The organism is Halpernia sp. GG3 (assembly GCF_052976925.2).
In genome coordinates this window covers 403,699-461,251 of sequence record NZ_JBRIIR020000006.1, presented here as the reverse complement: position 1 = coordinate 461,251, position 57,553 = coordinate 403,699, and the positions used below count along the sequence as shown (strand labels likewise).

Sequence of the window (57,553 nt, the reverse complement as noted above, 5' to 3'; positions counted from 1 at the left end):
TTCACATGAATAAAATATTGTTATACAAAACTTATTTTCATCCGTTTATTTAGCAAGAGTTAAAGCCTCATTAAATCAATAAAATAAAAGAATTTTCGTAAATTTGTGCCTCAATAATTTTATATGTTAAAGATTACACTTCCAGACGGAAGCATCAAAGAATTTGATCCGGCAACGACGCCACTTGATATTGCGAAATCTATTAGTGAAGGTTTGGCGAGAAACACCATTTCTGCAGTGGTAAACGGAACTCAAGTAGAAACGACGACGCCAATTACAGAAGATTCCACGGTGCAACTTTTAACCTGGAATGATGATCTTGGTAAAAAAGCCTTTTGGCATTCTTCTGCGCATCTCTTGGCACAGGCAATTTTAGATTTTTATCCAAATGCAAAATTAACGATCGGACCTGCAATAGAGCAAGGTTTCTATTATGATGTGGATTTTGGTGATGAAGTTCTATCTGAAAAAGATTTTGAGAAAATTGAAAAAAAAATGCTCGAACATGCGAGAATCAATTCCATTTTCGAAAAATATCCAGTTTCAAAAGCTGATGCTTTAAAAGAATACGCCGATAACGAATTTAAAACAGAATTGATTACCAACTTAAATGATGGCGAAATTACTTTTGTGAAGCATGAAGATTTTATCGATTTATGTCGTGGCGGTCACATTCCAGGTACAGGAATTGTGAAAGCGGTAAAAGTATTGAACGCAGCCGGCGCTTACTGGCGTGGAAATGAAAAGAACAAACAACTTACAAGAGTTTACGGAATTTCTTTCCCAAAACAAAAAGATTTAACTGAATATCTAGAAAGATTAGAAGAAGCAAAACGCCGTGATCACCGCAAATTAGGAAAGGAATTAGGGATTTTTGCCTTCTCAGAAAAAGTAGGTGCAGGTTTGCCTTTATGGTTGCCGAAAGGAACTGCTTTAAGAAAAAAATTAGAAGAATTTTTATCAAAAGCGCAAAAAAAAGGCGGTTATGAATTTGTAATGACCCCGCATATCGGGTCAAAAGAATTATACGTGACGTCAGGACACTGGGATAAATACGGCGCAGATAGTTTTCAGCCAATAAAAACACCGAATGACGGTGAAGAGTTTATGCTGAAACCGATGAATTGTCCGCATCATTGCGAGATTTATAAAACATCACAATGGTCTTACAAAGATTTACCGAAACGTTACGCAGAATTTGGGACAGTTTACAGATATGAACAATCTGGCGAATTACACGGATTAACGAGAGTTCGCGGTTTTACCCAAGATGATGCACATATTTTCTGTACGCCGGATCAATTAATGGAAGAATTTAAAAAAGTAATTGATTTAACACTTTATGTATTTAAATCTTTAGGCTTTGAAGATTTCGTGACACAAATTTCATTGCGTGATCCAGACAATAAGGAAAAATATATCGGTTCTGATGAAAATTGGGAAAAAGCCGAAAAGGCAATCATGACTGCCGCCAAGGAAAAAAATCTCACAACGGTTATTGAATATGGTGAAGCTGCTTTTTACGGACCAAAATTAGATTTTATCGTGAAGGATGCCCTAGGCAGAAAATGGCAACTCGGAACCATTCAGGTTGATTACAATTTACCCGAACGTTTTGATCTTTGGTATAATGGAAGTGATAACGAAAAACACCGTCCGGTAATGATTCACCGCGCGCCATTTGGTTCTATGGAACGTTTTATTGCAATTTTATTAGAAAATACAGCGGGCGATTTTCCACTTTGGTTGGCGCCGGATGCATTCACCATTTTACCAATCAGTGAAAAATATGTAGAATATGCGAAAAAAGTTTCACAATTGTTAGAAAATCACGATATTTGCGGACTTATCGACGACCGAAATGAGAAAACCGGTAAGAAAATAAGAGATGCAGAGTTGCAGAAGTTACCATTCATGCTGGTTGTTGGTGAAAATGAAGCAGTTAACGGCACGGTTTCTGTAAGGAAACGAAATGAAGGCGACTTAGGCGAAATGAGTGTAGAAGATTTTGCGAATTACTTTAAAAAAGAAGCGAAAATTTAGAGCAAAATTATAGCAATTTGTAACAGATTGCTTCGCTAGGCTCGCAATGACAGATAAAATTAGAATTAACTTTAAAATAATAAAACCATAGCACTAAAACGATTTAATAGCAGAGGTCCACAGCGACGCGTACAAGAAGATTTACATCAAATCAATGATAAAATCCGCGCCCGGGAAGTTCGTCTTGTTGGCGATAATGTGGAACCAGGTGTTTATCCCCTAGAAAAAGCAAAGCAAATTGCGAGAGATCAGGAGTTGGACTTGGTGGTGATTTCGGATAAATCTGAACCATTCATCAGTCGAATTTTAGATTACAAGAAATTTCTTTACGAACAAAAAAAGAAAACAAAAGAACTAAAAGCCAAGCAAGTAAAAGTAGTTGTAAAAGAAATACGTTTCGGTCCGCAAACGGATGATCACGATTACGAATTTAAGAAAAAACACGCTGAGAAATTCTTAGAAGAAGGTTCTAAATTGAAAACTTATGTTTTCTTTAAAGGCCGTTCTATCGTTTTTAAGGACCAAGGTGAGATTTTACTTTTAAAACTGGCGCAGGAATTAGAGCATGTAGGAAAAGTTGATCAGTTGCCAAAACTGGAAGGTAAGCGAATGATCATGATGATGAGCCCGAAGAAAGCGGCGAAATAATTTTTCGATTTATAAATATTTAAAGAGACCTTTTTGGGTCTCTTTTTTATGCGATATATTCATTTAGAATTCTGTGAACGTGAACTTATACACAGTTCTAATTTACGACCTCACACGTTATAATATTTTAAACCTATTGTAACTTTCAATTTTTTTCTTCTCAAAGAATTCTAATAATTTTTTTCTAATTTTATTTTCAATACTTGGAATTTTATCTTGTCTGTTAAGTATTAAGTCAATTGATATTTGAAAGTCTGCATTTTCGTCTTTAGATTTTACAAAATCTGGAAAACCTAAATTAATGACAGCATTTCCTTCAATGCCATTATAATTAAGTTTATACTTATATTTCACAGCACCAAAAATTAATTTAGGATAGTAATCTTCTTTATATATTAGAACATGATTCTGTAAACCTTTACCGCTCAATTTTAAATTATCAATTTCGTCCAAGAATATTTTAACATCTTTGTGGCTTTCCACATTTTCGTCAAGATATAAATCAATATCAGTTATTGATTTAAAATCAAGGTATATGGTAAAATTGCTAGTAAATGAATAAAAAAATTTTATTCTAGAGGTATTATTAAAATGATTATATCTAACAGATATTATGTCATCATAAGATTTAATTATGGACTTTTCAAAGAGTTTCTCTTTTAAAGCAACCATTATTAATTTATTTACTTCAAATGTTTCTTTAGAAGTTGAGTCTTGTTGAACAGAAATTTGTATGTCAGTATCAGAAATTTTTTTTAAGGTTACAGCACCTTTGTGATAAGTTTTATTATTTGTCCAATCACTTAATAAATTTTCTCTTTCAATTTGATATTCGTAAACAGCTGTAAATTCATCTTCAAAATAAAAGTTAGGATTACCAATCACAGAAAAATTTGGTTTATAGGTATGTTTTTCTCTGATTAATGAATTTAAATCTAAAGCGTTACTAAAAATATCAGGGAAGTCGAAGTCAGTTTTGCAATTTATAGATGACGTTCTATATTTATTAGTTTCCTCTCTAGTTTTTTGAGTTTCATATAATTCTAAAAAGTCTTTCGGACTTATTATACTCTTCATAATTAGTGGAACTGAGTTGTTTTTTTGATTGTGCCCCAAAAAAACACCCTTTTCTCTAAGTAATGAATTGATATTTGAATCTGTAATGTTAGATTTTACAAGTAATTGTCTAATATAATCTCCTTGTGGCAATATATCTTTATTCATAATATTTTAGTTTCTAAAATCCGCAGGAAATTTTTTAATTAATAGATTCTCATATAAACTATATGTGGGAAAATTTGAAAGAATTTGTTTTACCTGATTATCGTTTAATAAATAATCGTAAGATTTATAAAATAAAACTACTTTATCGATTGCATTTAATTGATCAAAAGATTTAGAAAAATTTAGTATTTGTGAAAATTGGTCTTCAGAGAAATCATCATTTATAAATACTCGTAATTCTACATTTTTCCCATCAGTTATACGTATTGGAATTATATCTGAATACAAATAATTAATTGGAAAGATTTTACCGTAAGCCTTTCCCTGAATTGATGTGAAATTTAAACCAGAGTTATGATAGACAAAATCAACATTGTTGGAACCTAAAATCTCTCTAGTTTTATAAATACTTTCGTACAAAAAATTTACTTTAGAATTATCTAAAAGTATAATTTTATCAAAAATAAAATCGTGATCAATTTGAATTTTTGCTACATTCGAAGTCAAATCAAAATCTAAAGCACTAGTGTTTGACAGCCAAACTAAAATTCCAAATATTTCTGTTTTATTTACTTCTTTAAAATTTTGATTGAGACTACTTTTTAATTTTGAATTATTAAAACATTCTAATGTAAAAGCTAAGTCTTTGATATGTGTTTTAAATAGATTGGAAGGATATTTAGGATAATCGCCGCCAACATATTTTGATGAAATAACACCAATATCAAGTGTGTAATCTTCAACAGGACTTTTGTAAGCTATAAGACCATCAACACCGTGTGTTGTTTTGCTGTTTTTTGCAGATGTGTCTTTATGTTTTAAACCCTTTATACATTCTATTGAATTATTTTCTTGAAGTGAGTTATAACTTAAAATTTCTTCAAAAATAAATTTGACTATTTTTTCTCCCTTCTCTCCAATAGATTTAGACCATTCTCCCATAATTTTTCATAAATTAAAAATAATGTAGCACATTTTCTTTCAAATATACAAGTTTTAAAAAACCTACGAGTTATTTATTTTCTATCAATTGCAATTCCAATCAGGTCTTCCCCTCAAAGAAAACAAAAACCCACTTTCTAGCCCCGAGTGAAACGGCATCCTTTTTTGGCGCGAGCGAAGCGAGCGGCAAAAAAGATATAGTGGAAAGCGGGACCAATCTTCGCACAAATACCAAATCTTGTTGCTCCTAAAAAATGAACGTTTCGATAATAATATCGTTTTTGGAAAAATTTGAATATTAGGTTTCGAAAACAAAATTATCTTTTCATATTTCCCTAAAATTTTGTACTTTTGCAGTCTGAAAAATGTGGACATTTCTATGAAGAGGCGTTTGCATCATGAAAAAGATATTGATAACAATAATATAAATTAAGGAAAATGCCAAAATTAAAAACTAAATCAGGTGCTAAAAAGCGTTTTAAGCTTACCGGAACTGGTAAAATTAAAAGAAAAGGTGCTTTTAAAAGCCACATCTTAACTAAAAAAGAAACGAAGCAAAAGAGAAATCTTACGCAGACTTCTTATGTTGCGAAAGTGGATACGAAAAGTGTTTTACGCCAATTAGCTTTAAAGTAGTTTTTATAAATCTCAATCGGTTTATAGAAATTCAACAATTTCAATAAAATTTAACCCTGAAATGGTGCAGCTAAGCGCAATGAAATAATTTGCCGCCCTTTTCAAAAAAACAAATTTAATTATGCCAAGATCAGTCAATTCTGTAGCGTCTAGAGCGCGAAGAAAAAAATTAATGAAACAAGCCAAAGGTTTTTTCGGAAGAAGAAAAAATGTTTGGACTGTTGCTAAAAATGCGGTACACAAAGCAATGGAATATGCTTACCGCGGTAGAAAAGAGAAGAAAAGAAATTTCAGAAGTCTTTGGATTATGCGTATTAATGCAGGTGCAAGAGAATACGGAATGTCTTATAGCCAGTTTATGGGCGCTTTGAAAAAGCACAACATTGAGTTGAACAGAAAAGTTTTAGCAGATTTAGCAATGAATCATCCTGAAGCCTTCAAAGCAATCGTAGACCAAGTAAAATAAATTAAAAATTTTTGTTATCAATATTAAAATCCCGAAGTTTTCTTCGGGATTTTTTTGTTAAATTAATTAGCCACGAATAATTAAGGAAGCATTCGTGTACACGTTGAGATTTTTTTATTTATTTCGTTCCGTTAAGATTTTTTCCACATCGTCAAGTTTAAAACCCTTGGCTTTTAGTAGAATTAAATAATGGTACATTAGATCTGCGGCTTCGTTTAAAAACAAATTAGCATCATTGTCTTTCGCTTCTATCAAAAGTTCTACGGCTTCCTCTCCTACTTTCTGTGCGACTTTATTGATGCCTCTTTTAAATAAATCATAAGTATAAGAATTTTCAGTTTTCTCATCAATTCTTTGAGAAATTTTTTCTTCTAATTCATATATAAATCCTTTGGTGTTTTTGTCCCCAAAACAACTAAAACTTCCTGTATGGCAAACAACATCTGTTGGTTTTGCTAAAATTAAAAGTGCATCAGAATCACAATCTTTTTTTATGTCTTTTGCAAAAAGAAAATTACCCGAAGTTTCACCTTTTAGCCAAAGTCTGTTTTTACTTCTGCTAAAAAAATGAACGCGACCGTCTTCAACTGTTTTTTCGTAGGCTTCAAGGTTCATATAACCCAACATCAAAACCTGTAAACTCGACGAATCCTGCACAATTACGGGGACTAGACCATCACCTTTTTCAAAATCTATTATCATCTTATCGCTATTTTATTATTTTTTAATTTTAATTTTAAGTCAGGAATTTGAACTTCGCCAAAGTGAAAAATACTCGCTGCCAAAGCACCTGTTGCATGAGTTTGTGTAAAAACTTCCGTAAAATCTTCAATTTTCCCCGCACCACCAGAAGCAATTAAAGGCAAATTGGAAACTTTTGAAACTTCCTTTAATAATCTGATATCAAAACCTTGTTTTGTACCATCAAAATCCATCGAAGTTAAAAGAATTTCGCCTGCACCTAGATCTTCTGCTTGTTTTATCCAGTCTAGAGTTTGAAGTTCAGTCTTCACTTTTCCACCATTCACAAAAACAAAATCCTGAGTTAAAATTTGTTTAGAATCTACTGCAACAACCACGCATTGATTTCCAAATCTTTTAGAAATATCAGAGATTAATTTCGGATTTTTAACGACCGAAGAATTAAGTGACACTTTATCAGCGCCGGCTTTTAAAAGTAAATCAACGTCATTTAAAGTTGAAATTCCGCCGCCAACGGTAAAAGGAATATTGATTTCTTTACTGAGTTCTTCAACCAAATGAATTAAGGTTTTTCGTTTTTCATCCGTCGCAGAAATATCCAAAAAAACAAGTTCATCTGCGCCTTGTTCGGAATATTTTTTAGCCAGTTCTACAGGATTTCCCGCATCCCGAAGTCCAACAAAATTGATTCCTTTTACCGTTCTTCCGTCTTTGATATCGAGACATGGAATTATTCTTTTTTTTAACATATTTAAAGGAATTTTTGAAGGTCTTTAAAACTTATTTTATTCTCGTAAAGTGCCTTTCCAATTATCGCACCGCTGCAACCCATTTCTTTTAATTGCTCTAAATCATTGGTATTAGAAACACCGCCGCTTGCGATTAAATTAATTTTAATTTGGCTCAGAATATCTTCGTATAATTCATTAGATGAACCTTCGAGCATTCCATCTTTGGAAATATCTGTGCAAATCACATTTTGAATTCCAACTTTTTTATAACTTTTAATAAAATCTACCACATCTAAATTTGATTCTTCTAACCAACCCGACGTTTTTATTTTTCTGTCCAAACAATCTGCACCTAAAATAATTTTTTCAGCGCCATATTTTTTAATCCAGTCCAAGCATTTTTCCCGATTTTGAACCGCTATACTTCCAATGGTTATTTGATTTGCACCGGCATTAAAAGCAATTTCAATGGCTTCATCAGATTTTATTCCACCACCAAAATCAATAATTAAATTAGTTTCTTTTGCAATATTTTCCAAAACTTTTGCATTGATAATTTTGCCAGATTTTGCACCATCCAGATCTACTAAATGTAAATATTTTATACCTTGGGCTTCAAATTCTTTTGCAACGTCAACGGGATTTTCATTGTAAATTTTCTTGGTATCGTAATCGCCTTTTGAGAGCCGAACACATTTGCCGTCGATAATATCTATGGCGGGAATTATTCGCATTATTTTAAATTTAAAAAGTTTTCTAGAATTTTTGAACCAATATCACCAGATTTTTCGGGATGAAACTGTGTTCCATAAAAGTTATTTTTTTCTAAAGTTGCGCTAAAAGGTAAAATATAATCACAAACTGAACTTGTTTCCTCACCTATTTCACAATAATATGTATGAACGAAATAAAGATTATCATCAACCGTAATATTTTCCAAAATTTTACTATTGATATTTTGTAAATTATTCCAACCCATGTGTGGAACAATTTCCGTAGTGGGAAAATTTTTAACGTTAATATCAAAAATTCCCAAACACTCAGTTTCACCTTCTTCAGAATAATTACAAAGCAATTGTTGACCCAGACAAACACCCAGAAATGATTGTTTTAAAGTCGGAATTAATTGCTCTAATTTTTTTTCTTTTAAAAACTTCATTGCTGTTGACGCTTCGCCAACACCAGGGAAAATTACTTTTTCAGCATTTCTGATTTCGTCAAAATCCGAAGTTAAAAGAATTTTAAAACCTAACTTTTCTACAGCATTTTGAACGGATTTTATATTTCCTGCGCCGTAATCAATTATTGCAATCATAAGGAACCTTTTGTGCTTGGAATGGAAAAATTATTTTGATCTTGTTTCGCTGCCGTTTTCAAAACTTTAGCAAATGCTTTAAAAATAGATTCAATTTTATGGTGCTCATTTTCACCTTCACATTTAATATTTAAATTAGATTTCGAAGCATCAGAAAACGATTTAAAAAAGTGATAAAACATTTCTGTTGGCATTTCTCCAATTTTCTCTCGTTTAAATTCAACATCCCAAACTAACCAATTTCTTCCCCCAAAATCTAAGGCAATTTGCGCCAGACAATCGTCCATCGGTAGAACAAAAGCATATCTTTCGATGCCCTTTTTTGTTCCTAATGCTTGCAAAAAACATTCGCCTAAGACAATTGCAGTATCTTCAATCGTATGGTGTTCATCGACTTGTAAATCGCCATCAACAGAAATATTTAAATCAAAATTGCCGTGTTTAGAAATCTGCTCAAGCATGTGATCAAAAAACGCTAAACCAGTATTAATGTTGGATTTCCCGGAACCATCAAGATTTAATTCAACAGAAATCTTAGTTTCATTCGTATTTCTAATAACTTTACATTTCCGAGGAATTTCTTTTAAATATTGATAAACTTCATCCCACGATTTCGTCGTTAATGTTGCTTCGTCAAAATCCTCTTCACTTATAAAAATTGATTTTGAACCTAAATTTTTAGCTAATTCTACGTCCGTTTTTCGGTCGCCAATGACATAAGAATTTTCGAGATCGTAATTACCGTGAACATACTTTTGCAACATTCCTAATCTTGGTTTTCTATTCGGCGACTTATCTTCTTCAAAACTATGGTCGATTAGTTGTTCTGAAAATTCAATGCCTTCACTTTTTAAAATTTTAAGCATTTTTTCATGCGGTAAATCAAAAGTATCTTGCGGAAAACTTGCTGTTCCCAAACCATCTTGATTCGTCACCATGACCAATTCATAATCTAATTCTTTTACGATTTTTGCTAAATTTTGTAAAACCTTTGGATAAAATTCCAATTTTTCTAGAGAATCAACTTGGAAATCGTTTGGCGGTTCTAAAATCAAAGTGCCGTCGCGGTCTATAAACAATACTTTTTTCATTTAATTAATCGATTTTAAAACAGTTATTAAACTTTCATTTTCTTCCGAACTTCCAACACTAATTCGTAAACAATTTGCCAGAGAAGGATGTCTTAAACTTGTCAATATTTTATTTTCTAATAATTTATTGTAAACTAATTCAACTTTTTCAAATTCTATTAAAAAGAAATTGGCGTCTGACGGATAGATTTTTTTTATAAATTTTAGCTTTAATAACTCACTTTTTAGTTGTTCTCTTTCGCTAAAAATAGAAACTAAATTCACATTATAAATTTCTAAATTCAAAAGATTTTCCAGTGCTTTATTTTGATTTTGTGAACTCACATTGTAAGGCGGTTTCATTGTCATTATCAAATCTGCAATTTCCTTGGAAGCAAACCCAATTCCTATGCGTAAACCTGCCATTCCAAAGGCTTTTGACAAGGTTTTTAAAATAATTAAATTCGGATATTTAGTTAGTAATTTAACCGCAGAAATCTCTTTTGAAAACTCAATATAAGCTTCATCAACTACCACAATTCCGTTAAAATTCGAAATAAAATAGTCGATATTATCAATTGAATTTCCGGTTGGATTATTGGGGGAACAAAGAAATAGTAATTTAGCTTTTGAAGTCTTTAATTTTTCATCAAAATCCGCTTTATCAATCTGAAAGTCTTCGTTTAAATCTAATTTTTCGACCTTTAACCCATTTACTTTTCCGTAAAATTCATACATCACAAAACTCGGATTCATTACCATTATTGAATCTTTTTCCGGAATTCCAAAGGCACGAATTATTAAGTCGATCAATTCATCACTTCCATTTCCTATGAATATTTGCGCTACATTCACCTCATTTATTTCCGCAAATTTCTGTCTTAATTTTAAACTTTTAGAATCTGGATAACGATTAAATTCTCCAAAAGGATTTTCATTGGCTTCTAAAAGAACTAAATCGTCATCTGAAAAACTTTCTCTCAGGCTATTGTAAGGTTTCAAATCCAAAATATTTGGACGTACTAAATTTTCTAATTTAAATTCCATTTTGTAAAGATTTTAAACGAAGTGTAACTGCATTTTTATGAGCAAAAAGACCTTCTGCTTCTGCCATTAACTCAACCGATTTTCCAATATTTTGTAAACCTTTTTGAGTTAAATTTTGGAAGGTAATTTTTTTAACAAAACTATCTAATGAAACACCGCTGTAATTTCTTGCAAAACCATTCGTTGGCAAAGTATGATTTGTTCCTGTCGCGTAATCTCCCGCGGCTTCAGGACTATAATTCCCAAGAAAAACAGAACCTGCATTTTCAATTAAGTTAATGTAATTTTCTGAATTTTCCACTGATAAAATTAAGTGTTCCGGAGCATATTCATTGCTAAATTCAAAAGCCTCTTCAACAGAATTAAGTAGAATAAATCTGCTATTATTCAACGCTTTTTTAGCCATTTCATTCCGAGATAAATTTTCAACCTGTAATTTTATTTCTTCCATAGTTTTTGAAAAAACCTGCTCATCAGTTGCAACAAAAACAACCTGAGAATCTACGCCGTGTTCGGCTTGTGACAATAAATCTGCCGCACAAAATTCTGGATTTGCCGAAGAATCAGCGATCACTAAAACTTCACTTGGACCAGCTGGCATATCAATAGCAACGCCATTTTCCACCGCTAATTGTTTGGCTTCCGTCACATATTGATTCCCTGGACCGAAAATTTTATCAACTTTAGGAATACTTTCTGTTCCAAAAGTTAACGCTGCGATTGCTTGTGCACCACCAATTTTATAAATTTTTTCAATACCGCATAATTGTGCAGTAAATAAAATAGCGGGATTTACAGATCCGTCTTTTTGCGGTGGCGTACACAAAATGATATTTTTACAACCTGCAATTTTTGCGGGAATCGATAACATTAAAATAGTCGAAAAAAGCGGCGCCGTTCCACCTGGAATATACAAACCTACATTTTCAATCGCTCTACTTTCCCGCCAACAAGTAATTCCTGGTTGGGTTTCAATTTTATTAATTTCCTGTTGCTGCGAATTATGAAATTTAAAGATATTGTCTTTTGCCTGTTTAATGGCATTTTTCAAATCCTCGGAAATTTCATTTGAAGCAATATCTATTTCGTCATGAGAAACTAAAAAGTCATCAATTTTAACACCGTCAAATTTCTCTGAGTAATTTTTTAAAGCAAAATCGCCACTCGATTGTACCGATGTAAAAATCTCCTGAACTAAATTCCGTAGGTTTTTCCTTTCCAAAACCGGTCTCGTTACTAAATTCTTCCATTCAGTTTTTACCGGAAATTTATATATATTATTTATCATAATTAAATTATTAAAGTACCATTTTTTCAATTGGAATAACTAAGATTCCTTCTGCACCATATTTTTTCAACTCGTCAATCACTTCCCAAAATTCACTTTCCCGAACCACCGAATGAATACTGCACCATTCTGGATCTGCGAGTGGTAAAACTGTGGGCGATTTTATCCCCGGTAAAACACTGATTATTTGTGGCAAAGATTTCGTCGGTGCATTAAGCAAAATATATTTATTTTCGCGGGAATTAAGAACTGCTTGAATACGAAAAAGTAAACGTTCTAAAATTTCTGAAATTTCCGTTGACAAATTAGTGTTAGATACCATAACTGCTTCACTTTTCAACACTTCAAATACTTCCTTCAAACCATTATGAAGAAGCGTTCCACCAGAACTTACTAGATCTGCGATTGCATCTGCAAGACCAATACTTGGCGCGATTTCTACACTGCCAGAAATCTCTGTAATTTCTGGTACAAAGTTTTGTTCTTCGAAAAACTTAGTCAAAATATTTGGATAACTCGTTGCAATTTTTTTTCCTTTAAAATAAGATAAATCTTTACAGGAAGAATCGTTTGTTACTGCAAGCGATAAACGACACTTTGCAAATCCTAATTTTTTAATTACTATAATGTCTTTTTCCTGCTCTAAAACTTCGTTTTCGCCGATAATCCCGATATGAACGATATTTTGTTCCACATATTTTGGAATATCATCATCACGAAGAAAAAGAATTTCTAATGGAAAGTTAGTAGCAGAATTTTTTAATTTACTTTTAAAATCCGGGAAACTAATTCCGCATTCCCGTAGTAACTCTAAAGATTTTTCGCTGAGGCGACCATTTTTTTGAATTGCAATTTTTAATTTGTTCATTTATTTTTAGAATGTGTCTGAACAAATTTTTAGAATTTTAAATTAAAAAAAACCATCTTGCTCAGACGGTTTATATATTATTTTTAATTTTTAAATCATAATAGTAATCAACTCGTCTTTTGGATGAGATGATGGTGATGAAAGAAAATTGTAGTTATTTGCATTTGTAAATTATGCAGCAAAGATGTAAAATAGTTATTTAACTGACAACTAATTTTAAATTTATTTTTGTAAAACTTCTTCGTAGACGTTTATTAAATTTTTTGCGATTTTCTCATCGATAAACTTTTGAACAAAATCAAAACCTTTCTCTTCCAGTCGATTTCTTTCAGATTTATTACTCCAAAGAAATAAAATTTTAGATTTTAAATCTTCTATATTTTCTGGATTTACATAAAGTGAATTTTCTCCGGCTGCTTCTGGAAGTGAACTTGTGTTGCTAGTAATTACCGCAGTTTTAGAAAATAATGCTTCAATTACCGGAATTCCAAAACCTTCAAATAAACTTGGATATACGAAAATATCTGCCAGTTGATAGATTGCTGAAAGTTCTTCCACCGAGACATTTTCTAAAAAATGCACCTGATTTTTGAAATTATTTTTTTTAATAAATTTTTCAACTTTTTTAAAGTATTTTGTTTTTTTACCAATCACTAAGAGATTAATCTCGGTAGTTGTAATTGCTTTTACAATATTTAAAAGATTTTTTCGCGACTCGATCGTTCCGACATTCAAAATAAAACGTTCGGGTAAGTTAAATTTTGCTTTAGTTTCTGTTAAAAATTCTGACGATTTTTTTTCCTTAAAAGTTTGATGACAGCCTTGATAAACAACTCTTACTTTTTCAGTAGGGATTTTTAAAAATCGAATTATGTCTCGTTTTGTCTGTTCTGAAATTGCAATTATTAAATCGGCCTGCTCACAGGCTTTTTTAAATTTCCAGAAGTGAATATTGCGGTCAAAAAAAGAATAATACTGTGGAAAGCGAAAAAAAATTAAATCATGGATCGTTACGATTTTTTTAATTGATTTTTCGTTCCATTTTAAAGGCAATTCGCCAGAAAGCCCATGGAAAATATCTGCATTAATTTCTTGCGAAACTTTACCAAACTTTAACTGACGCGCAAATTTTCCACCAGAAACTTTCAAAAAATTAACATTATTTGATTCTAAAATTTCTTTCCCGCGTTCAGTCTGTTTTTGTTCTATTAAAACATAATCGTTCTGTGGAAAATATTCTGCTAAAATCCGGATTAAATCCCGTGAATAGTTTCCCAAACCAGAACTATTGTGAAAAAAACGTTTGGCATCAAATGCGATTTTCATATGTAGCTATGTATGTTTTTTGTTTGCAATATGGAATCTCCTACCTTGATCTGTATTCATTTTTAAATTTTTTAAAAGGCGATTTCATAATTTTATTTTATTTTGAAATTCATGAATTGTTAAGAATCTTTCACCTCTAGCGTTTAACCACTTTAAATAATTGTCAAATCTTTCTACCATTATATTTCCTGTGTTTTTGGTAGTGAAATTCGGTAATTTAAACTCAGGATTTTTAATATCTGAAAATTCCCATGGATGAAAATATAAATTTAAATAACCGTCTTTTTTCAATGCTATTTTAGACAAAAATTTGTAAACATTTAAAGGAAAATTATGAAAACTCAACCAAAATAATGGAATTCGAAAATAAGTGGAAACTGAAGCGGGAATTTGCAATAAATTATTTTCTTTAAAATATGTTCTGGAAATTTCTCTATTGTCATATCTTCCTGGTATGTAAGTTGGATTTAGAGATGAATTGTAGGAATAACCTGCATTTAAAACATCATTTACAGCAACGGGAGCTAATCTTGGCATCCGTAAACCTATGACTTCTGCATCAAATAATGCACTCAGTTCTAATCTTGAATTTTTTAAATCTTCAACTTCAAATTTTGAATGAAACCAAGTGTGAGAAGCTAGTTCATGATCTTCTGAAAGTAATCTTTTAATTAAATCTTGATTTTCTTTAGCAAAGATCACGGTCGAAAAAAAGGTGGCTTTTGCATTATGTTTTTTTAGTAAATCTAAAATTATAATTAAACCGTTTCTAGAAATTTCTATTTGCTTTTTAAAAGAAATTTTACCTTCATATTCAAAAGGCATATCAAATTCTTCAATATCAAAGGACAGTAGCACCATTTTTTAAAAATTTTTACTTCGTACAATATAATTTGGTCTCTCTTTTACCTGTTTAAAAATTTTACCTAAATAAATACCAAAAATGCCTAAAATTATTAATTGAAGACCACCAAAAAAAACGACGGTCATAATCAATGACGCCCAACCAGAAATTTCGGTGCCCACAAAAAATGCATGAATTACATATGGAACGTATATAAAAATTGACAAAATAGAAAAGAAAAATCCCAAATAAGCCGCTAAATAAAGTGGTTTAACGCTAAAAGAAGTTATTCCGGTAAATGCAAATTTCATCATTTTCCTAAGATTATAGCTGCTTTCTCCAGCAAATCTTTCGTTGGCGATGAAGGGAATACCAATCTGTTTGAAACCCATCCAAGTTGAAAGACCACGCAGAAACAAATCAGATTCCTGCATATTTCGCATTACATCTACAACCGAAGCGTCCATTAAACGGAAATCTGAACCGCCGCCGGAAGTCAAATTAACATCTGAAATACTGGATAAAAATTTATAAAAATATTCTGACGTTTTACGCTTAAATTTTGAAATTTCTTTTGGGTATTTTCTAATGGTGTAAACGACATCGAAACCCTTTTCCCAGGCCGAAATCATCTCAGGAATTAGTTTTGGTGGATGTTGTAAATCACCATCCATTGAAATTACTGCATTTCCTGTAGCAAAATCGATACCTGCTTTTACAGCAGGTTGATGACCAAAATTCCGAGAAAATTCTAAATATTTTACTTCTTCAAATTGAGCGGAAAGTTGCTCTAAAACTAACTGTGATCCGTCTCGACTCCCGTCATTAACAAATATAATCTCTAATTTATAATTGGGTAAAGCGGTAAAAACTTCACTTATTTTTTGATGGATAAGTTCTAGATTTTTCTCTTCATTAAAAACAGGAATTACAATTGAGATTTTCTTCATTAATAATTTTTTAAAATTTAATTTAAATTATAATCTTTACTAAAATCTTTTACCATCAATTCATAAATCACTCTAAACCAAACGATAACACAAGGTAAGGCTTTTAAAGAGTATTTTTGAATATAATTATCTTTAATATTTCTAGGAAACAAATCTGAAGTGGAAAAACAAGTAAAAATTAAAACAAAAAATAATAAAAATATAGCGAATGGTGTTTTTTCTTTTTGAATAATAAACCAAATCATCACGCCAGTTACCGCAATAATGAAAGTTGGGGATTCTGAACTTGAGCTAAACAAAACGAGAAACAATAAAGTAGAACATAAAATCATAAGCTGAAAGGCAACTTCTTTATATTGCTTAATTCTTAAATAAGGCAAGCCAAAAACAAAAATTCCCGGAAGTAGAAAATATAAATTTGAAATACTTGCATCGCCTAAAATCCTTCGTACGATTCCCATTATCGAAAAATCTTGCATCGACGTCAACGATTCATTTTCAATATTTTTACCTGAAAGTGAAATGTACCAATCATAATAAGATTGTAATCCAAAATGTAAGCTGGAATATAACATTGGTAAAATTAAAAATAAAATAAAAAATACTGCAAATGACAGAATAAATTTCATTTTGTTCTTAATAAAAAAAAAGCCTGAAAGACCAACAATACCATAAATTTTTACAAAAAACCCAATTAAAATTGCCAGCACAGATTTTGTTTCTTTCTTCTCATAAATATAAACCATTGATAAAATGAGCAAACCGGTTAAAGCTATATTAAACTGAACGCTTAATGCAGCCGTGATAAATTCTTGCAAACATAACCACGCAACAAAAGATTTTTTAATATTAGAAATTGGTAATTTACTCAAAGCAAAAACAAAAATAAGTGCGTTTGCAACATTCCAAAGTGGCATCCCTAGCCAATCTGGCAAAAGCGCAAAAGGCGCAATTAAAATTCCGAAAAATACACCATAATGATTGGCATCAAAAAATAAATCGGGATGTTGTAGAAAAATATTTTCTTTTTTTAAACTGCTGAGGAATACATTTTTAAACAAAAAATAATTGTTATAAGCCTGCGGTCCACGAAAATATTTTGCCAAAGCTGAAACGAAAGAAAGCAAAAGATAAATCCCAAAAATAATTTTAGGATTTGAAATCAGTTTTAAAAATTTTTCTTTTATCATTATTTTTTGGATGAAAACACCTGTTTTTATAACACATCGCATTATAAAATAACCATCTGCAGCCCGACTTGAGTGGAAATCCTTTTTTGTTTTTTTACAGCGCTATAATTGTTTAAAAAAAAACAAAAAAGATTGGGAACGGAAGGCGGAAATCGCTGCCCAAAAACTTAAAAATTTATTTATTAAACGGCCACATTATTTTCTCTTAAAGCATCATTCAAAGACGTTTTTTTATCGGTTGATTCTTTTCTCTGTCCAATAATTAAAGCGCAAGGCACTTGAAATTCTCCTGCTGGAAATTTCTTGGTGTAACTTCCCGGAATAACAACTGATCGCGAAGGAACTCTACCTTTAATTTCAACAGGTATATCTCCTGTTACATCAATAATTTTTGTTGACGCGGTAAGAACAACATTTGCGCCTAAAACCGCTTCTTTTTCTACGTAAACACCTTCTACAACGATACATCTGGAACCTATGAAAACATCATCTTCTATAATTACCGGTGCAGCTTGCAAAGGTTCTAAAACTCCACCAATACCAACTCCACCACTAAGATGAACATTTTTACCAATTTGTGCACAACTTCCGACAGTTGCCCAAGTATCTACCATTGTTCCTGAATCTACATATGCGCCAATATTTACGTAAGAAGGCATTAAAATTACACCTGGAGCGATAAAAGAACCTTCTCTAGCAACGGCAGGCGGTACAACACGAACGCCTTTTTCTGCGTAATCTCTTTTTAAAGGCATTTTATCATGAAATTCAAAAGGTCCAACTTCAATAGTTTCCATTTTCTGGATTGGAAAATACATGACAACTGCTTTTTTCACCCATTCATTTACTTTCCACCCATTTTCTGTAGGCTCCGCCACGCGTAAAGTTCCTGAATCTAAAGCTTTTATAACTTCACGAATTTTCGACTGGCTATCGGAATCTTTTAATAATTCTCGATTATCCCAAATATTTTCAATGCTTTCCTGTAATGACATTTATTTTTTAGTTATTTTAATTAATATAATATTTAAGTTATAAAACTCTTCGCGCAAAAAGAAAAGCTTTGTTCCAATATTTTTCATTTAAAGATGAAATTATAACGCCTTTTGAAGTGGAAGCGTGAATAAATTTTATCTCACCATCATTCCCAATATCATGAACTATCCCGACATGCGTCACGTTACTTCCACCAGCTGTTGCGAAAAAGATTAAATCTCCCGGCTCCACTTCTTTTACAGCGATCGCCTCGCCAGCTTTTGCCTGATCTTCTGATCTGCGAGGAAGGTTCTCATTATTTTCTGTATAGACTTTTACCGTATAGCCAGAACAATCAAAACCAGAGCTTGTATTTCCGCCATATTTATAAGGTGCGCCGATGTATTTCTCAGAATCTTTCAAAAGTTCATTCCTTCTGGAATCTAAAGCGCCTCTAAAGTTAGAATTGAATGTTTTTAAACCCTCATCTTTTACAACTGATTTTTTATAGGGATTTCTTTTTACCACGATATTTTTTGAACTACCGCAAGAAGCGAGAAGTAAAATGAATGGTAAAAACAAAAATAATTTTTTCATATAGTGCAAATCGATTTTCAAATTTAGTGAAAATTTAAATTTAATAAAATTCTATTATTTATAAAAAAATTTAAATAAGTAAAATCACAAAAAAAGAAATCAAAGATTTTATAGAAATGACCTTTAAAAACCTTTAGTTTTTTTTATAGAATATGACAACACTAAAAATTCATGATCTGGAAACTGCGCCAGAAGAAAGCAGACCTTTTTTGGAAAAATTCCAAAAAGCAAACGGTATGATTCCCGGTTTACACGACGTATTAGCGGGAGCATCAGGAATTCTGGAGGCTTACCAAAATCTTCATGATTTGTTTACCCATTCGTCATTTAACAAAGACGAGCAAACCGTAGTTTGGCAAACGATCAACGTATAACATTAATGTCATTACTGCGTTCCTGCCCATACGGGAATTGCAAAAATGATAAAAGTAGTTGATGGTATTACCGACGCATTGCGCAATGAAACTCCACTGAAAGATCCTAAATTAGAAAAGACAGGTGCTCGAAATTATCTTGGGATTGTCCCAAAAAACCATCAGTAATTATGTCAACCATATTGCAAATACGCCGATCGATGAACCTTTCCAAAAGTACGCATGGTCAAAAAATGATTCGAAGTCTTAATTTATAAAATAAAAAATAATCACCCATAATAATTCTTCTTGAAAAAGGGAAGGATTATTGATGTCTTAGCTAGCAATTTTAAAATTTAAAAACATGATTAAAGTATCGATATTTTATCCAAATATTAAAGAAGTTAAATTTAATGCCGATTATTATCAAAACAAACATTTACCGATGATTTCTGAAAAACTTGGCGATGCACTGAAAGGTTTGGAGTTAGATTTAGGAATTGGCAGTAGAAAAGATAGAGAACCCGCACCTTATGTTGCGATTGCAAACCTTATGTTTGAAAATGTTGCCGCTTTTAAATCTTCTTTTGGTCCACACGCAGAACTATTTGCTGCAGATGTTAAGAATTATAGCAATGTAAGGGGAGAACTTCAAATAAGCGAGGTCATAAAATTTTAAAAATATGAAAGCGAAATTGAAAAATTTTATCTCTTTCCTTAATTAAAACGGCTGGAGAAAGATTAAAAATATGAGAAATAACAGAAGAAACTTTATAAAAAAATTAGGAATTATGGGAGCAGCAGGAGTTTTAATGCCAAACTTAACCTTAGGAAAAGTACTTGCAGAAAATCAAAAAGATCTAACAAAAAGTAAACGGCCAAAAGTCTTATTTTTTGACGTCAATGAAACGCTTTTAGACCTTACCCAGATGAAAAAGCAAATTGCAGAAGAATTGAATGGTAGAGAAGATTTACTATCTTTATGGTTTACCACGATGTTGCAATATTCTTTAGTAGTCACTGCAGGAAGGCAATACGAGCAATTTGGAAATATTGGCGCCGCCGCTTTGCAAATGGTTGCCGCAAATAATAATATAACGATCTCTCACGAAACATCCAGAGAAGTTGTCGTTAATGCATTGCATGGATTACCGGCTCATCCGGAAGTAAAATCTGCACTTGCTGCCTTAAAAAAAGACGGTTACAAATTGGTGTCTTTTACCAATTCCTCCAACGAAGGCGTGAAAAAACAGTTTGAAAGTGCGGGTTTAACGGAATACTTTGAGGAACGTTTGAGCATTGAGGATATTGGGAAATTTAAACCCTTCGCAGATGCTTATGATTGGGCAGCGCGGAAAATGGGAGCAAAACCGGAAGAATGTATGCTCATTGCAGCACATGGATGGGACGTCGCAGGTGCAATGTGGGCTGGTTGGCGCGCTGCTTTTATCAGCAGACCTGGACAGCAATTATTTCCTTTAGCACCACTTCCTGAACTTAATGAGAAAGATTTGACTAAAATTTCAGAAAAACTTTTGGTCTTTGAAAAATAAGATATCTTTTGTTACTTTTTTAAATTACCTGCATCATCTTTTTCTAGCATTTTCGTGTCATCTTTCCAGGGACGGATTTTTGTAAAAGGTAATTTTAAAAGTTTTAGAAAATTTAATTCTTTTATATCGGGATAGACCGGCACACCAATTCTGATGCGATGCTGTGGAATATTGAGCCTAATCGTACTGTGCAATCTATCCCAAAATGAAAAAATAATGGAATAATTGCTGTCCGTTTCCTGCTTTTTCATACTGTGATGGATGCCGTGCATTCGAGGCGTCACGAAGATTTTATTGATTATTTTTTCAAATTTAAAAGGAAGTTTTAAGTTGCTGTGTTGAAATTGATTGGAAGCATCAAACGCGATCTCGTAAATCAGTACCATCAAAGGTGAAACTCCAAAAAGCAAAACAGCCATTCCACGGAAAATGATCGAGCCTATCATTTCGCCAAAATGAAAGCGAAAAGCGGTGGTCAGATCTAAATCTAAATCCGTATGGTGAACCAAATGAAAACGCCACATCAGCGGCATTTTGTGCAAAATAACGTGCCAGATATAGTTGGAATAATCTAGTAGGAAAAATGCTATTATTCCCTTTACCCAGATAGGCGACTCGTAAAAATAACCAAGGCCAATTTGCCAGCGTTCATTTTCATAAGCCAGCCAAACCATAATCGGGATAAAGGCAAGACGCATTAACGCAAAAGACGGCATGGATATTCCGAAATTGATGAAAATACGTTTCCAGCGGTTTTGCACCCTTTTCCTCAAGGAAAATTTAGTTTCAACAATAAATAAAAGTATAAAAATTACCACTAAAATGGCGGTACCATAAATATCAAAAACTGAGCGGATAAGTTCCATTAATTAAAAAATTTTTGTTTTGGATTTCACTTTTTTTAAAGTAGAATATACCCCGTAAATAACCATCAAAGCAATAAAGACATAGACCCAAATCGGGATATTTTCTCCTACAATAATTAAATAAAGATAAGCAGAAATAAAGAAAAAACCGGTGAGTAAAGCAGTTAAAGCGAACGGCTTTTTACTTTTAATTCTTTTAATTGTTTGAAATAAAAACAGCGAAAAGAATGGAATTGCACCAATATAAATCGCACCAAAAATGTAGGGATTCACGTTATATTTTGCGCCCAGACTTAAAAACCAATCTTTAAAAAGTAACCACCACTCCATTAACTAAAAATTTTAAAAGCAGTCTGCAATAGTTTATTCACGGTTTCTGTTAAACTTTTTTCTTTATAATTGGTAATGATTTGCTGGTTAATTCTGGAAGCGACAGGGTAAGGATAAATTTTATTAAAAATAGAATTAATGGACAGGTTACTGGTATTCGCCAAAATTAATTCTTGGATTAAATCGCCGGCATTAGGCGCAACCATAGAACCACCCAATATTTTTTCTTTAGTAAATAATCCACCTTTGCTGATGTATAAAACCAATTTTGAATATTGGTAATTTCCAACTACGGCGCGGTCATCATCCTTGAAATCCTGCTGTAATTTGCTATAGGAAAGACCCTTTTCTTTCAACTGCTTTTCGTTGAAACCAAAAGTTGCCAATTGTGGCTCTGTAAAAGTGACCCACGACATATTTTTATTGTCAAATTTCTTTTTGAGAGGCGAAAAAAAATTGTTCAGTAAAATGCGCCCGTGAAATTCCGCCGCATGGGAAAACATCAAATCACCTGCAATATCGCCGCATAAATAAACGTTTTTATTGGTCGTACGCAAATATTGATCTTTCACGATTTTGTTATCTCTAACTTCGATTCCAGCGCTCTTTAAATTTAAAGATTCCAGATTTAATTCTCTGCCCACCGCGACAAAAACTCCATCAAAATCCACTTCTTTCGACTCCGATTTATTGACTTTTAAAAGTGCGGTATTTGCAGTAATAAATTCCTCAACCTTAGCATTCATAATAAAATCAATACCTTCTTTTTCTAATTGAATTTTAAGAATTTCTGTGAGATCTTTATTGTCATTCTCCAAAATACTGTCACCATGCTGAATTACTGTTACTTTACTTCCAAGCCTACTCATAGCCTGAGAAATTTCTATTCCGATCGGTCCACCACCGATCACCAATAAATTTTCGGGAAGTTCTTCAATATTAAAAATACTTTCATTATCATAGTATTCTATTTTTTCAACGCCGGAAACTTTTAGTTTTTTAGGACTTGAACCGGTTGCGATGACGATTTTTTTTGCGGAAAATTTTTTTCCGGCAACTTCAACTTCATTTTTTCCTGAAAAACGTGCTTCACCTAAAGCAACATCAACTTTCTGTTCTCTTAACCATTCCGCGTTTTCATGTTTGCGGATAATTTCCTGTCGCTGAAAAATATAGTCTGTGGCTTTTTTAATATTAATTTTTCCGCTTACTTCTAAACCAAAATTAGACGCTTCTCTCGCATTATGCGCAATTTTTGCAACGTGGATTAGTGCTTTGCTCGGTACGCAACCGTCGTTAAGGCAATCTCCTCCGATATCTTGATCTGATTTTGAAACCATCAAAACTTTAAAACCGGTTTTCGCCATAAAAAGTCCGACGGTTAAACCGCCAGATCCTGCGCCAATTACAATTACATCGTATTTCAAAGTTCCCATTTTCTTTTAAAGTTTAGAGTTTTGGATGAGTTTTTTATAAATTTTTAATAATTTTTCCTGAGAATAACCCATGTAATATAAAAACCAAATTTTAAAAAAAATGCCCTGCATGCGGTAAATTCCATTGTCTAAATATTTTCTTGCAGAAGTGATTACCGCGCCGTCCATCACCAAAAACATACCGTATTTTTTTATTCTCGATATGATTTCCTGATCTTCCATCATCAGTAAATTTTCATTAAAACCGCCAGATTTCAAAAAAACTTCTTTCGTCACGAATAAACTTTGATCCCCAAAACGAATGGCATTTACATCAAATTTTGTGAACCACGCATTCGCTTTTAAAAACCAATGCTTATAATCAAATTCTAACCTAAAGCAGCCGCTTTTATTGTTACTTTTAAAAGCATCAAGAATTTTTTCTGAAAAATTTTCCGGTGGAATACTGTCGGCGTGTAAAAAATAGATGATCTCGTTTTTTGCTTGTGATGCACCGAAATTCATTTGTGCAGCGCGACCTTTTTTCGGGCTTAAATAAACATTTGCGCCGGCCATTTTTGCCAAATTAATTGTTTTATCTGTACTTTGTCCATCAGAAATAATAATTTCAGAAACCAACTTTGCTAAATCCCGTTTTTTAACCTCTAAAATAGTTTTCGTTATTTGGTCTTCCTCATTAAAAGTAGGAATTACCACGCTGATCATACTTTTTTAAATTTAGAAAGATCAAGATTTTCAAAATGTATCAAATCTTTTTCTTCGTCGATATCTGAAAGTTCCGGCAATAAAAAATAAGATAAATTATTTTCTTTCAAATGCTCTATCGTTTGACTTAAAACCTGATCTGTACTCCACTTTATGTTTTTAAATAAGAATGAATTTTCGGATTTCATTCCTAATAAATAATAACCGCCGTCTAATGCGGGACCAATCACAATATCAAAATCTTTCAATTTTTCGTAAGCAGTTTCTAAAATATTATGATTGACATCAGGACAATCTGTTCCGATGAGGATAACTTTTTGATCTGAGAAATTATCAGTGTTTTTAAAAACCTTAGCAAAAGCATTTCTCATTCTTTCGCCTAAATCGTCTCCGGTTTGAATTTTTTTATCATAGAAATCATTCCGCCAAATATCATCCTCAATAAAAGAAGAGTAATAGACGAATTTTTCCGCTTCTAAAAATTGAATATTTTGATACAACGTTTCTAAAAGTTGGTTATAAATTTCCATCGCCATTTCATTTCCCAAAGTCGCAGCAAGCCGCGTTTTTACCTGACCTTCAATCTTGTTTTTAGCAAAAATAATCAGTGCATTATCTTTCATAACTGCATGATGGTTTCAATGAAAAGTTGTGATAATTTTTTATCTGCTTCGCCGGCAACTTTAATGATTTCGACAATATTCACAGGTTTCAGATTGTCAGGATCACATTCGTCTGTAATGACAGAAACTACCGCGCAAGGCAAGTTGCAATGATTGGCAGCAATTACTTCGGGAACAGTCGACATTCCTACTAAATCTGCCCCAATTATTTTTAAATAACGGTATTCTGCTCTCGTTTCCAGATTGGGACCGTCCACTGCGGCATAAACTCCTTTTTTTAAATTTATATTTAATTGATCGGCAACTTCCAGAAGTTTTGCTTTCAAATCATTGTTGTAAGGTTCGCTCATATCGGGAAAACGACCGCCTAATTCATCAAAATTTTTACCGGTTAAAGGGTTTCCTTTTTGAAGATTGATATGATCATCCAGTAAAATAAGATCGCCTTTTTTAAAATCAGTATTAATTCCACCCGCTGCGTTGGATAAAAATAAAGATTTCACACCTAAAAGTTTCATTACGCGCACGGGAAAAACGATTTCCGCCATAGAATAACCTTCGTAAGCGTGAAATCTTCCCTGCATAATGAGGACATTTTTATCACGCAATTTTCCATAAACCAAATTTCCTTTGTGAAATTCTACAGTTGAAGTACAAAATCCCGGAATATCAGAATACGGAATCGTGTTCTCAATTTCGACTTGATTTAAAATTTCCCCAAGACCGGTACCCAAAACAATTCCTACTTCCGGATTGGTGATTTTTTGTTGGATCAAAAATTTTTTCGCTTCGTTTAATTCTTCCATAAATTTATTTTATGTGACAGTGCCGCCACAACTGGAACCGTCTCCTGCAGTACATCCGTAACAATGTTGACCGGTTTTTATTAATCTGTTATTTAAATTTTCCAGACGAAATTCACTGATATGTTCCGACCCGCCGTTTACTTTCATTTCAAGCATTTGGTTAAAATCGCAATCGTATAAAAATCCGTCCCAACCGACCGAAATGGTTTGCCTGCACATTACATTTCCCACCGCTGCAGGATTGTACGCTTCTACTAACTTTTGCATGTAAGATTCGTAATTTTCTGACTTTATGAGGTAGGAAAGAAAACGGCTGATCGGCAAGTTGGTAATGGCGAACAAATTATTAAACGTAATTCCAAATCTTTGAAACAACGCATCTTTATATTCTTTTTCGAGAGAAATTTGTGAGGGTGGTAAAAAGGCACCTGCCGGATTATACACTAAATTAAGCATCAAACTGGAATTTTCTTTACCGTAGCCAATTTCATTCAGCATTTTTAAAGCCTCGATGCTTTTTTCGAAGACGTGATTTCCCCTTTGTCGATCGGTTCTGTCTTGTGTGTAAAATGGCAAAGAACACACGACTTCCATATTATTTTCCTTATAAAAATTTGGTAAATCGTAATATTTTTTATTGGCTAAAATTATCGTCAAATTGCAACGAACAATGATGTGGCGATTTAATTTTTTAATTTCTTCCACAAAACATCTGAAACCAGGATTCATTTCTGGTGCGCCACCCGTAAGATCAATTGTAGAAATAGTTGGATTGTTTTTTAATGCATTAATGCATTGCTCCATTGTTTCATGTGTCATGATTTCTTTGCGATCTGGACCTGCATCCACATGGCAATGTTCGCAAACCTGATTGCACATTTTGCCCATATTGATCTGCAAAATTTCAACATTCCTAGCAAGTATCGGAAATTGCTTGGTTTCATTAATTTTAGCATCAAAAGCAGCCAATTTTCCACCTTCAAATTCTGGATATTCTAAAATTTGTAATTGCCGCTGTGCATTTGACAAATTATGATGTTGCCCAAGCAAAGATATTTTTCGTTCTTTTTTTACCATTTATTTTTTCTAGGAAATTATTTTTAAATAAAAATTCTATTTTAATTGTAAAAAATATGTCCTTTATTACTTGTTAATTTATAATTACATCGAAATTTTTTTCACTTTTTCCATCATTTGAACTCCATGAACCAGCGACGCGCCGCCACGAATGGCACAAGCAACGTGAACTGCCTCCATCATCTGACCTTCACTCCAACCTTTTTCGTAGGCATCAACGCTATAAGAATCGATACAATACGGACATTGCACAGCATGAGAAACCGCTAATGCAATCAATGATTTTTCCCGTGCGGTTAATTCGCTATCTTTAAAAACGTCGCCATAATAATCAAAAAATTTATCGGCTAAGTTTTTTTGGAAATCGGCGATATTTCCAAATTTTTTGAGGTCTTCCGGTTTGTAATAAGAATCTGACATATTTTAAGATTTTAAATAAATATTAGATGAAAAAACAATATTGCTCGCAAAGTTTAAATTTACAAAAAAAAGCAGTATTTAATAAATTACTGCTTTTTTGAGAAATTTCTGAGTTGGTTTTTAAAGTTTAGAAATTAAAAAATAGATTACCAATCCCAGCATCAAAATTAATTTGACATTACACCAAGTCAATTTAAATTTCGGGGCTACTCTTTTGCAACTGTCTGTTGAACATTCCATTTTAAAGATTTTAATTATTAACTTGAGAAACTTCGCCTACAGTATTTGCAACTGCCATTCCGAAAATGATGTGCCCAACTAATGCGCCCATTATCATTAACATCATTGAACCTTCCATTTTTGGAAGAGGCATCATTGTACTCATGATCATCATCATCATAATTGCAAAAATGAATGCTAAAACGCCAAAAACTGCACCTTTCGCCCAAAGGTTACTAATATTAACGTTGAAAAGATAAGTGTAAGCCAAGGCGAAAACTATACCTATCATAAAATGCATTATCCAGCCGACGAAAATCGGCATTCCCATCATCCCTGAAAGCATTGCTGGTGGTGACATTTTGGGCATTCCCATCATTGGTGCGATCATCATTACTACAGTCATAATAACAGTTCCGATAATCCCTGCTAAAATTGATTTTTGAATTCTTTTGTCCATAATTTTAATTGTTTGTTGTTTCTAATTTAATATTTTCCAATTCTGTAATTGCGTCGATATTCCATTCTCCAGTTAACTGACGGTGAACATAGCAGTGATTGGCTTCTTTATAAAGTTCCTCCTTTTGTTCCTGGGAAATATCTCCGTCTATTTCTATGGCGACTTTTATATTTGTTTTTAAGCCGTCATTTCCATGTTTTACTTCTTGTGTGAGTTCCGCTCTCACTTCACCGATTATCCAACCATTCTTCCGAGCCATAAACCTTATGGTTGCAACTTTGCACATTGCCAATCCACTTAAAACTAATTCCGAAGGTCCAAACCCTAAATCTGTACCGTGGCCTTTTAGAGGTTCGTCTCCGATGATGGTATGTTTCCCATTGGTAATAATGCTTTGATAGCCGTCGTCTAAATTTTTTATTTTAATTACTGTTGCCATTTTCTTTATTTAAAGTTTTTAAAACTGCGAGAAGCATATCGCCGCTAATTCTTTCTTTATAATTCGGATTGATAAATTCAAATAAAATTTTTCCCGCTTTATCAACAACCATTACGGTTGGAACTGGTAGAACTTCTGAAGTCTTGCCTTTTTGTCCTTTTGTCGCAATGTAGGTTTTCATCACCAATGGTGTTTGAAAAGAGATTCCCATTTCCTGAATTAATTTTCCATCTTTATCGGAATACAAAGAATATTTGATGCTGTCTTTATCTTCTGTATTTTTTAAATTCTGGTAATCATCCGGACTTATGGCTATAATTTGATAGCCTAAATCTAGAATTTGCTGTTCAATTTTCACCAAACCTGAAAGTTGCAAATTACAATACGGACACCAACCGCCGCGGTAAAAAACAAGAACCGTTGGCTTCGATTTAATCACAGAACTTAGGTCAATATTTTTACCCTCGCTATCCTGAAGATTGGCTTTCGGTATCACTTCACCAATTAAAAGTGGACTGATATTTTCTGCTTTATCGGGGATTTGCGCCGAAATACTTGTTGCGCCCGAAATACAGAAAAATGTTAGAAAAATTTTTGCGAGGGATTTCATATTGTTTAATTTTTTACATTTTCGCTTTACAACTTGCGTCACAAACATGACCTTTTTCGCCATGCGCTGGATTTAATGCAGTTTTGTAGGCTTTCACAATCTCTTCATTAGAATCTGCAAGACTTGCGCTGGAAATTAACATTTTAGACTTCGCATTTAAAAAATAAATCATTCCAGTTCCGTTATTCATTTTTGAAAATGAAGCAATCCCCGCTTTTGCTAACATTGCGTTAGAAACTGCTTTCGTTTTATCATTTGAAAGATCGTTCACCACGAATTGTAAATCTTTGTTCTGCATCATCATTGGCATTAAATCTTTTTCTACTCTCGGTCCATTGGCTTTGCAGATCGGGCACCAGTCCGCTTTATTGAGTACGGCAATTACTTTCGCGTTATTTTGTGCCTGTGCGGTAAACATTCCGATCATCGTTAATATGATCACTAATCCGATTTTTTTAAATGTTGAAATCATTTTGTTTAGTTTTAAATTATGATTGTCATTATTAACAATCTATCTATTAATACCAGAAAAGAAAAAAAATCACCTAATAAGAGTGATTTTTTTTAAATTATATTATAAGTAATTGATAATCAGCGTAAAAATTAATTTTTCACTTCGTCATCTTTTACTTTCCTAATTTGTTCTACACATTTATGCTTTTGATTTTGTGCATTGTGTTTGGTAGAATAGCCGTATTCCTTTTGAATCTGATCGATACTTTTTTCCTTGAAAAACATATCGTGAATAAGTCCCTGACAATGTTGCGAAATCTGGTGGATCAATGTTTGAAGTTTGTCTTTAAAGGATTTTTCTTCTTCGATGGCGTTATCTATTGCTTCATAAAACTGATTATCGTGCACATCTGTGAATTCTATTTCCCTTCCCATATTCCGCAATTTTTTAAACCACTGGTTTTTACTGATTGCCATGATATACGTCTTCATCGAAGCCGTTAATTCAAAGTCATCTTTTCGAAGTTTCTCAATTAAAATAATCATTGTGTCTTGAAACAGGTCTTCAGCATCATCGGCTGTACCTCTATTGTTGGTCACAAAACGGTTTACCATTCCGAAATACTCTTTGTAGAGTTGTCCGAAAGCAGCATTATTTTCACCTTTTAAATCGCATAAAATTTCATTATTCATTGAAAGAGTTTTAATACGTGATTATTTTAAAGATTTCATGGTCACAATATTACTTTAATTAAAGCAAAATTAAAAAAGTTTAGTAAGCAATTAAAAATGTACAAGTCTAAATTATTGTAAATTTATAAAAATTTGTGATCAAACAAAATCATTAGATTTTGCAGAATTAATAATAAAAATAATTGGATGAGTTATTTAGAGGCGACGAACAATCTTTATAAAAATGCGGCATTAACACCAGATGTTGGTCTTTGCTGCACTACCACGCCAATTTGGAAATTCCCTGGATTAGAAATTCCAACCATTATGCAGGAAATGAATTACGGCTGTGGAAGCACGATTTCTGCGCAGGATTTGATTAATAATCCAAAAGTACTTTATGTGGGTGTTGGTGGCGGAATGGAATTATTACAGTTTTCATATTTTTCCCGTCAAAAAGCCGGCGTGATTGGCGTTGATGTAGTTGATGAAATGCTGGAGGCTTCGCGAAAAAACTTTCTTATCGCTGAAGAACAAAATGACTGGTTTAAAAGTGAATTCGTAGAACTGCGAAAAGGTGATGCCCTAAATTTACCAATCGAAGATGAAAGTATTGATATTGCGGCGCAAAATTGTCTGTTTAATATCTTTAAAGAAGAAGATTTAAAAAAAGCATTACAAGAAATGTATCGAGTTTTAAAACCACACGGACGACTGGTGATGAGTGATCCAACTTGCGAACAGGAAATGAATGAAACGCTGCGAAATGACGATCATCTGCGCGCCTTATGTTTAAGTGGAAGCATCCCGATTGCTGATTATATTAAAGCCTTGACTGATGTTGGCTTTGGTACTGTTGAAATTCGTGGTCGTCGTCCGTATCGTATTCTGGATCCTGAAAATTATCCAACTGATGAATTAATTTTTATCGAGAGTATTGAAGTTTGTGCGATTAAAGATCCAATGCCAAGTGACGGACCCTGTGTTTTTACAGGAAAAGCAGCAATTTATTATGGTAAAAGTGATTTGTTTGATGATAAGAAAGGACATGTTTTAATGAAAAATCAACCTTTAGCGGTTTGTGATAAAACTGCTACGGCATTATCAGGTTTGGAAAGAAATGATATTTTCATAAGCGAAAGTACTTATCATTATAATGGTGGAGGTTGTTGCTAAATATTTAATAATAATTGAAAATAAGTTCATAAAACTAAAATCTGATAGTGATGATGGTTTGAAGTTTTTCTTATCAGTGGTTTAAAAATTTAAATAGTGGAGGATATCGGGATCGAACCGACCACCTCTTGACTGCCAGTCAAACGCTCTAGCCAGATGAGCTAATCCCCCAAAAATTTAGTCTTGCAATAATAAAGAAAAAAAATTAATTTTAGGTCGAATAAATATCAATTTTAAAGTCAATTGTTATGAATTGTAAAATTGCACTTTACCAATTCGTGTATTTATAAATTACCAACAAACTATTTCCAGCCTCCACCTAAAGCACGATACAAATCTATATTTGCTTTCATTTTCGTGTATTGTGCATCAGAGATATTTAGTTCAGCATTTAATAAATTTACACTCGCATTAATTACTTCAAGATAATTTGCAAGTCCATAATTTACCAATTCCTGGCTATAATTCACAGATTTTCTGTACGCTTCTTCTTCCTGCATTTTCAATGCAATGAAATCATCTTGTGAATTATATCTTTTTAAGGCATTTGAAACTTCCTGTCCAGCATTAAGAAAGGTTTTACGGAAATTTAAATAAGAAATTTGCTTATCAGCTAAGCTAACTTCATACTGCGTTCGGATCTGTCTTTTATTTAAAATTGGTTGCACTAAACTGCCTACGAAACTTGCAAAAAGTGAATTGGCACTAAAAAATTTATCAAAATTTCCACTTTGGAAACCACCGTTCGCACTCAAATTAAAATTGGGATAAAAATTAGCCTTTGCCGCGTCAGTTAAAGCAAACGCATTCATAAGCTGAAATTCTGATTGCGCGACATCGGGGCGGTTTGTCAATAGTTCTGACGAATATCCTAAAGAAATATCCTTTGTAAACTGTGATGTTTTAGAGCCAGCCCGTTCAATCTTTTGGGAAGGAATAGCAAGTAAAATACTGGTGGAATTTTCTAATATTTCTATTTGAGTATCTAAATTTATCAGCATCGCTTTTGCATTAAACACAAGAGCCTCACTTTGCTGAACGGCAACCTCTGTAAGATTTCCCGCAACTTTCAAAGCTTTGGTCGTTTCAAGGTTTTTATTTCTTAAATCTATAGTTTCCTGAATGATACGTTTCTGCTCATCTAAAGTTAAAAGTTGGTAGTAATTAGAGGCAATACTTGAGACCAATTCACTTTTTATATTTTTATGCGCTTCTACACTTCCTAAATAATTTGCCAGTTGTGCTCGTTGCTGAGCACTTAATTTTCCCCAAACATCTATATCCCAACTCATATTTGCACCAAATTGGAAATTATTATTAAACTTCCTACTGCCAATAATTTGTCCGAAACTTGAATTCAAGGATTGTGTCTGTAACGTGTAGGTTGGCCCGACCGATAAAGTAGGTAAATAGGCTGATTTAGATTGTTTTAAAAATGCTTCAGATATTATAATATTTTGAACAGCAATTCTTACATCCAGATTATTTTCTAAACCTTTGGCAATATACTTTTGCAAAATTGGATCAATGAAAAAGTTCTTCCAGGAAATCTGGGCAATTGTTATACTGTCTTTAGGTAATAAATCAGTCCGGTAAATATTTTCGTTAAATTCTTTTGAACGCACATATTTCTCTCTCGTGCCGCAAGAAGCCAGCGTAAATGCAACAACTACAATAAGCACGAGAGTTTTTATATTTGAAATAAATTTCATTTTTTCTTTTTTAAAATTATTCACCTAAGTTTAATTCTTCCTTTTTAAGAGGCTTAATTTTCTCTTGTAATGTTTGAAAAATCACAAACAAAACTGGAATTGCAAATAAACCAAGACAAGTCCCCACAAATAAACCTGCAGCAGCACCAGTTCCAATGGATCGGTTACCGACCGAACCAATACCTGACGCAAAAACCAAGGGCATCATCCCGAAAATAAAGGCGAAAGATGTCATCAAAATTGGTCGGAGTCTGGCTTTTGCCGCATTAATTGCTGCTAATGCGATGCTTTCGCCATGATGCCTCCTCTGAACGGCAAATTCCACGATCAAAATTGCATTTTTTGCTAATAAACCGACAAGCATAATCAGGGCGATCTGAAAATATATATTATTTTCTAGACCTGCAATACTTTGACCCATATAAGCTCCGAAAACGCCTAGAGGAAGGGAAATAACTACTGCAAGTGGTAAAACATAACTTTCATATTGCGCCGCTAAAATAAAGTAAACAAAAACCAAACTTAAAATGAAAATTAATGCCGTTTGTGAAGTAGAATTTATTTCTTCCCGGGAAAGACCAGTAAATTCTACGGAATAATTTGACGGCAAGGTCTGCGCGGCAATTTCTTGTACTGCCTTAATTGCATCACCGGAGCTGTAACCTGCTGCATTGCTTCCTGTAATATCTACCGAAGTAAAAAGGTTATATCTACTAACCGATTGCGGCCCAAAAGATTTATCGAAAGTCACAAATTGAGAGAGCGGAGCCATCGCGCCAGAGGCGGTTTTCACATAAATACTGCTCAGACTTTCAACACTTTTTCGCATATCCGGTAAACCCTGAACAATTACCCGAAATTGCTTTCCATATTTTGTAAAATCTGCAGCATAAACACCACCTACATACCCTTGAACTGTAGATAAAATTTTATCTACAGATACACCACTTTCTATAGCCCGAGGTACATTTACATTTAATGTATATTGGGGAAATTTAGTATTAAAGGAACTGGTGGCGAACTCTATTTCAGGTCTTTTTGATAAAGCACCGAGAAATTTCTGCGTATTGGCATCTAGATCTTTTAATTCACCACCAGATTTATCTAAGAGTTCTACAGTAAAACCAGAGCTTGATCCATATCCGGGAACAGATCCAGGTTGAAAAAATACAATCTTCGCACCTGAAATTCCAGCCGCAGAACCAAATAAATTTTTAGTAATATTTTCTATGGATTGGTCAGAATGTTTTGCCCTTTCTTTAAAATCACCTAATTTTATAAATGCCAAACCGGAATTACTGCCATTTCCAGATAAGAATCCACGACCAGTTGCAATTGTCATTGCTTTAACACCAGCAACCTTCACCACTTGTTTTTGCAACTGATCAAGTACAGAATATGTTCTTTCCATGGATGAACCTGCGGGAAGTTCAACATTACAGAAGATAATTCCACGGTCTTCTTTTGGTACAAACCCCGCAGGCATTGAAGAATTTGCCCACCAGAATAATCCTCCGGCAACGCCGAATATCAATAATGTTGCCCATTTATGTCTCAAGAGAAAAATGAAACCCTGTCCGTATTTTCTTGTTGCGGTTGTAAAACCAACATTAAATTTATAAAAGAATTTCTGAGCAATATTTTTATCTTTATAAGCCTGATCATGATCATTGGCTTTTAAAAATATAGCACAAAGAACTGGACTTAAAGTTAAAGCATTAACTGCAGAAATTAAAATTGCAATAATTAAAGTGATTCCAAATTGCTGATAAAAAACGCCGGTGGGACCTGTGATAAAAGTAACTGGAATAAAAACCGCAGACATTACTAAAGTAATTGAAATAATAGCACCAGTAATTTCATTCATCGCTTCAATAGTTGCAACTTTTGAATCTGAAACACCCTGTTCAAGTTTAGCATGAACTGCCTCAACGACGACTATGGCATCATCTACCACAATACCAATAGCTAAAACCAGAGCAAAAAGGGTAAGTAAATTTAGAGAATAACCAAATAAATTTAAAAAGAAAAAAGTACCAATAATCGAAACCGGAACCGAGATTGCCGGTATTAAAGTCGATCTTAAATCCTGTAAAAATATAAATACCACGATGAAAACTAAGACGAAAGCTTCTAATAAAGTTGATAAAACCTTCTCAATAGAAGCATTTAGAAACTCATTGGTATCAAAATTAACGACGTAACCAATTCCTTTCGGAAAAGTTTTTTGGGCATCATTTAAATAAAGTTTAATATTATCAATGATTTCTTGTGCATTGGATCCCGGAGTTTGAAAAATCCCAAGACTTATGGAAGGATTGCCACTACTTTTTCCAATACCAGAATATGAAAGTGCATCCAACTTAACTTTTGCCACATCCTTCAAACGAAGATATTGGCCGTTTCCCAGGGCTTTTAAAATAATATCATCATACTGACCCGCATCACTAAATTTTCCGCGGTATGTAATGGTATACTCAAAAGTGCTTCCACTATTTGAACCAATTTGCCCCGCTGCGGCTTCCCTACTTTGTGAATTAATAGCATCCGTAACGTCCGCCGGCTGCAATCCGTAAGAAGCCATTTTTGCAGGATCTAGCCAAATACGCATTGCATAAGTTTTACCGCCAAAAACATTGGCGTCACCAACTCCATTTACCCTTTTCAGACTTGGGATTACATTTATATTTAAATAATTTTGTAACCAGACATCATCTAGATTTTTATTTTTTGTATAAAATGTGAGGTACATCAAAGCGCTGCTATTCTGCTTTTGAGTAATAACGCCAGATCTTGTCACCTCACTTGGTAAAAGAGGTGTTGCACGTGCGACCTTATTTTGAACATTAACTGCCGCGATATCAGCATTCACCCCTTGTTTAAAAAACACATTAATACTTGCAGAACCATCATTACCGGCCGAAGACTGGATATAATCCATTCCTTCCACGCCATTGATTTGTTCTTCCAAGGGGATAACAACACTTTTCATCACAGTTTCTGCGTTGGCACCCGAGTAACTTGCGGACACCTTTACAGTTGCAGGCGCAATATCCGGATATTGTGTTACAGGTAGTTTTTGCAGGCCTAAAACTCCCAAAATTACTATCATAATGGAAATTACGGTCGAAAGAACTGGTCTGTTTATAAAATTCTTAATCATTAAAATATAGGCTTTATAGATTGAATCATGTCCTCCATTTTCACAGGCTGTTCTTTAATTTTACTTCCGGATTTTAAACCTGCAAAACCTGATGCAATAATTTTATCACCTTTTTTAAGTCCAGATTTTATAATTGCATAATTATCAATTCTGTCCTGAAGTTTAATAACAGAATTTACAGCGGAATCTTTCTCAATTTTATAAATATATACCAAACCTTGTTCTTCATAAGTTGAAGCTTCAGGAATGACTAAGACATTATCATAGTTAGTCGGTAATTTTATAATTCCACTATTGCCATTACTCAATAATTTATTTGGATTCGTAAAAGCTACTTTAAACTGGATAGTTCCGGTTTGCCGATCAACTTGACCAGTCACCGTTTCTATTTTACCTCTCTCATCATAACTGCTTCCATTTGCCAATTGTAAATCAACCATCGGAAGATTTTTAATTTTTTCCGCAACAGTTGTACCTTTTGCATTTTCTAAAAAGTCAAAATATTCTTTTTCATTCATCGTGAAATAGGCAAAAACTGAAGAAGTGTCAGAAATTGTAGTTAATGCGGTTGCATCTGCAGGACCAACTAGACTACCAACTTTTAAAGGTAACTTACCTACAACCCCGCTTATCGGTGCGCGAATTATAGAATAGTCAATATTTGCCGCAATACCCTTATAATTAGCTTGTGCCTGCGAAGTTCCAGCCTGAGCTTGCTGTTTTGAAGCTTTAGCTTGCTGAAGCATTGCATCGGCTTTCGCTAAATCAGCCATTGCAGTTTGCAACTGAACGTTACTAATGATATTTTTCTGGACTAAAGGTTTCAGTTTGTTAACTTCAACCTGCGCAGCATTTACAGAAGCTGCGGCCGCCTGAATATTTGATTCTGAAGCAGAAACATTAGCTTGAGCAGCGGAAATACTAGATTTTGCTGCTGCCGCATTTTGGCTTAAAACGTTTGTTTCTAAGCGAAATAGTGGTTGACCTTTTGTAACATATTGACCTTCAGTCACCAGAACTTGCGTAATATAACCCTGTATTTTCGCACGAACATCGTTATTAATAATTCCTTCAATACTTGCAGGAAAACTTTGGTAACCGACTAAACTTTTGGTCTCCACTTGAACTACGGGAAAAGCTTTTGGGCCGGTATCTTTCGGTGCTTCCTTTTTCTTACAAGATGTCAAAAAGGCTAAGACAGCCACAAATAAAATTAAATGTGATTTCATATTATTGGTATAATTTTTCTAATGTTTTCTTGAAGCGCGATACGCTGTTTTTTAATAAATCAATGTAAATGTCTAATTTAGTAATATAACTGGTATTTTTACATTGATGAGTTTTAGTTTCTTTAAAAATCCTTAAATCTTCAAGAATATCTACCTCTTTCTCCAGCCTATCTATCAATTTACTGAAGCGAATTTTCACATAATCTGGGTTTAAAATAAAAAATCTTTTTCTTTCATCTATTTTATTTAAAACTGCGATGTGATTACCTTTTAAAAGAAGATCCAGACTGCACGAAACTGAACTTTTACTAGCTTTTAAATCGTCCACTAGCTCTTCAAAAGTAACGCCATTCATCTCAAAATCAAAAGTGAGATAAGCGTATATTTTTGCTGCTAATGGCGTAAGATGATAATGGGTCGAGGAAAAATGCACCAACTTGTGGAAAATCTGATCGTCTATTTCTAAAGTTTTTAGCATGTAAATTTTAACAAACGCAAAGCTAGTAATTTAGTTCTAAACAAACCGAACCAACTGTATTAAAATATTGTTAAATATCGATCTTTAAAACGAAAAAAGAGAAACTAAAAAGTAGTTTCTCTAATGTATATAATTAAAATTTATTTCTAATTCGTGATATCTAAATCGGTTTCTTTAATATAAGCATCTATAATTTCAAAAGCTTTTTGTTCGTCGGATAAACTAACCATTACTTTTAAATTTGTAGCCGTCGGCGTTGATAAAAAAGTGAGGTAGGAATTCTCTGCGGTTGCAGTGATGTTCTTCTCTTCCAACTTGGATTTTATAAGTTGTATCTCTTGTTGATTATTGCTTTCAAAAACTGAAACTCTGGTCATTTCTTCCATTACATTATAATTTTGTTCAGTGCTAATTTACAAAAAAAAATATGAAGCTTAAATCTACATCTCTAGTAAGACCTTTTCTATTATATCCAATGCTTTTTGCAGATCTTCTTTTGAAACATTTAAATGGGGTCTAAATCTTATACTTTCGGTTCCACAAGTTAAAACAATTAGGTGATTTCTATAAAGTTCCGTTTGTAATGCGTTTCTCAATTCTGCAGTTGGTAGATCAAAAGCGCACATTAGACCTCTTCCACGGGCATTTGAAATTAGAACAGGGAATTTTTGTTCAATTTTTATTAGACCATTTAGAAGAAAAACACCCATATTTTGTGCATTTTCTACTAAATTTTCTTTTTCAATAACTTCTAAAATTAATTTTAAACGCAACACATCTGCCCAGTTACCGCCAAATGTAGAATTGATCCTAGAACTTTCGCGAAACACATTATTCGGGATTTCATCCATTTTTGCTTTGTTAGCTAAAATTCCGCAAACCTGCGTTTTCTTTCCAAAGGAAATAATATCAGGCGATACGCTGAAATGTTCAAAAGCCCACATTTTTCCTGTCAATCCAACTCCGGTTTGTACCTCATCAAAAATTAAAAGTATTTCATTATCATCACAAATTTTGCGCAATCCCACAAAAAATTCATCTCTGAAATGATTATCGCCGCCTTCCGCTTGTATTGGTTCAATTATTAAACAAGCAACTTCATTTTGGTGCATCAAAATGGCTTCTTCAATATGCAATAAGGCCAAATTTTCTTGGTCAATTGTCTGTTGCAAATTTTCATCTGTAATAGGAAAATGCAATTTCGGATTGATAATTCTTGGCCACTTAAATTTTGGAAAATATTCATATTTCCGTGGATCTGCTGTATTTGTCAACGATAATGTGTAACCACTTCTCCCATGAAAGGCTTGCTTAAAATGAATACAAACGCCCGCTTCTTTATCAATATCCTTCTGGAAATTTTTGCGTGTTTTCCAGTCAAAAGCGGCTTTCATAGCATTTTCTACGGCTAAAGCACCACCGGAAATAAAGAAACAATATTGCAATTCTTTTGGCATTGCAACACGCTCAAATACTTCCATAAAATCTGCATATTCCTGCGAATAAACATCTGCCAAAGTTGGCTTGTTAACCACTAATTTCCCCAACCATTCAGATTTTTCTACAACGTAAGGATGATTGTAGCCAATTGCTGTAGAAGCAAACATTGAAAACATATCCAAATATTCTGAATTTGTAAAACTATCATAAATGTAAGACCCGTGAGATTTTTCAAAATCCATTACAAAGTCAAAACCATCCGCAAGCATATGAAGTGAAAGGATTTTCTTTACATTATTGGTTATTTCTGGTTTTGATGCTATTGCGTCATTCATATTTTAAGATTTTTGAATTGTTGTTATAAGTTATCGCTTTTAAAAGAAAATTAACCTGAATTTTTGATTTACAGATCAAATTTAATTCCTTGCGCTAGAGGTAAATTATCTGTATAATTAATGGTGTTTGTTTGGCGTCTCATATAATATTTCCAAGCGTCAGAACCGCTTTCACGTCCGCCGCCAGTTTCTTTTTCACCGCCAAAAGCGCCGCCAATTTCTGCGCCCGAAGTTCCTATGTTAACGTTTGCAATGCCACAATCTGAACCTGAAGCAGATAAGAATGCTTCTGCTTCTTTTAAATTATTGGTCATAATTGCAGAAGACAATCCTTGCGGAACATCGTTTTGTAAGAAGATGGCCTCTTCTAAAGTTTTGTACTTAATTAAATAAAGGATTGGCGCAAAAGTTTCGTGTTGTACTATTTCAAAAGAATTTTCAACCTCTGCGACGCAAGGTTTTACGTAACATCCAGATTCATAATTTTCTCCTTCTAAAACACCACCTTCAACAATGAAATTACCACCTTCTGTTTTGCATTTATCAATTGAATTTAAATATTGTTTAACCGAATGCACATCTATTAGCGGTCCAACGTGATTATTTTCATTTAATGGATCTCCAATTTTTAATTGTCCATAAGCTTTTATTAAACGGCTTTTTACGGCTTCATAAACTTCTTCGTGAATAATTAAGCGTCGGGTGGAAGTGCATCTTTGTCCGCAAGTTCCAACAGCGCCGAAAACCGCACCAATAATTGACATATCTAAATCTGCGTCTTTCGAAATAATAATGGCGTTATTTCCACCTAATTCTAAGATTGATTTTCCAAACCTACTTGCAACTGTTGAAGAAACTTCTCTTCCCACTTTTGTAGAACCAGTAAAAGAAACTAAATTAATATTTTTATCAGCTGTCATTTTTTTACCAATTTCATGACTCCCAACTAGTAGATTCGAAATACCCTCCGGATAATCATTATCTTTCAGAACTTCAGCTATAATGTTTTGACACGCAACGCCGCAAAGCGCAGATTTTTCTGAGGGTTTCCAAACAGTTACATTTCCGCAGATCCATGCGAGAGAAGTATTCCACGCCCAAACTGCAACCGGAAAATTAAAAGCAGAAATAACTCCCACAATTCCTAACGGATGATATTGCTCGTACATTCTGTGTCCAGGTCTTTCGGAATGCATTGTGAAACCGTGAAGTTGGCGAGAAAGTCCGACCGCAAAATCACAAATATCAATCATTTCCTGAACTTCGCCTAAACCTTCCTGCAAAGATTTTCCCATTTCGTAGGAAACCAATTTTCCTAAATCTTGTTTTTTCTCGCGTAATTTATTCCCAAATTGTCTTACCAACTCACCTCTTTTTGGCGCTGGAATTTTTCTAAATTCTAAAAAAGCGGCTTTTGCTTTTTCTAAAACCTCATCATAATCTTCAGAACTGGACATTTGCACTTTGGCGATTAATTTTCCGTTTGTAGGTGAAAAACTTTCGATGGTTTCACCGTTTGAGAAGAAATTTGAGCCAGTTGAAGAACCTTTATTTTCTGCGTGAATTCCTAAATTTTTTAAGACAGTTTCCATATCTGTAGAATGCGAACTTTGGGTCATTTTTATTGTTTTGGTGTTTCGCTAAGTTAGAGATTATTGCCTTACTACGAAATTTGTAGGCACTTTTAATAATTTTTTTTGATATTTAAAGCAGGAAAATATTGTTCAAAAAGACTAATTTTAAAAAAGTATGGATTAAAAGTTTTAGTGGCATATTTTTAAAAATAACCTTAAAAAAGAAGTTAAAGGAATGCCTGCAATATTGTTAAAATTTGTTAAAAATTTCAATAAATGATTTTAAGTTTTTAATAATCGTAAATATTTTTTAATTAAAAAGTGAATTACAAATATATATATTTGCTTAAATTTGAAAAAAGGAAACTTAGGAAAATGGAAAACATTCCGAAAAATAACAAGAGTGAGAAACTAAAATCTTGGTTAAAAAAAGTAGGAATTGCGGGTGTTATTTTTTTCACCATAAAAGGTTTGCTTTGGTTGGCTGTGATTTATTTTGGCGCGGATTTTTTGAATAGATGTGGGAAATAGAATTAGATGAAAAACATTGCTACATTTAAACAGATATGAATTTATTATGGTAAAAAACTAAATAACGAAAATGAATATAAACGAGAGAAAAAGGACAATAAAATCTCAAAAAAACGCTGCCCTATTCATGATTTTTGGGTCCGTCTTGTATTTTCTGTTCTTTTTTAAAAGTCATAATTACCAATTAAACAGTTTAAAAAATTGTCTTTTTGCTGCATCATTATTAGTTTTGGTAATTTGCGGTTTTATAGGATTAAAAAATAGCATTAAAAAAGAAAAAGAAATTAACTAGTCTTAAAAAAAATTATTCGAGTCTAAGCAATAATTGAATTATCCGATCAAACCCACAGATTTAGAATGAAGTATCGCCTCACTTGTATGTTTATAAAGCAAAGTGTATATTCCTTTATTGATAATTGATCCTAAAGTCTCTATTGTAACTGGAAATTTTTCCGCACTAATATTTCTAATATAAATGGCGAAAATTTGTTGTGGATATTTATCTGCAATTGATTTATAAATCTCTGGATCGCTTTGCGAGTTATCACCCAGCAGAATAAATTTTTGTGCCGGAAATACTTTTAAAACACGCTCAATCCTGTTAAATTTTCCAAGATGTTTTGTATTTCCTATTTTAAATAACTGATACCATTTCTTAATATTATTTAAGAGGAATACACCTTTAGGCAATTTATTAAATTTAAAGAATTCGTTCAGATAATCATAAAGATTCCATTCACTACTTGATATATAAAAAAATGGATTGGGAACAGCATTTTCAGTATGAACTTTTGCCAGCAACTCATAAAAATTTACGACGTCTGCAAAGGTTTTTCTGCTTCGTGGATTTTTGGAGAACATTGACCAGAGTTTTTTTTCAGTTGTTCCAGAGTGTGAAATTAAAACGGTATCATCAATATCTGAAATAAATCCATACTGCGTGCTGTGCGGTACAAATACCTTCCCTTTTCCGGTGTTAATTATTTTTTCATCTGTATTTAATAAATCTACTGATACATCATGCCAGCCGGCCAAAATTTCGGTATCAGATTGCCATTCAAATTTAAAAAAACCGTCACTTTCTGTGTTTGTAAAAAAAACTTGGTCATTCCAGTTAAGACGAACTTTAACATCCGGAACTGGTGTGATAAAAAATAAGCGAACAAGATTTATAAAATTTACAAATGCATCATCTGTATAAGTTTTTTGCAAAAAAGATTTTTCTCTTAATACGTGACCATAAAGAACTAGATCTTTAGTGTGTCCATATCCATGATAAACTTTTACAACCGCATTTTGATTTTTTGATTTTTTTGCCATACCATATTTAGTTTGTAATTTTATATTTAATAAAGCGGGGGGAAATCATTTAAATTGTAACCATTATCAAATTGAGATATAAAAACTAATCATACAAAGATACAATTCAAATGGAAGGGAGATCAAGGCAAAAAATACTATTTGTCATAAATAATGGAGCAGGAAATCAAAAAATTGACTGGCCGAATGAAATAGAAAACTATTTTAAGCAGTTAGATTTTACCATTAAATTATTTGATTTAAAAAAAGATTTTAAAATTGAAGACTTAAAAGAAAAAATAGAAATTTTAAATCCCGATCAAGTGGTTGCAGTTGGTGGTGATGGCACCATAAACCTTGTGGCGCAATGTGTTTTACAAAAAAATATTAAGCTGGGTATTTTGCCGGCTGGTTCTGCAAATGGATTGGCAAAAGAATTGGGAATTAGTGAAATCCCAGAAAAGTGTTTAAAAGTAATCACTGAAGGAAAATCAAAGAAAATCCACGTTTTAAAAGTTAATAACAATCTCTGCATTCACCTCAGTGATATCGGTTTTAATGCGTGGATGATCAATAAATTTCAGGCTCAAAGTGTACGCGGACATTTTGGTTACTTCAAAGCTAATTTAAAAGTATTATGGAAGATCTTATTTGCAAATAAGAAGGTAAAAGTATTTTTGAAATTAGATAATATTGAAATTGAAACAAAATCTGGGATGGTGGTAATAGCAAATGCCCGGGAATATGGCATCGGTGCGGTAATAAATCCTACTGGCAGTCTGGTAGATGATATTTTTGAAGTGGTGGTTATCAAAAAAATATCAGTTATTGAGGTTTTTAAAATGCTGGTTTCGCACAAGTCTTTCAATCCAAAGAAAACACAAGTTTTTAAAACTAAATACCTAAAAATTAAGCTCTCAAAAAAAATCCACTTTCAGGTAGATGGAGAATATCTGGGAAAAGTAAACGAAGTGGAGGCTTACATAATTCCAGCGGCGATCGAAATAATAGTTCCGTCAAACACAAATAATATTGAACTCTAATGGTAAGAATATCACACTATTTATCCCAAAATCTTGAGAAATTTCTGCTTTCAATTGTGTTTTTAGCAGCAATCATATTATTTTCATACATCGCAGACGAAAATGTTTTAGAAAAAAATTATCATTTCGATACAACAGTTCTGAATTTTGTAAAAATACACGCTACACCATTTTTAGTAAAAATAATGTTAGTGGTTACTTTTTTTGGCTCAACTAAATTTTTATTGCCTGCTTACATTATAATGACTGGATTTCTACTTTGGAAACATAAAAAAGTAATTGCTCTTGAAATCACTTGCATCGCAGGAAGCGGCACTTTGATTATGTTTTTACTTAAAAATTATTTCCACAGGCACCGCCCAAACTCTATATTTGGAAATGAGTTATTAAGTTACAGTTTCCCAAGTGGTCACTCAGTATCATCGCTGATCTTTTGTGGAATTATATCTTTTATAGTCTGGAAAACCAACATATCAATTTTTAAAAAATATTCAATTACTTCCTTTTTATTACTTTATGCATTTTTAGTTGGGATGAGTAGAATTATTTTAATGGTTCACTACGCCACAGATGTTATTGCGGGTTTTTGTTTTGCTATTGCTTGGTTGATAATTTCATTTTGGATAGTAAAAATAGTACGTTCGCGATACTATAAAAAATCTGATTAATTAAAATCCTTTCGGGCTTAAATTTTTAAAAATTAAGTTGATCTCAGTGTAATTTAGAAAACTATCTTAATCCAAAATTCCTGGATTTTCAAAAAACCTATCTTAAAAAGGCAATTCAATACTTTGTGGCAAAATGAAATCTTTAGAATAGGAATTTTCTAAATAACTTAGAATCGGTTTTTGAAATTTCAGAATTTCCTTTTTTTCAATGCCGTAAACTTGCCAATAATTAGACAAAAGATGCGCAAACATATCTTCATCCCAAAAACCAAATTGCGCCACATTAGTAGGATCTACTTCTATTGTTAAATCTTCACCATTATTTTCAAAGATATAGTTTGGTTTATACTGCATTATATATTCAGAATAATGAAATCTGGCAAACAATTCCTGATATTGGATCGGATGCAAAATGTGGCCTTTTATCTTTTCTAAAATGTCTTTTTGCATCTCGCCAAGATGTCCGTCATCCTGCAAACATGAGATAAAACCAAAACCATTTACACCAAAAGAGAACATTAAATTTATGGCATCATCCCGGAAACTAAAAATATCTGCGGAAAATTTTAAGGGAAAAACCACAATTGTCCAAGGTTTTTTTCCGACAAATTTTACTGGTCTAAATACCGATTGAAGCATCAAATGAAAATTCCCGAAACGCTCACGCAAAAAAGCTGAAAGATTAAATTCCGAACCCTGTTTGCGTAATCTGTTGCTTTCAAAAGTCATTTCGTAATATAAAAATCCGTAGACAATTCTTCCGGACCATTGAAAAATTAGTTTTTCATCCAGAATATTCATTCCTTCAAAACCATTTTTATAGGCGTCCTGAATTTTAATATCTAAGTCATCAAATGCTTTTTTAACTTTTGGAGAGCAAGGCAAAATTAGATCTTTGTAACTGTAAGATTTTGATTTATCCATCATCTCAATTTTATCATCACCAAATTTAAAATGATCCATCAACCATTGCGGGAAAACGGTCATTGTTTCATTAGTTAGATCTCCGGAAAGAAAGCAGAATTTTTCGTCAAAAATTAAATCAATAAAAGGATTGTAAAAATCTTGGGACATAAATGGTCAGAATATTTTCGTTTAAAAACTAATGCAAAGATAACTATTAAAGGTGAATTTTATTCGAAATCATTAAGTTTCGAAGAAAACAGAGATTGAATTTTAAAACAAGAAACGGTAATTTGTGTTACGAAATTTTAATTTTTTTTTAAAAATCACGTATATTCACGACTTTAATAGAAATCAATAGAAAATATGTCCTCAGAAAAAAATAGTCAGGAAAAAATCAGACTTCATCCAAGAAATAAAAACAGAGATCGCTATGATTTGAAAGCTCTGATAGAAACAGTTCCAGACTTAGCAAATCATTTAAAACCAAATAGAACGGGCGAAGATTCAGTAAATTTTGCAGACCCTGTAGCTGTAAAACTTCTTAATAAAGCTTTACTTAATCATTATTATGGTATAAAAAACTGGGATTTTCCTGATGAAAATCTTGTTCCACCAATTCCTGGAAGAGCAGATTATTTACACTACATGGCAGATTTATTAGGGCAAAGCAATTTTGGAATAATTCCAAAGGCTGACAAAATTATGGCTCTTGATATTGGTGTTGGTGCGAGTTGTATTTACCCCATCATTGGTGTTGCAGAATACGGCTGGAATTTTATTGGTTCGGATATCAATCCCGAATCTGTAGAATCTTCGAAAAAAATTGTTGATTCTAATGAAGGGCTTAAAGGTAAAATTGAAATAAGATTACAGGAAAATCCCAAAGCTTTTTTTGAAAATATTATAAATAAAGAAGAAAAAATTGATTTTACGCTTTGTAATCCACCATTTCACTCATCAGAAAAAGAAGCTCAAAAAAATAGCCGCAGGAAAGTCCAGAATCTTTCCGGCAAAAAAGTGGAAACTGCAGAACTCAATTTTGCGGGCATTAGTAATGAATTAATTTATGAAGGCGGCGAACACACTTTTATACACAATATGATCGCTGAAAGTAAAACTTTCGGAAAAAACTGCTACTGGTTTTCCACTTTAGTTTCAAAAGAATCTAATTTAAAAGGTATTTACAGAGCTTTATCACAAGTTGAAAATACGCAGGTAAAAACAATTCCAATGGGAACTGGTAATAAATCCAGCAGAATTGTTGCATGGTCATTTCTTAACAAACTTGAACAGAAAGAATGGAAAGAAACGAGGTGGAAAGAAGCTGAATAATTTTGACTTCTGTCAGCAATGCAGGAAACTGATATCCATATTTAACGAGGGGATTCTCTATAATTAATTTAAATATAAAAAATATATTTCCAGCATTAGCTCTATGTTTTGTGATTTCATTAAACTTTGCATAAACACCAGAAAGTGTCGTGAAGAAAATTGATAATGATCCAGTTATTTTTATAGATAGTGTGAGAGTTGATAAAGCTGAAATGCAAAACTACGATCCAAATCTGATAAGTTCAGTCACAATTTACAAAGATAAAGACGCAAAATATTTACTTGGCGACGAGGCAAAAGATCGGTTGATTTACATTGAAACCAAGAAGTTTAGTAAAAATAAATTCATTAATTATTTTAAATTAAAATCTAGTGATTTAATTAATTAATTAATTAATTAATGCTCAGAGTGATGACTCGGATTTTCAATATATCCTAAATGGTAAAATATTAACAGGAAATTTCGAAGGTGATTTAGCTTCATTTAAAGTAATTGCAAAATATCAAAAAAAAGAACAACCAATTAAATTAAAAATTATGAATATCCAAAAGTCATTGAGCTTTACATTACAGTTTTTTTCGCCATGAATATATTAGATCAAAATCTGTATTTTATACTATTCTTCAAGTAATTTTAAAAGAAATCTGTTTTCATATAACATCAAATTATGCTAAAAAAAATTTAAAAAATTATTTATAATTTAAATTGAATTGCTAATTTTGTTTTATATAAAACAAAAAAATGTCTACAAACAAAAACTACTTTGAAAAATTTGCGAATATCGCAACCGCCTTTACAGGAAGTTCGTACGCTTTTTTAGTTGCATTGGCAATAGTTATCATTTGGGCGCTTTCCGGACCAGTTTTTAAATATTCTGAAAACTGGCAATTGGTAATTAATACCGGAACAACTATTATCACTTTTCTGATGGTTTTCCTCATACAAAAAGCACAAAATAAAGATTCTAAGGCGATCCAGATTAAATTGAATGAATTGATTGCAGCTGGAAAAAATGCCAGTAACAGGATTGTTTCCATCGAAGATCTAACAGAAGAAGAACTTAATCAACTTCATACATTTTACACGAAATTAGCGGATGAAGCTGAAGATAATGAAAACTTAAATTCCTCACACAGCATTGATGAAGCGGTAAAAAATCAATCAGCGAAAGAGGCGTACTTCAAAAGTCGTCTTGAGGCTAAAAGAAAAGCTGTTTAAGAATTACTTTTAAATAAAAAAATCGGTGTGTTAATTTACAGTACCGATTTTTTATATTTTTTATACGCTCAGTTTAATGAGATACTTCGCTTAAATCAATTTTCGTTTTACTTTTTCGCTCTTTTACGAATAAGATAAATGGAATACAAATAAGAAATAATAAACCTAAATATAGAAAAACGTCCATGTAAGAAAGTACGGCTGCCTGCTTTGTAACAGAATATTGCATAGACTGATAAGCTGACTGCAGCGCAACATCCGGCGCCATTCCTTTCGAAATAAACATATTTTTAATTCCCATTAATCTCTGCTGAACCATTAAACTGCTTCCGTCAAATTTCGAAGCTAAATCAGACGCATAATTTACGTTTCTGTTTGCCATAAATGTGGTGATAGAAGCAATCCCAAAAGATCCACCCAATTGCCGCATCATTCCTGTAAATGCCGCACCTTGTCCAATTTCCTGACCTTTTAAAGTACTTAAAGCTAAAGATGTAATTGGGATAAACAACATTCCCAAGCCCATCCCACGAACAATTAGCATCCAGAAAAAGGCATCTTTTCCTGTATCCGGCGTTAAAATTTTGTATCCCCAAAAACTGTAGACAAAAAATAATAATAATCCGCCCGCTACTAAATATTGCTGTTTCACGCCAGCGGTTAAAAGCTTGCCAATAATTGGCATCATTACAGCGGTTGTTAAAGCTGCTGGGATCATCAAAGCACCTGATTCCAACGCGGTCCATCCTAAAATAGTTTGCGTATAAAGTGGTACAATAAAAGTGGATCCATATAATCCGAAACCCAGAACAAAAGACATAATTGTTCCTAACCGTAAATTTCCATTTTTTAAAACCCTTAATTCTACAATTGGATACCTAAAAGTGAGCTCCCGCCAAAGGAATAAAATGAAACCAAAAACCGCGGAAACAGTGAACATAATTATCGTTCCACTATCAAACCAATCATCTTCATGACCACGTTCTAAAATAAATTGTAACGAGCCAACCGTGATGGCGAGTAGCGCAATACCGAGCCAGTCGACGTCTGAGGCACTTCTTTTCTCCGAAAACTTAGGACTTTTTACAAACTGAATAGTCATAATTGTTGCAATAATACCAATTGGAATATTGATATAAAAAATATAAGGCCAACTAAAATTATCAACAATATAACCGCCAAGAGGTGGACCTAAAGTCGGACCTATAATTACACCCAAACCGTAAATTGCCTGCGCCATACTTCTCTTTGCCAACGGATAAGATTCTGTAATAATTGTTTGCGAAGTCACTAAAAGTGCTCCCCCACCAATTCCCTGCAGAAATCTAAAACCTACGAGTTCCCAAATATTTGTCGCATTTCCACATAAAAATGAAAATAAAGTAAAGATCATTATGGAAACTGCGAAATAATTCCGACGTCCAAATTGTTGGGAAAGCCAGCTCGTCATCGGCACAATTATTACATTACCGATAGCGTAAGCGGTGATCACCCAGCCAACTTCAGACAATGTTGTACCAAGATTTCCTTTCATTTCCGGCAGTGCAACATTTACAATTGTAGTATCTACAATTTCTAAGAGCGCACATAAAATAGCGGTAATTGTAATTATTAAGCGTCTTGCGCCATATTCAACCAAAGAATCGTCCTGCATTTATTCTAATTTTAAATTAATTATTGAAAAATCTATTTGTATAATTTCACCAATCAATAATCACTTATAATATTTATTTAAAGATCAACGGTCACTTTCACATTCATCCCTGCACGAAGTTTTACAGCCACTTTATCGTTTAAATTTTTGAACGTAATTTTTACCGGTAATCTTTGTACTACTTTCACAAAATTCCCACTTGCATTATCTGGAGGCAAAATTGAAAAAGTAGAACCTGTAGCAGGAGAAAATGAACTTATCACACCCTGAAATGTTTTACTTGGATACGCATCAATTTTAATTTCTACATTCTGGCCAGCTACCATTTTAGTTAACTGCGTTTCTTTAAAATTTGCAATGATCCATTTTGTATTATCAACTACTAAGCTAAATAATTGCGCACCCGCTTGTACAAACTGACCTGGCTGAATACTAACCTTTGAAACATAGCCATCTTCTGTAGCCGTAATTATTGTATAAGAAAGCATTTGTTTCGCATTTTCAACCTCTACCTGTTTTTGCTTTGCCATTGAAGTTGCGACACCAATTTGCTCAGAACTGGCAGCAGTTTGTGAATTAACGACACCTTGCTGCTGAGAAATTTGGTTTCTCTGGTCTACCAAAACCTGCAATTGTCTGTCAGCAGATTGTTTTGCAGCTAAGACACCATCATACTGAGATTGTGTGATACTGTGATCTTTCACCAGATTTGCATATCTGCTTAAGTCTTTTGTGGTTTTCCAAACATTTACTTTTGCAGCTTCTATTTGAGAATTTGCAGTTACTACTGCTGCTTTTGAGGTATTAATATTAGATCCTGCAGCCGCTGAAGTAGCTCTTGCACCCGCAATATTACTTTGTGCTGTTCCTAGAGCCGCTTGCGCTTGTTCAACCACCAATTTTTCGTCTTTATTATCCAGAATTATTAAAGTATCACCTTTTTTTACAAACTGGTTGTCCTTTACCCTAATTTCATCAACATAACCTGAAATCTTAGAAATTACTGGGCTTAAATTTGCGGCAATCTGTGCATCATCAGTATCTTCATGGGATTGATTAAACTTATAAAACCGGTATCCAAAAAAACCACCTATAACAATTAACACTGCTAAAATAATAGGAAAAATATTACTTTTCTTCTTTTTAGGCTGTGGGATGGATTCTTCTCGTTCGTTCGTATTTTCCATTATATTTATTTCTTATTTATTAATTTCCAATTAAAATTCCGCTCGTTTGTAATAATTTTCTATAAGCTAATGCTGCATCTGCCTGTGCATTTACAATATTAACCTCCGTTGAGATATTTGCTGCATCTGCATCTAAAAGATCTGTAATTGTTGATAAACCGTTATCGTATTTGTTTTTTGTAATTCGAAAATTTTCCGCCGCTTGTTCCTGCGCTTTCATATAAACATTGATCTTTTGGTTTGAAAAGTTTAAATTTTGATAATCTTGATTCACTTCCAGTTTTATCTGGTCATTAAGCAAATCATTATTAGCAGACAATTCTTGCTCTACTGCTTGAGATTTAATAAAATCAGAATTTTTCTTCCAAAGATTTCCCAGATCATATTTAACACCTAAGCCAATATTTATTGCATTGTACACGGTCAAAATTTTCGGCACATCTGCTGCAATATATCCGCCCGTTAAAGCAATGCTTGGAAGATATTCTGCTTTTGCCGATTTACTACCAAGTTCCGCGGCTTTTCTTTGCATTGATAATGCTTGTAGATCTTTTCTATTTTGTTGTGCTGCAGTTAAATAAAAATCAACAAAATTAAGATCTTTTTGTTCTGTAATATAATTTTGATCTACTTGCAAAATTGTTTTTTCAGACAGACCCACAAGCAAATCCATATTAATTGTGGCAATTGAATAATTATTTTGTGCTTCCAATAATTGCAATTCAATATTCGAAGTCTGTAAATTTGCTTTCAATCGATCATTTCTGGCTAATAAACCGTTATTTTCTAGTCTTAAAAAAGTTTCATCACGTTTCTGCGAAGCAGATAAATTCTCCTGAAGTACCTTTATTGATTGGTTTGCTTTAAATAAATTATTGTAAGCCTGCGCTATGTTAAAAATAACAGCCTGCTGGTTATTTTCATTTTTTAACTTTGAGGCTTCCACCAAATATTCAGCAGATTGAATCCCGTATTTTATTCTGCCACCTGCATATAGCGGCAAAGATAAATTGGCTTGACCTATTAAAGCTGAAGAGGGAGAAGGTGTTTTATTACCCGATGAAGGCGCTAAAAATTTAAAATTAACATTGGCATTGCCCAATCTGAGGTAAGATCCAGAGAGATTAAAATCTGGTAATTTTCTGTTTTTTGCTGCTAATAAATCAGCAGTTGCTTCTGAAATTTTCGCCTCGTCAATTTTTAGATATTTACTATTTTTGACACCCATTTCAATAGCATCATTCAGTGTAAGCATTTTCGTTTCCTGCGCATTCACTAGCGAAATGCCCAGAAATAAGCTAAAAGCAAAAAGGCCTTTATTAATTTTCTTCATAACCCAAAAGGTTTTTTAAAACTTGTTTAATATGTATATTTAATTCCTTATAATAATCATCATCAAAAGAAATATTTTCAGAAGTTTGGTGGTAATATTCTTTATACATGGGCAACCCATTCATTGCATAAAACATGGTTCCTATTAATGTCGCGTGCAAAAGCGCAATATTTGGCTGCATCTTAAAAACTTTATTTTTGAAACCATTCTTGGCTAATGCCTCATAAACCTTCAGATATCCCAGCTTAGAATTCTTCAGAAAATTAATGATGCGCTCATTTTTATTGGTTAATTGCTCAGTTTGCATAATCGTATAAAAAACTTTCATTTCCCTTACACGACTGGTATAACGATCAATTATTAACGAAATTTTTTGCCACTCATCAATATCTTCCCGTATAGTAATTTCATTAATATAAGATTGACTTTCTGCCATTCTCATTTCAAAAAGACTCTCTAAAAGTTTTTCTTTTGAGCCAAAATAATAAGAGATCATCGAAACATTAACATTTGCTGCACTCGCAATCTCCCGAGTGGAAGTTTTCTCAAAACCCTTCTCGGAAAACAATTGTTCCGCTGCAAATAAAATATTATGTTCTTTAGAAATCATCCTTTGATTTTTTTAACGGTGCAAATGTAAAATAAAAAATATTAAATCAAACGATTGATTGATTTTTTTATTTATAACTATTATAGATGAAGACAGCTCTTGAAATGGAATCATGTAAGCTGAAAAAGTTTTTTAAACCAGTCAATAAACAATTGTAAACAACAATGCATGTTTCCTGTCGTAAAAATTATTTTTTCAACAGAAGAATAATGATTGAAAAATCATTTTTAGTAATTGAGAATCTTCCCAAAATTAAAATTCTTGCTTTAAATTTTAGTCACTTTTCAAGCTGCACGATGAATAAATCGGGTTAATTTAATTCCCAGATCTGTCCACACAATTTTAGAGTTGGCATTTCTGGAAAGATGATAATCTGCTGCAGAAATTTCATCTAAAATAGATGCGATATTTTTCCCGTGGATAAAATTTGAAAAACTTTCCCACTTAAAATTATTCTGAGCAATCTTTTTATAGACTAATTGTTCAACACCGTAATTTTGCATCAGCGCCAAACGAAACATTTCGGCGCAATATTCTAAAAATTGTTTTTGCTTTTCTTTATTCCAAAGTGCAATATTTCTACCCCATTTTACCAATTCCTTAAGCATCAACGGATTTTTCTTTGCCTGAAATGCAAATCGAACCCAAGTCACAAAAAGATCCTCAAATTCGGAAACGGATTCATCTGTAACAGTTAAGTTCATAGCAGAATTCCAGTCACCTTCCGCGGCAAAAATAATTTCAGCAATTGTTTCTTTAGAAATGGCCTTCGCTGACAAAGCACCTTCTATTGCTTCATCTGATATCCGAGGAACCGTCACTAACTGACACCGGGAAAAAATAGTTGGTAAAATAGCATCAGTCGTTTCTGCAAGTAAAAATATTAGTGTATTTTTTGGCGGTTCTTCTAAAAATTTTAGAAATTTATTAGCTGCAGCAGTATTCATTTGGTCAGCATTCCAAACGATCAAGATTTTAGTACCGCCTTCAAAACTTTTAAGAGAAAATTTAGAATTCTGCTCTTCAATTTCGTCAGCAGAGATAAATAATTGCTTATTTTGAGAATCTAAAATCTCTTTCCACTCGCTGAATTCTGAATAAGGATTTTCTAAAATCATATTGCGGAACTCCGGAAAAAGTCTTTTACTTAAAGATTTTTTATCTTCTGTAAAAACTGGAAAGCTGAAGTGCAAATCTAAATGGTTTAGGCTATCTACCTTCGTCCCGGAAGTTTCCTTTTCAGCTGTCAAAATTTCTTTGGTATATGCTAAGACCAACGGTAATACGCCGTACCCAGATTTACCGAGAAACAGCTGCGCATGACTAACACGCTTTTCTGTAATACTTTGTTTTAAAGTAGATTTTAAATTTTCCTGGCCAATAATTTCATTCCAATTCATTTTTCAAAGATAAAAAAAAACTGTATTTTTAAATATATTTATGAAAATAAGCAAATTGGATCTAATTAAAAGTGGAATCGTAATTTTAAATCAATGCCACAAGTCTGGCAAATTAAAACTAGCTGTCTTTTAATGTAAAAATTTTAAATATTTCTACATTATTAACTTAACAAACTTTAACGGCAGTATATTTTCTCAATTCATTATAAAGTAGGATATTTGCGCATTATTTTTAAAAAGATTTATGAAAAGATTTATTGTTATATCTTTCCTTGCTGCAGGTTATTTTACACAGGCACAAAGCATCGGAAATTCACCTTACGCTTCTTTTGGAATTGGAGATGTGAAATATGATAACACTGTGGATATCAGCGCAATGGGTGGAATTTCAACGGCTTATATCTCAGATTTTACCAATTCATATAACTTTACAAATCCCGCAGCCAATCTTAATTTGGAACTTACTTCCATAAAAGTTGAAGCTACGAATGAGAACAATTTTTTTAAAACAGATGTTAATAATACGAAGGTAACTAAGCATTCAACCTATCTTTCTAATATTTCGATTGCATTTCCACTTTCGAAAAATGTAAAATTCGGTTTGGGATTTCAGCCTTACAGCAGTAAGAATTATAGTTTTGTAAATACTACAACAAACGGTGATGCTACAACAATCAATCGTTTTACGGGCGCTGGTACAGTAAGCACTGTTCAAGCTGGACTTTCTTACCAAATTATACCTGGGTTTGCTTTAGGATTAAGAAGTAATTTTTACTTTGGAAATTTGTATAACACGGAAGAGATTACCAATACAAGCGCTATTTTAATTAATGGTTATCAAACTATAAATCTAATTAAATCATTTGACTTTACCGTTGGATCTGTCTATCAGAAGAAATTTAAAGACGATCATAAATTTACTGCAGGCGCAACCTATACTTTTGGTGCGACCGGAAATACTACAACATCTTACAAAAACAGTACTTATTTTTATAACACAACAGGAGTTCCTCAGGATGAATTAATAATAGAAAGTAATACACAAAAAGACAATAATCTTTTTCCAATGCAAGCGTCTATTGGCGCAGGATACGGAAAAGATGCAAAATGGTTCTTAAGTGGTCAGATGGATTATAAACAAGGTCAGTCTGTTTTATTCTTAGGTCAGGATTTTCAATATAAAGATTCTTACAAAGCATCAGTTGGTGGCTGGTATCTACCCGATTTTAATAATTTTAGAAATTATCTACAGCGTGTGACTTACCGATATGGCGCCTATTATCAAAAAGGAAATCTATATTTAAATGATAAAAATATTAATGAATTTGCTATTACAGGCGGTGTTACAGTTCCATTTGGAGGTAAAGTAAATGCAGCAAGTTCTCTAGATTTAGGTTTTGAAGTTGGAAAACGTGGTACCATTCAAAATAATCTAATTAATCAAACATTTTTTAATTTTAAAATAGGAATTAATTTCGCAGATAAATGGTTTACAAAACGTTACTACGATTAATAATATGTTATTTATTTTCAAGCAAATAAAATTTAAAAATATAGCGGCTTTCCTAAGTTTCGCTATATTTTTTTCTCTGCTTTCCTGTGAAGAAGATTTAGCAAAATCTGCAGGAAAAAAAAATACAAACTTTCCTTCTCAAATTATTAACGGCGCTCAGATTATTCAGCGGGATTCGGGGTTTATAAAAATTCGTGCTACAGCTACATTGATAGAAAAGTATGAATTAATAGACACGCCCTACATTGAAGCCAGAAAAGGGATTTATATTCAATTTTTTGACAAGAAAAAACCGACAAAACCTGGAACAATCAAAGCAAAGTATGCTAAAATTATAGAGAAAAAGCAATTTTACGAAGCCAAGGGAAATGTGAGGATTGTGACTAATGAAGGACAAATTTTTGCAACGCAATCTATATTTTGGGACAAAAAAAACAAAAAAATGTATACTAACGATACAGTTTTTGTCACTGACAAAGATGGATCCACATTAGTTGGTGCCAATGGAATGACCGCAAAAGATGATTTTTCTGCTTATACATTCTATAATAACTCTGGCGATATTAATGCTAAAAAACTTCCAGCATCACAGCGGTAATCTTCTTTAAAAATAAAGCTTATGAAAACTTATTTTGCTTTAGGTTTAATGTCAGGAACCAGTATGGATGGATTAGATATCTGTTACGCTAAATTTTCTTTGTTAGATAAAGTCTGGCAGTTCGAAATTTTAAAAGCTGAAACTTTACTTTATTCAGAAAGCTGGACTAAAAAATTAGCAGATGCAATCGGACTTTCCGCAGTCGATTTGTTAGAAGTGAATACTGAATACGGTTTCTATCTAGGTGATAAAATTGCAGAATTTATCACTTCAAAAAAAATTACTGTAATAGATGTTATTTCTTCGCACGGCCACACCGTTCACCATCAACCCCAGAAAAAATTCACTTATCAAATTGGCGATGGACGCGCGATAAAAATTAAAAATAATTTTCCACTCGTCTATGATTTCCGTAGTCAGGACGTTTTATTGGGCGGAAACGGAGCACCTCTAGTTCCAATCGGTGATCAAAATCTTTTTTCAAATTATGACGCATGCCTAAATTTAGGTGGATTTTCTAATATTTCTTTTGAAGAAAATTGTAAAAGAATGGCGTTTGATATATGTCCGTTGAATATTGTACTAAATTTCTTCACAAAAGAATTAGGTCAGAAGTTTGACGATAAAGGTGAAATTGCCAAAAGTGGAATTGTAAATAATTTAATTTTAAAGCAATTAAACCAATTAGAATTTTATAAAAATTCTCAGCCTAAATCTTTAGGATATGAATTTGTTCAACAGGAGATTTTCCCTTTATTAACAGATGATTCTATCGGTAATATCCTTGCAACATTCACAGAACATGCCGCCCAAAAGATATCAGACATTTTAAACCAACGGCAAATTAAAAACGTTTTAATTACAGGTGGCGGAACTTACAACAACTTTCTAATAAATAAAATAAAATCTAAAACAGATTCTGAAGTTATAATTCCGGAAAATAAAATAATTGATTTTAAAGAAGCTCTAATTTTTGGCTTTATGGGCGTTTTAAAACTTCGAAATGAAAATAATGTTTTATCATCCGCGACAGGTGCTTCGAATGATCACTGCACCGGTATTTTGATATAAAAAAAAGACTTCAAAATATGAAGTCTTTAAATTATTTAAATAAAATCCTATAATTTTTCTAAATTATCTGTCAAAGCATTGATAAAGTTTTGAAGTGGTTTCTCAACCATCATCTTAATAAATGGATTAAATTCACCTTCAAATAAAAGTTGTACCTCGGTTTTATTATCTTCCGCGGTTGCCAAATTTCCCGTTAGA

Annotated in this window: 60 protein-coding genes, 1 tRNA gene and 1 pseudogene (1 of these 62 cut by a window edge); 17 read left to right on the top strand and 45 right to left on the bottom strand. The window is 32.9% G+C overall.

Annotation, left to right across the window (positions count from 1 at the left end; translation table 11 throughout):
• Positions 1-123 precede the first annotated feature (123 nt).
• Complete coding sequence (thrS, locus tag ACVBED_RS03215; RefSeq protein WP_473094470.1) at positions 124-2,043, top strand: threonine--tRNA ligase; 1,920 nt, start codon at positions 124-126, stop codon at positions 2,041-2,043.
• An 87-nt stretch (positions 2,044-2,130) separates the two neighbouring features.
• Positions 2,131-2,691, top strand: a complete 561-nt coding sequence (infC, locus tag ACVBED_RS03210; protein ID WP_447121163.1) for a translation initiation factor IF-3 — start codon at positions 2,131-2,133, stop codon at positions 2,689-2,691.
• A 117-nt stretch (positions 2,692-2,808) separates the two neighbouring features.
• On the opposite strand, the gene gapS4b is transcribed toward infC, so the two are convergent.
• Together gapS4b and gapS4a are read right to left on the bottom strand one after the other, a co-directional pair.
• A complete protein-coding gene (gene gapS4b, locus ACVBED_RS03205; RefSeq protein ID WP_473094469.1) occupies positions 2,809-3,915 on the bottom strand; it encodes a GapS4b family protein in 1,107 nt (368 codons plus the stop codon).
• A gap of 6 nt (positions 3,916-3,921) precedes the next feature.
• Positions 3,922-4,857 (bottom strand): GapS4a family protein, encoded by a 936-nt coding sequence (gene gapS4a, locus ACVBED_RS03200; protein ID WP_473094468.1) that lies wholly within the window; start codon positions 4,855-4,857, stop codon positions 3,922-3,924.
• Positions 4,858-5,295: 438 nt separating this feature from the next.
• Here gapS4a and rpmI point away from each other — a divergent pair, with 438 nt between their 5' ends.
• Together rpmI and rplT are read left to right on the top strand one after the other, a co-directional pair.
• Positions 5,296-5,493, top strand: coding sequence for a 50S ribosomal protein L35 (gene rpmI / locus ACVBED_RS03195; protein WP_090078229.1), 198 nt, complete (start codon positions 5,296-5,298; stop codon positions 5,491-5,493).
• A gap of 121 nt (positions 5,494-5,614) precedes the next feature.
• Positions 5,615-5,959, top strand: coding sequence for a 50S ribosomal protein L20 (gene rplT, locus ACVBED_RS03190; protein WP_473094467.1), 345 nt, complete (start codon positions 5,615-5,617; stop codon positions 5,957-5,959).
• A 114-nt stretch (positions 5,960-6,073) separates the two neighbouring features.
• On the opposite strand, the gene hisIE is transcribed toward rplT, so the two are convergent.
• The 14 genes from hisIE to ACVBED_RS03120 all read right to left on the bottom strand — a co-directional run bounded on the left by hisIE (position 6,074) and on the right by ACVBED_RS03120 (position 18,862).
• Positions 6,074-6,661, bottom strand: coding sequence for a bifunctional phosphoribosyl-AMP cyclohydrolase/phosphoribosyl-ATP diphosphatase HisIE (gene hisIE / locus ACVBED_RS03185; RefSeq protein ID WP_473094466.1), 588 nt, complete (start codon positions 6,659-6,661; stop codon positions 6,074-6,076).
• The gene (hisF, locus tag ACVBED_RS03180) at positions 6,658-7,410 is read right to left on the bottom strand and encodes an imidazole glycerol phosphate synthase subunit HisF (RefSeq protein WP_473094465.1); all 753 of its coding nucleotides are present in this window, start codon (positions 7,408-7,410) and stop codon (positions 6,658-6,660) included. Before hisF ends, hisIE begins: the two co-directional genes overlap by 4 nt.
• A gap of 2 nt (positions 7,411-7,412) precedes the next feature.
• The gene (hisA, locus tag ACVBED_RS03175) at positions 7,413-8,126 is read right to left on the bottom strand and encodes a 1-(5-phosphoribosyl)-5-[(5-phosphoribosylamino)methylideneamino]imidazole-4-carboxamide isomerase (protein WP_447121126.1); all 714 of its coding nucleotides are present in this window, start codon (positions 8,124-8,126) and stop codon (positions 7,413-7,415) included.
• The gene (gene hisH / locus ACVBED_RS03170; RefSeq protein WP_473094464.1) at positions 8,126-8,707 is read right to left on the bottom strand and encodes an imidazole glycerol phosphate synthase subunit HisH; all 582 of its coding nucleotides are present in this window, start codon (positions 8,705-8,707) and stop codon (positions 8,126-8,128) included. Before hisH ends, hisA begins: the two co-directional genes overlap by 1 nt.
• A complete protein-coding gene (hisB, locus tag ACVBED_RS03165; RefSeq protein WP_447121125.1) occupies positions 8,704-9,798 on the bottom strand; it encodes a bifunctional histidinol-phosphatase/imidazoleglycerol-phosphate dehydratase HisB in 1,095 nt (364 codons plus the stop codon). Before hisB ends, hisH begins: the two co-directional genes overlap by 4 nt.
• The gene (gene hisC / locus ACVBED_RS03160) at positions 9,799-10,824 is read right to left on the bottom strand and encodes a histidinol-phosphate transaminase (RefSeq protein ID WP_447121124.1); all 1,026 of its coding nucleotides are present in this window, start codon (positions 10,822-10,824) and stop codon (positions 9,799-9,801) included. It abuts the gene before it with no gap.
• Positions 10,814-12,112 (bottom strand): histidinol dehydrogenase, encoded by a 1,299-nt coding sequence (gene hisD / locus ACVBED_RS03155; RefSeq protein ID WP_447121122.1) that lies wholly within the window; start codon positions 12,110-12,112, stop codon positions 10,814-10,816. The genes hisC and hisD overlap by 11 nt, the downstream gene beginning before the upstream one ends.
• 10 nt (positions 12,113-12,122) lie before the next feature.
• The gene (gene hisG, locus ACVBED_RS03150) at positions 12,123-12,980 is read right to left on the bottom strand and encodes an ATP phosphoribosyltransferase (protein ID WP_447121121.1); all 858 of its coding nucleotides are present in this window, start codon (positions 12,978-12,980) and stop codon (positions 12,123-12,125) included.
• 222 nt (positions 12,981-13,202) lie between these two features.
• A complete protein-coding gene (locus tag ACVBED_RS03145; RefSeq protein WP_447121120.1) occupies positions 13,203-14,306 on the bottom strand; it encodes a glycosyltransferase family 4 protein in 1,104 nt (367 codons plus the stop codon).
• An 84-nt stretch (positions 14,307-14,390) separates the two neighbouring features.
• A complete protein-coding gene (locus tag ACVBED_RS03140; protein ID WP_447121119.1) occupies positions 14,391-15,167 on the bottom strand; it encodes a polysaccharide deacetylase family protein in 777 nt (258 codons plus the stop codon).
• Between the two features lie 3 nt (positions 15,168-15,170).
• On the bottom strand, positions 15,171-16,100 hold the full coding sequence (locus tag ACVBED_RS03135; protein ID WP_447121118.1) for a glycosyltransferase family 2 protein: 930 nt from the start codon (positions 16,098-16,100) through the stop codon (positions 15,171-15,173).
• 17 nt (positions 16,101-16,117) lie between these two features.
• Positions 16,118-17,290 (bottom strand): glycosyltransferase family 87 protein, encoded by a 1,173-nt coding sequence (locus tag ACVBED_RS03130; RefSeq protein ID WP_447121117.1) that lies wholly within the window; start codon positions 17,288-17,290, stop codon positions 16,118-16,120.
• Positions 17,291-17,472: 182 nt separating this feature from the next.
• Positions 17,473-18,285, bottom strand: a complete 813-nt coding sequence (locus ACVBED_RS03125) for a 2,3,4,5-tetrahydropyridine-2,6-dicarboxylate N-succinyltransferase (RefSeq protein ID WP_447121116.1) — start codon at positions 18,283-18,285, stop codon at positions 17,473-17,475.
• A gap of 37 nt (positions 18,286-18,322) precedes the next feature.
• Positions 18,323-18,862: a C40 family peptidase gene (locus ACVBED_RS03120; RefSeq protein WP_447121115.1), complete on the bottom strand. Its 540-nt coding sequence runs from the start codon at positions 18,860-18,862 to the stop codon at positions 18,323-18,325.
• Between the two features lie 152 nt (positions 18,863-19,014).
• Between ACVBED_RS03120 and ACVBED_RS03115 the strand changes: the two are divergent.
• The 3 genes and pseudogenes from ACVBED_RS03115 to ACVBED_RS03105 all read left to right on the top strand — a co-directional run bounded on the left by ACVBED_RS03115 (position 19,015) and on the right by ACVBED_RS03105 (position 20,768).
• Positions 19,015-19,486, top strand: a pseudogene (locus tag ACVBED_RS03115) (carboxymuconolactone decarboxylase family protein).
• A 93-nt stretch (positions 19,487-19,579) separates the two neighbouring features.
• A complete protein-coding gene (locus ACVBED_RS03110; RefSeq protein ID WP_447121114.1) occupies positions 19,580-19,894 on the top strand; it encodes an EthD family reductase in 315 nt (104 codons plus the stop codon).
• Between the two features lie 70 nt (positions 19,895-19,964).
• Positions 19,965-20,768, top strand: coding sequence for a haloacid dehalogenase type II (locus ACVBED_RS03105; protein WP_447121113.1), 804 nt, complete (start codon positions 19,965-19,967; stop codon positions 20,766-20,768).
• Positions 20,769-20,779: 11 nt separating this feature from the next.
• Here ACVBED_RS03105 and ACVBED_RS03100 read toward each other — a convergent pair whose 3' ends face one another.
• The 13 genes from ACVBED_RS03100 to ACVBED_RS03040 all read right to left on the bottom strand — a co-directional run bounded on the left by ACVBED_RS03100 (position 20,780) and on the right by ACVBED_RS03040 (position 29,905).
• Positions 20,780-21,634, bottom strand: a complete 855-nt coding sequence (locus ACVBED_RS03100; RefSeq protein WP_447121112.1) for a sterol desaturase family protein — start codon at positions 21,632-21,634, stop codon at positions 20,780-20,782.
• A 3-nt stretch (positions 21,635-21,637) separates the two neighbouring features.
• Positions 21,638-21,964, bottom strand: a complete 327-nt coding sequence (locus ACVBED_RS03095; RefSeq protein WP_447121110.1) for a hypothetical protein — start codon at positions 21,962-21,964, stop codon at positions 21,638-21,640.
• The gene (locus ACVBED_RS03090; RefSeq protein WP_447121108.1) at positions 21,964-23,400 is read right to left on the bottom strand and encodes a dihydrolipoyl dehydrogenase family protein; all 1,437 of its coding nucleotides are present in this window, start codon (positions 23,398-23,400) and stop codon (positions 21,964-21,966) included. The genes ACVBED_RS03095 and ACVBED_RS03090 overlap by 1 nt, the downstream gene beginning before the upstream one ends.
• A 6-nt stretch (positions 23,401-23,406) precedes the next feature.
• Complete coding sequence (locus ACVBED_RS03085) at positions 23,407-24,105, bottom strand: TIGR04283 family arsenosugar biosynthesis glycosyltransferase (RefSeq protein WP_447121107.1); 699 nt, start codon at positions 24,103-24,105, stop codon at positions 23,407-23,409.
• A complete protein-coding gene (locus ACVBED_RS03080; RefSeq protein ID WP_447121106.1) occupies positions 24,102-24,728 on the bottom strand; it encodes a TIGR04282 family arsenosugar biosynthesis glycosyltransferase in 627 nt (208 codons plus the stop codon). The genes ACVBED_RS03085 and ACVBED_RS03080 overlap by 4 nt, the downstream gene beginning before the upstream one ends.
• Positions 24,725-25,534 (bottom strand): purine-nucleoside phosphorylase, encoded by an 810-nt coding sequence (locus ACVBED_RS03075; protein ID WP_447121105.1) that lies wholly within the window; start codon positions 25,532-25,534, stop codon positions 24,725-24,727. The genes ACVBED_RS03080 and ACVBED_RS03075 overlap by 4 nt, the downstream gene beginning before the upstream one ends.
• Positions 25,535-25,543: 9 nt before the next feature.
• Positions 25,544-26,611 (bottom strand): arsenosugar biosynthesis radical SAM (seleno)protein ArsS, encoded by a 1,068-nt coding sequence (gene arsS / locus ACVBED_RS03070; protein ID WP_447121104.1) that lies wholly within the window; start codon positions 26,609-26,611, stop codon positions 25,544-25,546.
• 84 nt (positions 26,612-26,695) lie between these two features.
• Positions 26,696-27,031, bottom strand: a complete 336-nt coding sequence (locus tag ACVBED_RS03065) for an arsenosugar biosynthesis-associated peroxidase-like protein (RefSeq protein WP_447121103.1) — start codon at positions 27,029-27,031, stop codon at positions 26,696-26,698.
• A gap of 250 nt (positions 27,032-27,281) precedes the next feature.
• A complete protein-coding gene (locus ACVBED_RS03060) occupies positions 27,282-27,710 on the bottom strand; it encodes a DUF6789 family protein (RefSeq protein WP_447121101.1) in 429 nt (142 codons plus the stop codon).
• Between the two features lie 4 nt (positions 27,711-27,714).
• On the bottom strand, positions 27,715-28,149 hold the full coding sequence (locus ACVBED_RS03055; RefSeq protein WP_447121100.1) for an OsmC family protein: 435 nt from the start codon (positions 28,147-28,149) through the stop codon (positions 27,715-27,717).
• Positions 28,133-28,759: a peroxiredoxin-like family protein gene (locus ACVBED_RS03050; RefSeq protein WP_473094463.1), complete on the bottom strand. Its 627-nt coding sequence runs from the start codon at positions 28,757-28,759 to the stop codon at positions 28,133-28,135. The genes ACVBED_RS03055 and ACVBED_RS03050 overlap by 17 nt, the downstream gene beginning before the upstream one ends.
• Before the next feature lie 13 nt (positions 28,760-28,772).
• On the bottom strand, positions 28,773-29,231 hold the full coding sequence (locus ACVBED_RS03045) for a hypothetical protein (RefSeq protein ID WP_447121098.1): 459 nt from the start codon (positions 29,229-29,231) through the stop codon (positions 28,773-28,775).
• 131 nt (positions 29,232-29,362) lie between these two features.
• Positions 29,363-29,905 carry an RNA polymerase sigma factor gene (locus ACVBED_RS03040; RefSeq protein WP_447121097.1) on the bottom strand — a complete coding sequence of 181 codons (543 nt, stop codon included), beginning with the start codon at positions 29,903-29,905 and terminating at the stop codon, positions 29,363-29,365.
• A 186-nt stretch (positions 29,906-30,091) separates the two neighbouring features.
• Between ACVBED_RS03040 and arsM the strand changes: the two genes are divergently transcribed.
• On the top strand, positions 30,092-31,060 hold the full coding sequence (gene arsM / locus ACVBED_RS03035) for an arsenosugar biosynthesis arsenite methyltransferase ArsM (RefSeq protein ID WP_447121096.1): 969 nt from the start codon (positions 30,092-30,094) through the stop codon (positions 31,058-31,060).
• A gap of 97 nt (positions 31,061-31,157) precedes the next feature.
• On the opposite strand, the gene ACVBED_RS03030 is transcribed toward arsM, so the two are convergent.
• The 8 genes from ACVBED_RS03030 to amaB all read right to left on the bottom strand — a co-directional run bounded on the left by ACVBED_RS03030 (position 31,158) and on the right by amaB (position 41,036).
• A tRNA-Ala gene (locus ACVBED_RS03030) sits at positions 31,158-31,231 on the bottom strand.
• A gap of 131 nt (positions 31,232-31,362) precedes the next feature.
• Entirely contained in the window at positions 31,363-32,772 is a 1,410-nt protein-coding gene (locus tag ACVBED_RS03025; RefSeq protein WP_447121095.1) for a TolC family protein, read from the bottom strand.
• 16 nt (positions 32,773-32,788) lie between these two features.
• Positions 32,789-35,935: an efflux RND transporter permease subunit gene (locus ACVBED_RS03020; RefSeq protein WP_473094462.1), complete on the bottom strand. Its 3,147-nt coding sequence runs from the start codon at positions 35,933-35,935 to the stop codon at positions 32,789-32,791.
• Positions 35,935-37,164, bottom strand: a complete 1,230-nt coding sequence (locus tag ACVBED_RS03015) for an efflux RND transporter periplasmic adaptor subunit (protein ID WP_473094461.1) — start codon at positions 37,162-37,164, stop codon at positions 35,935-35,937. Before ACVBED_RS03015 ends, ACVBED_RS03020 begins: the two co-directional genes overlap by 1 nt.
• Position 37,165: 1 nt before the next feature.
• Entirely contained in the window at positions 37,166-37,642 is a 477-nt protein-coding gene (locus ACVBED_RS03010; protein ID WP_473094460.1) for a GbsR/MarR family transcriptional regulator, read from the bottom strand.
• A gap of 146 nt (positions 37,643-37,788) precedes the next feature.
• On the bottom strand, positions 37,789-38,028 hold the full coding sequence (locus ACVBED_RS03005; RefSeq protein ID WP_447121092.1) for a DUF2007 domain-containing protein: 240 nt from the start codon (positions 38,026-38,028) through the stop codon (positions 37,789-37,791).
• A gap of 54 nt (positions 38,029-38,082) precedes the next feature.
• Positions 38,083-39,417 carry an L-lysine 6-transaminase gene (gene lat, locus ACVBED_RS03000; protein WP_473094459.1) on the bottom strand — a complete coding sequence of 445 codons (1,335 nt, stop codon included), beginning with the start codon at positions 39,415-39,417 and terminating at the stop codon, positions 38,083-38,085.
• 68 nt (positions 39,418-39,485) lie between these two features.
• The gene (gene amaB, locus ACVBED_RS02995) at positions 39,486-41,036 is read right to left on the bottom strand and encodes an L-piperidine-6-carboxylate dehydrogenase (protein WP_473094458.1); all 1,551 of its coding nucleotides are present in this window, start codon (positions 41,034-41,036) and stop codon (positions 39,486-39,488) included.
• 330 nt (positions 41,037-41,366) lie between these two features.
• Here amaB and ACVBED_RS02990 point away from each other — a divergent pair, with 330 nt between their 5' ends.
• Positions 41,367-41,522: a hypothetical protein gene (locus ACVBED_RS02990; RefSeq protein ID WP_473094457.1), complete on the top strand. Its 156-nt coding sequence runs from the start codon at positions 41,367-41,369 to the stop codon at positions 41,520-41,522.
• 330 nt (positions 41,523-41,852) lie between these two features.
• Here the strand turns inward: ACVBED_RS02990 and ACVBED_RS02985 are convergent, their stop codons facing one another.
• Positions 41,853-42,842 (bottom strand): App1 family protein, encoded by a 990-nt coding sequence (locus tag ACVBED_RS02985; protein ID WP_473094456.1) that lies wholly within the window; start codon positions 42,840-42,842, stop codon positions 41,853-41,855.
• 110 nt (positions 42,843-42,952) lie between these two features.
• Here ACVBED_RS02985 and ACVBED_RS02980 point away from each other — a divergent pair, with 110 nt between their 5' ends.
• Both ACVBED_RS02980 and ACVBED_RS02975 read left to right on the top strand, forming a co-directional pair.
• Positions 42,953-43,864: a diacylglycerol/lipid kinase family protein gene (locus ACVBED_RS02980; RefSeq protein WP_447121088.1), complete on the top strand. Its 912-nt coding sequence runs from the start codon at positions 42,953-42,955 to the stop codon at positions 43,862-43,864.
• Positions 43,864-44,532: a phosphatase PAP2 family protein gene (locus ACVBED_RS02975; protein WP_447121087.1), complete on the top strand. Its 669-nt coding sequence runs from the start codon at positions 43,864-43,866 to the stop codon at positions 44,530-44,532. The genes ACVBED_RS02980 and ACVBED_RS02975 overlap by 1 nt, the downstream gene beginning before the upstream one ends.
• A 102-nt stretch (positions 44,533-44,634) precedes the next feature.
• Here the strand turns inward: ACVBED_RS02975 and ACVBED_RS02970 are convergent, their stop codons facing one another.
• On the bottom strand, positions 44,635-45,606 hold the full coding sequence (locus ACVBED_RS02970) for a hypothetical protein (protein WP_447121086.1): 972 nt from the start codon (positions 45,604-45,606) through the stop codon (positions 44,635-44,637).
• A gap of 195 nt (positions 45,607-45,801) precedes the next feature.
• On the opposite strand from ACVBED_RS02970, the gene rlmF reads away from it, so the two are divergent.
• The 3 genes from rlmF to ACVBED_RS02955 all read left to right on the top strand — a co-directional run bounded on the left by rlmF (position 45,802) and on the right by ACVBED_RS02955 (position 47,989).
• Positions 45,802-46,770 (top strand): 23S rRNA (adenine(1618)-N(6))-methyltransferase RlmF, encoded by a 969-nt coding sequence (gene rlmF / locus ACVBED_RS02965; RefSeq protein WP_473094455.1) that lies wholly within the window; start codon positions 45,802-45,804, stop codon positions 46,768-46,770.
• Between the two features lie 149 nt (positions 46,771-46,919).
• Entirely contained in the window at positions 46,920-47,159 is a 240-nt protein-coding gene (locus ACVBED_RS02960; RefSeq protein ID WP_447121083.1) for a hypothetical protein, read from the top strand.
• Between the two features lie 353 nt (positions 47,160-47,512).
• The gene (locus tag ACVBED_RS02955; protein WP_473094454.1) at positions 47,513-47,989 is read left to right on the top strand and encodes a low affinity iron permease family protein; all 477 of its coding nucleotides are present in this window, start codon (positions 47,513-47,515) and stop codon (positions 47,987-47,989) included.
• A 73-nt stretch (positions 47,990-48,062) separates the two neighbouring features.
• On the opposite strand, the gene ACVBED_RS02950 is transcribed toward ACVBED_RS02955, so the two are convergent.
• The 5 genes from ACVBED_RS02950 to ACVBED_RS02930 all read right to left on the bottom strand — a co-directional run bounded on the left by ACVBED_RS02950 (position 48,063) and on the right by ACVBED_RS02930 (position 54,173).
• A complete protein-coding gene (locus ACVBED_RS02950) occupies positions 48,063-49,643 on the bottom strand; it encodes a DHA2 family efflux MFS transporter permease subunit (protein WP_447121080.1) in 1,581 nt (526 codons plus the stop codon).
• A gap of 77 nt (positions 49,644-49,720) precedes the next feature.
• Positions 49,721-50,830 (bottom strand): HlyD family secretion protein, encoded by a 1,110-nt coding sequence (locus ACVBED_RS02945; RefSeq protein WP_447121079.1) that lies wholly within the window; start codon positions 50,828-50,830, stop codon positions 49,721-49,723.
• A 19-nt stretch (positions 50,831-50,849) separates the two neighbouring features.
• Entirely contained in the window at positions 50,850-52,163 is a 1,314-nt protein-coding gene (locus ACVBED_RS02940; RefSeq protein WP_447121078.1) for a TolC family protein, read from the bottom strand.
• The gene (locus ACVBED_RS02935) at positions 52,150-52,773 is read right to left on the bottom strand and encodes a TetR/AcrR family transcriptional regulator (protein WP_447121077.1); all 624 of its coding nucleotides are present in this window, start codon (positions 52,771-52,773) and stop codon (positions 52,150-52,152) included. The genes ACVBED_RS02940 and ACVBED_RS02935 overlap by 14 nt, the downstream gene beginning before the upstream one ends.
• Positions 52,774-53,057: 284 nt before the next feature.
• Positions 53,058-54,173, bottom strand: coding sequence for a DNA polymerase III subunit (locus ACVBED_RS02930; RefSeq protein ID WP_473094453.1), 1,116 nt, complete (start codon positions 54,171-54,173; stop codon positions 53,058-53,060).
• A 244-nt stretch (positions 54,174-54,417) separates the two neighbouring features.
• On the opposite strand from ACVBED_RS02930, the gene ACVBED_RS02925 reads away from it, so the two are divergent.
• The 3 genes from ACVBED_RS02925 to ACVBED_RS02915 are packed head-to-tail and all read left to right on the top strand — an operon-like array spanning position 54,418 to position 57,355.
• Entirely contained in the window at positions 54,418-55,686 is a 1,269-nt protein-coding gene (locus tag ACVBED_RS02925) for a hypothetical protein (RefSeq protein ID WP_447121074.1), read from the top strand.
• Between the two features lie 4 nt (positions 55,687-55,690).
• Positions 55,691-56,284, top strand: a complete 594-nt coding sequence (lptC, locus tag ACVBED_RS02920) for an LPS export ABC transporter periplasmic protein LptC (protein WP_473094452.1) — start codon at positions 55,691-55,693, stop codon at positions 56,282-56,284.
• A gap of 21 nt (positions 56,285-56,305) precedes the next feature.
• Positions 56,306-57,355, top strand: a complete 1,050-nt coding sequence (locus ACVBED_RS02915) for an anhydro-N-acetylmuramic acid kinase (RefSeq protein WP_473094451.1) — start codon at positions 56,306-56,308, stop codon at positions 57,353-57,355.
• A gap of 47 nt (positions 57,356-57,402) precedes the next feature.
• On the opposite strand, the gene ACVBED_RS02910 is transcribed toward ACVBED_RS02915, so the two are convergent.
• Positions 57,403-57,553, bottom strand: partial view of an SRPBCC family protein gene (locus ACVBED_RS02910; RefSeq protein ID WP_447121073.1) — the 3' portion only. Its footprint extends 236 nt past the window's final position; 151 of the gene's 387 nt are visible here — the last part of the coding sequence; the start codon falls outside the window, past its right edge; it ends in the stop codon at positions 57,403-57,405.

Bases quoted from the DNA above. Each gene is read 5' to 3' on its own strand.
- lat (WP_473094459.1), bottom strand. From the start codon at position 39,417: ATGAATGACGCAATAGCATCAAAACCAGAAATAACCAATAATGTAAAG.
- ACVBED_RS02975 (WP_447121087.1), top strand. From the start codon at position 43,864: ATGGTAAGAATATCACACTATTTATCCCAAAATCTTGAGAAATTTCTG.
- hisIE (WP_473094466.1), bottom strand. From the start codon at position 6,661: ATGATAATAGATTTTGAAAAAGGTGATGGTCTAGTCCCCGTAATTGTG.
- hisD (WP_447121122.1), bottom strand. From the start codon at position 12,112: ATGATAAATAATATATATAAATTTCCGGTAAAAACTGAATGGAAGAAT.
- rplT (WP_473094467.1), top strand. From the start codon at position 5,615: ATGCCAAGATCAGTCAATTCTGTAGCGTCTAGAGCGCGAAGAAAAAAA.
- ACVBED_RS03110 (WP_447121114.1), top strand. From the start codon at position 19,580: ATGATTAAAGTATCGATATTTTATCCAAATATTAAAGAAGTTAAATTT.
- ACVBED_RS03135 (WP_447121118.1), bottom strand. From the start codon at position 16,100: ATGAAGAAAATCTCAATTGTAATTCCTGTTTTTAATGAAGAGAAAAAT.
- ACVBED_RS02980 (WP_447121088.1), top strand. From the start codon at position 42,953: ATGGAAGGGAGATCAAGGCAAAAAATACTATTTGTCATAAATAATGGA.
- arsS (WP_447121104.1), bottom strand. From the start codon at position 26,611: ATGGTAAAAAAAGAACGAAAAATATCTTTGCTTGGGCAACATCATAAT.
- ACVBED_RS02940 (WP_447121078.1), bottom strand. From the start codon at position 52,163: ATGAAGAAAATTAATAAAGGCCTTTTTGCTTTTAGCTTATTTCTGGGC.
- ACVBED_RS03105 (WP_447121113.1), top strand. From the start codon at position 19,965: ATGAGAAATAACAGAAGAAACTTTATAAAAAAATTAGGAATTATGGGA.
- ACVBED_RS03095 (WP_447121110.1), bottom strand. From the start codon at position 21,964: ATGGAGTGGTGGTTACTTTTTAAAGATTGGTTTTTAAGTCTGGGCGCA.
- thrS (WP_473094470.1), top strand. From the start codon at position 124: ATGTTAAAGATTACACTTCCAGACGGAAGCATCAAAGAATTTGATCCG.
- hisC (WP_447121124.1), bottom strand. From the start codon at position 10,824: ATGGAATTTAAATTAGAAAATTTAGTACGTCCAAATATTTTGGATTTG.
- ACVBED_RS02930 (WP_473094453.1), bottom strand. From the start codon at position 54,173: ATGAATTGGAATGAAATTATTGGCCAGGAAAATTTAAAATCTACTTTA.
- rpmI (WP_090078229.1), top strand. From the start codon at position 5,296: ATGCCAAAATTAAAAACTAAATCAGGTGCTAAAAAGCGTTTTAAGCTT.
- ACVBED_RS03125 (WP_447121116.1), bottom strand. From the start codon at position 18,285: ATGTCATTACAGGAAAGCATTGAAAATATTTGGGATAATCGAGAATTA.
- ACVBED_RS03060 (WP_447121101.1), bottom strand. From the start codon at position 27,710: ATGGACAAAAGAATTCAAAAATCAATTTTAGCAGGGATTATCGGAACT.
- ACVBED_RS03025 (WP_447121095.1), bottom strand. From the start codon at position 32,772: ATGAAATTTATTTCAAATATAAAAACTCTCGTGCTTATTGTAGTTGTT.
- hisF (WP_473094465.1), bottom strand. From the start codon at position 7,410: ATGTTAAAAAAAAGAATAATTCCATGTCTCGATATCAAAGACGGAAGA.
- ACVBED_RS03090 (WP_447121108.1), bottom strand. From the start codon at position 23,400: ATGGGAACTTTGAAATACGATGTAATTGTAATTGGCGCAGGATCTGGC.
- ACVBED_RS03050 (WP_473094463.1), bottom strand. From the start codon at position 28,759: ATGAAATCCCTCGCAAAAATTTTTCTAACATTTTTCTGTATTTCGGGC.
- ACVBED_RS02935 (WP_447121077.1), bottom strand. From the start codon at position 52,773: ATGATTTCTAAAGAACATAATATTTTATTTGCAGCGGAACAATTGTTT.
- ACVBED_RS02985 (WP_473094456.1), bottom strand. From the start codon at position 42,842: ATGGCAAAAAAATCAAAAAATCAAAATGCGGTTGTAAAAGTTTATCAT.
- ACVBED_RS03145 (WP_447121120.1), bottom strand. From the start codon at position 14,306: ATGAAAATCGCATTTGATGCCAAACGTTTTTTTCACAATAGTTCTGGT.
- hisH (WP_473094464.1), bottom strand. From the start codon at position 8,707: ATGATTGCAATAATTGATTACGGCGCAGGAAATATAAAATCCGTTCAA.
- ACVBED_RS03075 (WP_447121105.1), bottom strand. From the start codon at position 25,534: ATGGAAGAATTAAACGAAGCGAAAAAATTTTTGATCCAACAAAAAATC.
- ACVBED_RS03130 (WP_447121117.1), bottom strand. From the start codon at position 17,290: ATGATAAAAGAAAAATTTTTAAAACTGATTTCAAATCCTAAAATTATT.
- ACVBED_RS02925 (WP_447121074.1), top strand. From the start codon at position 54,418: ATGAAAAGATTTATTGTTATATCTTTCCTTGCTGCAGGTTATTTTACA.
- ACVBED_RS03010 (WP_473094460.1), bottom strand. From the start codon at position 37,642: ATGCTAAAAACTTTAGAAATAGACGATCAGATTTTCCACAAGTTGGTG.
- ACVBED_RS03100 (WP_447121112.1), bottom strand. From the start codon at position 21,634: ATGGAACTTATCCGCTCAGTTTTTGATATTTATGGTACCGCCATTTTA.
- gapS4b (WP_473094469.1), bottom strand. From the start codon at position 3,915: ATGAATAAAGATATATTGCCACAAGGAGATTATATTAGACAATTACTT.
- ACVBED_RS03005 (WP_447121092.1), bottom strand. From the start codon at position 38,028: ATGGAAGAAATGACCAGAGTTTCAGTTTTTGAAAGCAATAATCAACAA.
- ACVBED_RS02915 (WP_473094451.1), top strand. From the start codon at position 56,306: ATGAAAACTTATTTTGCTTTAGGTTTAATGTCAGGAACCAGTATGGAT.
- ACVBED_RS03065 (WP_447121103.1), bottom strand. From the start codon at position 27,031: ATGTCAGATTCTTATTACAAACCGGAAGACCTCAAAAAATTTGGAAAT.
- hisB (WP_447121125.1), bottom strand. From the start codon at position 9,798: ATGAAAAAAGTATTGTTTATAGACCGCGACGGCACTTTGATTTTAGAA.
- ACVBED_RS02950 (WP_447121080.1), bottom strand. From the start codon at position 49,643: ATGCAGGACGATTCTTTGGTTGAATATGGCGCAAGACGCTTAATAATT.
- ACVBED_RS02945 (WP_447121079.1), bottom strand. From the start codon at position 50,830: ATGGAAAATACGAACGAACGAGAAGAATCCATCCCACAGCCTAAAAAG.
- ACVBED_RS03045 (WP_447121098.1), bottom strand. From the start codon at position 29,231: ATGATTTCAACATTTAAAAAAATCGGATTAGTGATCATATTAACGATG.
- gapS4a (WP_473094468.1), bottom strand. From the start codon at position 4,857: ATGGGAGAATGGTCTAAATCTATTGGAGAGAAGGGAGAAAAAATAGTC.
- lptC (WP_473094452.1), top strand. From the start codon at position 55,691: ATGTTATTTATTTTCAAGCAAATAAAATTTAAAAATATAGCGGCTTTC.
- ACVBED_RS03015 (WP_473094461.1), bottom strand. From the start codon at position 37,164: ATGAAATCACATTTAATTTTATTTGTGGCTGTCTTAGCCTTTTTGACA.
- ACVBED_RS03085 (WP_447121107.1), bottom strand. From the start codon at position 24,105: ATGATCAGCGTGGTAATTCCTACTTTTAATGAGGAAGACCAAATAACG.
- ACVBED_RS03055 (WP_447121100.1), bottom strand. From the start codon at position 28,149: ATGGCAACAGTAATTAAAATAAAAAATTTAGACGACGGCTATCAAAGC.
- ACVBED_RS02990 (WP_473094457.1), top strand. From the start codon at position 41,367: ATGGAAAACATTCCGAAAAATAACAAGAGTGAGAAACTAAAATCTTGG.
- ACVBED_RS03040 (WP_447121097.1), bottom strand. From the start codon at position 29,905: ATGAATAATGAAATTTTATGCGATTTAAAAGGTGAAAATAATGCTGCT.
- ACVBED_RS02955 (WP_473094454.1), top strand. From the start codon at position 47,513: ATGTCTACAAACAAAAACTACTTTGAAAAATTTGCGAATATCGCAACC.
- amaB (WP_473094458.1), bottom strand. From the start codon at position 41,036: ATGACCCAAAGTTCGCATTCTACAGATATGGAAACTGTCTTAAAAAAT.
- hisG (WP_447121121.1), bottom strand. From the start codon at position 12,980: ATGAACAAATTAAAAATTGCAATTCAAAAAAATGGTCGCCTCAGCGAA.
- arsM (WP_447121096.1), top strand. From the start codon at position 30,092: ATGAGTTATTTAGAGGCGACGAACAATCTTTATAAAAATGCGGCATTA.
- ACVBED_RS03140 (WP_447121119.1), bottom strand. From the start codon at position 15,167: ATGGTGCTACTGTCCTTTGATATTGAAGAATTTGATATGCCTTTTGAA.
- ACVBED_RS03020 (WP_473094462.1), bottom strand. From the start codon at position 35,935: ATGATTAAGAATTTTATAAACAGACCAGTTCTTTCGACCGTAATTTCC.
- ACVBED_RS03080 (WP_447121106.1), bottom strand. From the start codon at position 24,728: ATGAAAGATAATGCACTGATTATTTTTGCTAAAAACAAGATTGAAGGT.
- hisA (WP_447121126.1), bottom strand. From the start codon at position 8,126: ATGCGAATAATTCCCGCCATAGATATTATCGACGGCAAATGTGTTCGG.
- ACVBED_RS02970 (WP_447121086.1), bottom strand. From the start codon at position 45,606: ATGTCCCAAGATTTTTACAATCCTTTTATTGATTTAATTTTTGACGAA.
- ACVBED_RS03120 (WP_447121115.1), bottom strand. From the start codon at position 18,862: ATGAAAAAATTATTTTTGTTTTTACCATTCATTTTACTTCTCGCTTCT.
- rlmF (WP_473094455.1), top strand. From the start codon at position 45,802: ATGTCCTCAGAAAAAAATAGTCAGGAAAAAATCAGACTTCATCCAAGA.